This is a genomic window from Pseudomonas sp. Irchel 3F3 (genome assembly GCF_900187545.1).
GTDB classification, from domain to species: domain Bacteria; phylum Pseudomonadota; class Gammaproteobacteria; order Pseudomonadales; family Pseudomonadaceae; genus Aquipseudomonas; species Aquipseudomonas fortuita.
Genome location: NZ_FYDS01000007.1, coordinates 1 through 57,671 on the forward strand (window position 1 = coordinate 1; position 57,671 = coordinate 57,671).

45 protein-coding genes and 2 pseudogenes (1 of these 47 running past the window's edge) are annotated in these 57,671 nt (G+C 62.4%); 25 read left to right on the forward strand and 22 right to left on the reverse strand.

From position 1 onward, the window contains the following. Positions 1–197: 197 nt before the first annotated feature. Positions 198–659, reverse strand: coding sequence for a tRNA (uridine(34)/cytosine(34)/5-carboxymethylaminomethyluridine(34)-2'-O)-methyltransferase TrmL (gene trmL, locus CKW35_RS16150; protein ID WP_013974580.1), 462 nt, complete (start codon positions 657–659; stop codon positions 198–200). On the opposite strand from trmL, the gene CKW35_RS16155 reads away from it, so the two are divergent. Then, complete coding sequence (locus CKW35_RS16155; RefSeq protein ID WP_016489595.1) at positions 658–1,095, forward strand: hypothetical protein; 438 nt, start codon at positions 658–660, stop codon at positions 1,093–1,095. The two genes, trmL and CKW35_RS16155, sit on opposite strands and share 2 nt — an antisense overlap. A gap of 442 nt (positions 1,096–1,537) precedes the next feature. Here CKW35_RS16155 and ntrC read toward each other — a convergent pair whose 3' ends face one another. The 3 genes from ntrC to glnA form a co-directional block, all read right to left on the reverse strand. Continuing rightward, on the reverse strand, positions 1,538–2,974 hold the full coding sequence (gene ntrC, locus CKW35_RS16160; RefSeq protein ID WP_016489594.1) for a nitrogen regulation protein NR(I): 1,437 nt from the start codon (positions 2,972–2,974) through the stop codon (positions 1,538–1,540). Continuing rightward, entirely contained in the window at positions 2,971–4,056 is a 1,086-nt protein-coding gene (gene glnL, locus CKW35_RS16165; protein ID WP_016489593.1) for a nitrogen regulation protein NR(II), read from the reverse strand. Before glnL ends, ntrC begins: the two co-directional genes overlap by 4 nt. A 356-nt stretch (positions 4,057–4,412) precedes the next feature. Then, on the reverse strand, positions 4,413–5,819 hold the full coding sequence (gene glnA, locus CKW35_RS16170) for a type I glutamate--ammonia ligase (protein WP_016489592.1): 1,407 nt from the start codon (positions 5,817–5,819) through the stop codon (positions 4,413–4,415). Positions 5,820–6,288: 469 nt separating this feature from the next. On the opposite strand from glnA, the gene thiI reads away from it, so the two are divergent. Both thiI and typA read left to right on the forward strand, forming a co-directional pair. Then, entirely contained in the window at positions 6,289–7,743 is a 1,455-nt protein-coding gene (gene thiI, locus CKW35_RS16175; RefSeq protein ID WP_016489591.1) for a tRNA uracil 4-sulfurtransferase ThiI, read from the forward strand. A gap of 128 nt (positions 7,744–7,871) precedes the next feature. Beyond that, the gene (gene typA / locus CKW35_RS16180; protein WP_016489590.1) at positions 7,872–9,695 is read left to right on the forward strand and encodes a translational GTPase TypA; all 1,824 of its coding nucleotides are present in this window, start codon (positions 7,872–7,874) and stop codon (positions 9,693–9,695) included. A gap of 122 nt (positions 9,696–9,817) precedes the next feature. Here the strand turns inward: typA and CKW35_RS16185 are convergent, their stop codons facing one another. After that, on the reverse strand, positions 9,818–10,222 hold the full coding sequence (locus CKW35_RS16185; protein ID WP_049870388.1) for a YkgJ family cysteine cluster protein: 405 nt from the start codon (positions 10,220–10,222) through the stop codon (positions 9,818–9,820). A 184-nt stretch (positions 10,223–10,406) separates the two neighbouring features. Here CKW35_RS16185 and CKW35_RS16190 point away from each other — a divergent pair, with 184 nt between their 5' ends. From CKW35_RS16190 to CKW35_RS16210, 5 genes are all read left to right on the forward strand, one after another. Further along, positions 10,407–12,857 (forward strand): glycogen/starch/alpha-glucan phosphorylase, encoded by a 2,451-nt coding sequence (locus CKW35_RS16190; RefSeq protein ID WP_016489588.1) that lies wholly within the window; start codon positions 10,407–10,409, stop codon positions 12,855–12,857. A 269-nt stretch (positions 12,858–13,126) separates the two neighbouring features. Beyond that, the gene (locus tag CKW35_RS16195; protein ID WP_012274595.1) at positions 13,127–14,137 is read left to right on the forward strand and encodes a class 1 fructose-bisphosphatase; all 1,011 of its coding nucleotides are present in this window, start codon (positions 13,127–13,129) and stop codon (positions 14,135–14,137) included. 3 nt (positions 14,138–14,140) lie between these two features. Then, positions 14,141–14,737 (forward strand): DUF924 family protein, encoded by a 597-nt coding sequence (locus CKW35_RS16200; protein ID WP_016489587.1) that lies wholly within the window; start codon positions 14,141–14,143, stop codon positions 14,735–14,737. A gap of 227 nt (positions 14,738–14,964) precedes the next feature. Continuing rightward, positions 14,965–15,219 carry an outer membrane protein assembly factor BamE gene (gene bamE / locus CKW35_RS16205; RefSeq protein WP_003249234.1) on the forward strand — a complete coding sequence of 85 codons (255 nt, stop codon included), beginning with the start codon at positions 14,965–14,967 and terminating at the stop codon, positions 15,217–15,219. Next, positions 15,216–15,788 carry a lipocalin family protein gene (locus CKW35_RS16210; protein ID WP_016489586.1) on the forward strand — a complete coding sequence of 191 codons (573 nt, stop codon included), beginning with the start codon at positions 15,216–15,218 and terminating at the stop codon, positions 15,786–15,788. The genes bamE and CKW35_RS16210 overlap by 4 nt, the downstream gene beginning before the upstream one ends. Before the next feature lie 116 nt (positions 15,789–15,904). On the opposite strand, the gene CKW35_RS16220 is transcribed toward CKW35_RS16210, so the two are convergent. After that, complete coding sequence (locus CKW35_RS16220) at positions 15,905–17,269, reverse strand: formimidoylglutamate deiminase (RefSeq protein WP_095116394.1); 1,365 nt, start codon at positions 17,267–17,269, stop codon at positions 15,905–15,907. A 144-nt stretch (positions 17,270–17,413) separates the two neighbouring features. Between CKW35_RS16220 and hutC the strand changes: the two genes are divergently transcribed. The 7 genes from hutC to hutG all read left to right on the forward strand — a co-directional run bounded on the left by hutC (position 17,414) and on the right by hutG (position 26,008). Continuing rightward, positions 17,414–18,124, forward strand: coding sequence for a histidine utilization repressor (gene hutC, locus CKW35_RS16225; protein ID WP_172455918.1), 711 nt, complete (start codon positions 17,414–17,416; stop codon positions 18,122–18,124). Next, positions 18,121–18,693 carry a HutD family protein gene (locus tag CKW35_RS16230; protein ID WP_016489583.1) on the forward strand — a complete coding sequence of 191 codons (573 nt, stop codon included), beginning with the start codon at positions 18,121–18,123 and terminating at the stop codon, positions 18,691–18,693. The genes hutC and CKW35_RS16230 overlap by 4 nt, the downstream gene beginning before the upstream one ends. Positions 18,694–19,116: 423 nt before the next feature. Beyond that, positions 19,117–20,790 (forward strand): urocanate hydratase, encoded by a 1,674-nt coding sequence (gene hutU / locus CKW35_RS16235; protein WP_023048244.1) that lies wholly within the window; start codon positions 19,117–19,119, stop codon positions 20,788–20,790. A 108-nt stretch (positions 20,791–20,898) separates the two neighbouring features. Next, positions 20,899–22,431, forward strand: a complete 1,533-nt coding sequence (gene hutH / locus CKW35_RS16240) for a histidine ammonia-lyase (protein ID WP_016489581.1) — start codon at positions 20,899–20,901, stop codon at positions 22,429–22,431. A gap of 147 nt (positions 22,432–22,578) precedes the next feature. Then, positions 22,579–23,982, forward strand: a complete 1,404-nt coding sequence (locus CKW35_RS16245) for an amino acid permease (RefSeq protein WP_016489580.1) — start codon at positions 22,579–22,581, stop codon at positions 23,980–23,982. 15 nt (positions 23,983–23,997) lie between these two features. Continuing rightward, positions 23,998–25,203: an imidazolonepropionase gene (gene hutI / locus CKW35_RS16250; RefSeq protein WP_023048800.1), complete on the forward strand. Its 1,206-nt coding sequence runs from the start codon at positions 23,998–24,000 to the stop codon at positions 25,201–25,203. A 10-nt stretch (positions 25,204–25,213) separates the two neighbouring features. Continuing rightward, positions 25,214–26,008, forward strand: a complete 795-nt coding sequence (gene hutG, locus CKW35_RS16255; protein WP_095116396.1) for an N-formylglutamate deformylase — start codon at positions 25,214–25,216, stop codon at positions 26,006–26,008. A 14-nt stretch (positions 26,009–26,022) separates the two neighbouring features. On the opposite strand, the gene CKW35_RS16260 is transcribed toward hutG, so the two are convergent. Further along, a complete protein-coding gene (locus CKW35_RS16260; protein WP_159971679.1) occupies positions 26,023–31,530 on the reverse strand; it encodes a dermonecrotic toxin domain-containing protein in 5,508 nt (1,835 codons plus the stop codon). A 183-nt stretch (positions 31,531–31,713) separates the two neighbouring features. Here CKW35_RS16260 and pip point away from each other — a divergent pair, with 183 nt between their 5' ends. From pip to CKW35_RS16295, 7 genes are all read left to right on the forward strand, one after another. Beyond that, positions 31,714–32,685: a prolyl aminopeptidase gene (gene pip / locus CKW35_RS16265; protein ID WP_016489576.1), complete on the forward strand. Its 972-nt coding sequence runs from the start codon at positions 31,714–31,716 to the stop codon at positions 32,683–32,685. After that, positions 32,682–33,119 (forward strand): D-aminoacyl-tRNA deacylase, encoded by a 438-nt coding sequence (gene dtd, locus CKW35_RS16270; protein ID WP_016489575.1) that lies wholly within the window; start codon positions 32,682–32,684, stop codon positions 33,117–33,119. The genes pip and dtd overlap by 4 nt, the downstream gene beginning before the upstream one ends. Before the next feature lie 262 nt (positions 33,120–33,381). After that, positions 33,382–35,121, forward strand: a complete 1,740-nt coding sequence (locus CKW35_RS16275) for a glucan biosynthesis protein G (protein ID WP_033734161.1) — start codon at positions 33,382–33,384, stop codon at positions 35,119–35,121. Then, the gene (gene mdoH, locus CKW35_RS16280; RefSeq protein ID WP_060516893.1) at positions 35,114–37,687 is read left to right on the forward strand and encodes a glucans biosynthesis glucosyltransferase MdoH; all 2,574 of its coding nucleotides are present in this window, start codon (positions 35,114–35,116) and stop codon (positions 37,685–37,687) included. Before CKW35_RS16275 ends, mdoH begins: the two co-directional genes overlap by 8 nt. A 258-nt stretch (positions 37,688–37,945) precedes the next feature. Beyond that, positions 37,946–38,743 carry a transporter substrate-binding domain-containing protein gene (locus tag CKW35_RS16285; RefSeq protein ID WP_024717349.1) on the forward strand — a complete coding sequence of 266 codons (798 nt, stop codon included), beginning with the start codon at positions 37,946–37,948 and terminating at the stop codon, positions 38,741–38,743. 77 nt (positions 38,744–38,820) lie between these two features. Beyond that, entirely contained in the window at positions 38,821–39,783 is a 963-nt protein-coding gene (locus tag CKW35_RS16290) for an amino acid ABC transporter permease (protein WP_095116400.1), read from the forward strand. Continuing rightward, a complete protein-coding gene (locus tag CKW35_RS16295; protein WP_024717350.1) occupies positions 39,776–40,510 on the forward strand; it encodes an amino acid ABC transporter ATP-binding protein in 735 nt (244 codons plus the stop codon). Before CKW35_RS16290 ends, CKW35_RS16295 begins: the two co-directional genes overlap by 8 nt. A 120-nt stretch (positions 40,511–40,630) precedes the next feature. On the opposite strand, the gene CKW35_RS28880 is transcribed toward CKW35_RS16295, so the two are convergent. From CKW35_RS28880 to ubiE, 13 genes and pseudogenes are all read right to left on the reverse strand, one after another. Beyond that, complete coding sequence (locus CKW35_RS28880; protein ID WP_371855227.1) at positions 40,631–41,503, reverse strand: methyl-accepting chemotaxis protein; 873 nt, start codon at positions 41,501–41,503, stop codon at positions 40,631–40,633. Continuing rightward, positions 41,486–42,574, reverse strand: a pseudogene (locus CKW35_RS28885) (methyl-accepting chemotaxis protein); the annotation flags it as partial. The gene CKW35_RS28880 and the pseudogene CKW35_RS28885, both read right to left, overlap by 18 nt. A gap of 231 nt (positions 42,575–42,805) precedes the next feature. Continuing rightward, entirely contained in the window at positions 42,806–43,678 is an 873-nt protein-coding gene (locus CKW35_RS28890; RefSeq protein WP_371855228.1) for a methyl-accepting chemotaxis protein, read from the reverse strand. After that, positions 43,661–44,722: pseudogene (locus CKW35_RS28895) on the reverse strand (methyl-accepting chemotaxis protein); the annotation flags it as partial. The pseudogene CKW35_RS28895 and the gene CKW35_RS28890, both read right to left, overlap by 18 nt. Before the next feature lie 101 nt (positions 44,723–44,823). Continuing rightward, the gene (locus CKW35_RS16310; RefSeq protein ID WP_095116403.1) at positions 44,824–45,531 is read right to left on the reverse strand and encodes a 16S rRNA (uracil(1498)-N(3))-methyltransferase; all 708 of its coding nucleotides are present in this window, start codon (positions 45,529–45,531) and stop codon (positions 44,824–44,826) included. Continuing rightward, the gene (gene tatC / locus CKW35_RS16315; protein WP_023047997.1) at positions 45,528–46,316 is read right to left on the reverse strand and encodes a twin-arginine translocase subunit TatC; all 789 of its coding nucleotides are present in this window, start codon (positions 46,314–46,316) and stop codon (positions 45,528–45,530) included. The genes CKW35_RS16310 and tatC overlap by 4 nt, the downstream gene beginning before the upstream one ends. Continuing rightward, complete coding sequence (gene tatB / locus CKW35_RS16320) at positions 46,313–46,690, reverse strand: Sec-independent protein translocase protein TatB (RefSeq protein WP_016489565.1); 378 nt, start codon at positions 46,688–46,690, stop codon at positions 46,313–46,315. Before tatB ends, tatC begins: the two co-directional genes overlap by 4 nt. Positions 46,691–46,693: 3 nt before the next feature. Beyond that, positions 46,694–46,966, reverse strand: a complete 273-nt coding sequence (locus CKW35_RS16325; RefSeq protein WP_016489564.1) for a twin-arginine translocase TatA/TatE family subunit — start codon at positions 46,964–46,966, stop codon at positions 46,694–46,696. A 25-nt stretch (positions 46,967–46,991) separates the two neighbouring features. Continuing rightward, positions 46,992–47,327 (reverse strand): phosphoribosyl-ATP diphosphatase, encoded by a 336-nt coding sequence (locus CKW35_RS16330; RefSeq protein WP_016489563.1) that lies wholly within the window; start codon positions 47,325–47,327, stop codon positions 46,992–46,994. 1 nt (position 47,328) lies between these two features. Continuing rightward, positions 47,329–47,721: a phosphoribosyl-AMP cyclohydrolase gene (hisI, locus tag CKW35_RS16335; protein ID WP_023049299.1), complete on the reverse strand. Its 393-nt coding sequence runs from the start codon at positions 47,719–47,721 to the stop codon at positions 47,329–47,331. Positions 47,722–47,793: 72 nt separating this feature from the next. Continuing rightward, on the reverse strand, positions 47,794–49,416 hold the full coding sequence (gene ubiB / locus CKW35_RS16340) for a ubiquinone biosynthesis regulatory protein kinase UbiB (RefSeq protein WP_016489561.1): 1,623 nt from the start codon (positions 49,414–49,416) through the stop codon (positions 47,794–47,796). Further along, positions 49,413–50,036 carry an SCP2 domain-containing protein gene (locus tag CKW35_RS16345; protein ID WP_016489560.1) on the reverse strand — a complete coding sequence of 208 codons (624 nt, stop codon included), beginning with the start codon at positions 50,034–50,036 and terminating at the stop codon, positions 49,413–49,415. The genes ubiB and CKW35_RS16345 overlap by 4 nt, the downstream gene beginning before the upstream one ends. Continuing rightward, on the reverse strand, positions 50,036–50,806 hold the full coding sequence (gene ubiE / locus CKW35_RS16350; RefSeq protein ID WP_016489559.1) for a bifunctional demethylmenaquinone methyltransferase/2-methoxy-6-polyprenyl-1,4-benzoquinol methylase UbiE: 771 nt from the start codon (positions 50,804–50,806) through the stop codon (positions 50,036–50,038). The genes CKW35_RS16345 and ubiE overlap by 1 nt, the downstream gene beginning before the upstream one ends. A gap of 124 nt (positions 50,807–50,930) precedes the next feature. Here ubiE and CKW35_RS16355 point away from each other — a divergent pair, with 124 nt between their 5' ends. Continuing rightward, a complete protein-coding gene (locus tag CKW35_RS16355; protein WP_016489558.1) occupies positions 50,931–51,206 on the forward strand; it encodes a polyhydroxyalkanoic acid system family protein in 276 nt (91 codons plus the stop codon). A gap of 36 nt (positions 51,207–51,242) precedes the next feature. On the opposite strand, the gene CKW35_RS16360 is transcribed toward CKW35_RS16355, so the two are convergent. Next, positions 51,243–55,976 carry a DUF6543 domain-containing protein gene (locus tag CKW35_RS16360; protein WP_095116405.1) on the reverse strand — a complete coding sequence of 1,578 codons (4,734 nt, stop codon included), beginning with the start codon at positions 55,974–55,976 and terminating at the stop codon, positions 51,243–51,245. A 182-nt stretch (positions 55,977–56,158) separates the two neighbouring features. On the opposite strand from CKW35_RS16360, the gene CKW35_RS16365 reads away from it, so the two are divergent. Together CKW35_RS16365 and CKW35_RS16370 are read left to right on the forward strand one after the other, a co-directional pair. Next, positions 56,159–56,578: a phasin family protein gene (locus CKW35_RS16365; RefSeq protein WP_016489556.1), complete on the forward strand. Its 420-nt coding sequence runs from the start codon at positions 56,159–56,161 to the stop codon at positions 56,576–56,578. A gap of 10 nt (positions 56,579–56,588) precedes the next feature. Next, entirely contained in the window at positions 56,589–57,365 is a 777-nt protein-coding gene (locus CKW35_RS16370; RefSeq protein ID WP_016489555.1) for a phasin family protein, read from the forward strand. A 121-nt stretch (positions 57,366–57,486) separates the two neighbouring features. Here the strand turns inward: CKW35_RS16370 and CKW35_RS16375 are convergent, their stop codons facing one another. Then, on the reverse strand, positions 57,487–57,671 hold the final stretch of the coding sequence (locus tag CKW35_RS16375) for a TetR/AcrR family transcriptional regulator (RefSeq protein WP_016489554.1). The gene runs 430 nt beyond the window's last position; 185 of the gene's 615 nt are visible here — the last part of the coding sequence; the start codon falls outside the window, past its right edge — the gene reads right to left on this strand; the stop codon is at positions 57,487–57,489.

Sequence of the window (57,671 nt, forward strand, 5' to 3'; positions counted from 1 at the left end):
TGGAAGGAGCAAATAGCTCATTCGTAGGAGCGAGCCTTGCTGGCGATGCCCGGCAGAGCCGGGCTTGGGGCGCTACTCGCCCCATCGCCGGCAAGGCCAGCTTCCACAAGAAGACAGTTGCTCCCACGTTGAACTGTGTACGCCCAACTTTTGTGGGAGCGGGCTTGCCCCGCGAAGAGGCCGCCCCTGCCAATGCATCAGCTACCGGCAAACCCGTTCTGCCGCCAGGCCTCATACACCGTCACCGCCACGGTATTGGACAGGTTCAGGCTACGGCACCCCGGCCGCATTGGCAGGCGCAGGCGTTGTTCGGCCGGCAGGCTGTCCAGCACCTCGGCCGGCAACCCGCGGCTCTCTGGCCCGAACAGGAAGGCATCGCCCGGCTGATAGGCCACTTCATGGAACGGGTGCGAGCCTTTGGTGGTAAAGGCGAACAGCCTGGGATTACCCAGGCTTTCCAGGCATCCGGCCAGGCTCTCGTGGCGCTTGAGCGTGGCATACTCATGGTAATCCAGCCCCGCGCGACGCAGGCGCTTGTCATCCAGTTCGAAGCTGATGGGTTCGATCAGGTGCAGGTCGCAGCCGCTGTTGGCGCACAGGCGAATGATGTTGCCGGTATTCGGCGGAATTTCTGGTTGAAAAAGGATGACGTGAAACATGCACGGCTCCAAGCGTGAAGATGACGGGCATTCTACCCCTGAACCGGACGTGCGTTCGAAGGCCTTCCCACGGGTAATGCTGTCACTGGCGATTGTCGGCTTGATGGTAGGGCTGATGATCGGCCGCCTGACCGCGCCCGACGAGCGTGAGCTGCAGCAGGTGGAGGTGGTGCAGGATGGCCTGACGCTGTGGTTCAACGAAGAACCCAAGCTGCATGGCGAGAATGTGGAAGGCACGGTTGCGCTGCTGTTCCAGGCTCAGGGCAAGGCTCAGCAGGGGCAATTGAGCCTGCAGGGCAAACCGGTCAGTTGGCGGGTACAGAAGAGTCAGGAAGGGTTGTTGCTGACGGTGATTGCCGCGCGTCCCCTGCACGGCGAGTGGGCCGGTGCAGAGGACGATGGGCGTTGGCGGGTACAGGTGAAACTGCACGAATAAAAGAGGGGATATCCCGGCCTGCCTGTACCAGGGTCCCCAAAAGGGGTTACTGCGTATAAAGGGGGGATGACCCGGCCTGCCTGTACCGAGGTCCCCAAAACGGGCGGTGCTGCGAATAAAAGAGGGGTTCACCCGGCCTGCCTGTACCAGGGCCCCCGAAACTGGGTATGTATTAGCTATTGCAGGGGGCGTGCCAATTTTGCAAAGCCCGTGAATGTTGGGCTTTGAGGGGGATTTGGCCGAGTTTTGAGGGGGTTTGTGCCTTCCAGCGGTGCATCGGGCACAGGATCGGTGCATCGGGGCTGAAATAGCCGGGGCCGCTTTGCGGCCCTTTCGCGGCACAAGGCCGCTCCTACAGGAGAACGCGAACCCCTGTGGGAGCGGCCTTGTGCCGCGAAAGGGCTGCAAAGCAGCCCCGGGAGATTACGGGTTTACCGATAAGTCAGTGCTCGTCACCTTCCTCGTCATCCCCACCCGCCACGTTCATCCCCAGCTCCTTGATCTTGCGCGTCAGGGTATTACGCCCCCAACCCAGCAACAGCGCCGCATCCCGGCGCCGTCCGGCGGTGTGCTTGAGCGCCGTCTCGATCATGATCCGTTCAAAACTCGGCACCGCGCTGTCCAGCAGGTTCGACTGCCCGCGTGCCAGCGCCTGGTCGGCCCACTGCCGCAGGGCCTGCTCCCAGTTGGTGACCGGTGCAGCATCCTGTGGCAGGTTCAGCAGCTCGGGGGGCAGGTCGCCAATCAGCACCTCGCGGCTGGAGGCCATCACGGTGATCCAGCGGCAGGTGTTTTCCATCTGCCGCACATTGCCCGGCCATGGCAGGTTGCGGATGAACTCTTCGGTTTCCGGTTTCAGAATCTTCGGCTCGACGGCCAGCTCCTGAGCGGCCCGGGCAAGGAAGTGGCGGGCGAGGGCAGGGATATCCTCGCGACGGTCGGCCAGCCGCGGAATGTGGATGCGGATCACGTTCAGGCGGTGGAACAAGTCCTCACGGAACTTGCCCGCCTGCACCAGCGACTCCAGGTTCTGGTGAGTCGCAGCAATGATGCGCACGTCGACCTTGACCGGCACATGCCCGCCAACGCGATAGAACTCGCCATCGGCCAGTACCCGCAGCAGGCGGGTCTGGGTGTCGGCAGGCATGTCACCGATTTCGTCGAGGAACAAGGTGCCGCCATCGGCCTGTTCAAAGCGGCCCCGGCGCAGGTTGGCAGCACCGGTGAAAGCCCCTTTTTCATGGCCGAACAGCTCGGACTCCATCAAGTCCTTGGGGATGGCCGCCATGTTCAGGGCAATGAACGGCGACGCCGCACGCGGGCTGTGACGGTGCAGGGCATGGGCGACCAGCTCTTTGCCGGTGCCGGACTCGCCGTTGATCAGTACGGTGATGTTGGAATGGCTAAGGCGGCCGATGGCGCGGAACACCTCTTGCATTGCCGGGGCTTCACCGATGATCTCCGGGGTGCGTGCCAGATTTTGTGGCACATCCAGGCCTTGCTGCTCTTGGGCATGCTGGTTGGCGCGCTTGACGAGCGAGACGGCCTCGTCCACATCGAACGGCTTGGGCAGGTACTCGAAAGCACCGCCCTGATACGACGCCACGGCGCTGTCGAGGTCGGAATGGGCGGTCATGATGATGACCGGCAGGCGCGGGTGGTGTTCGCGGATCTGTGCCAGCAGGTCAAGACCGCTGGCGCCCGGCATGCGGATGTCGGAAATGATCACGTCCGGCTGCTGGCGTGCCAGGCGGCCCATCACGCCATCTGCGCTGTCGAAGCTCTGGGTGGTCATGCCTTCTTGTTGCAGGGCTTTTTCCAGGACCCAGCGGATGGAGCGATCATCGTCGACGATCCATACGGTTTCACTTCGGCTCATGAGGCGGTGGCTCCTTGTTCCAGGGGCAGGTAGATCGAGAAGGCGGTGTGGCCTGCGTGGCTTTCGCACTCGATCAGGCCCTGGTGCTGGCTGATGATGTTCTGGGTAATGGCCAGGCCCAGCCCGGTACCGTCCGGGCGGCCACTGACCATGGGATAGAAGAGGGTGTCTTGCAGTTCCGGTGGAATGCCCGGGCCGTTATCGATGATCTCCACCCGCGCGACCAGGCGATGGCGAACATGGCCGATGGTGAACTGGCGCAAGGCGCGGCTGCGCAGGGTGATGCGGCCCAGGCGCAGTTCGTTCTGCGAACTGATCGCCTGCATGGCGTTACGCACGATGTTGAGCACGGCCTGGATCATCTGCTCGCGGTCGATCAGCACGTCCGGCAGGCTTGGGTCGTAATCGCGCACCAAAGTGATGCAGCCCTGGCTTTCGGCGTCGACCAGGCTGCAGACCCGCTCCAGCACTTCGTGGATGTTGGTCATGGCCAGCGATGGCAGTTTGTTCGAGCCGAGCATGCGGTCGACCAGGTTGCGCAGGCGGTCGGCCTCTTCGATGATTACGTTGGTGTAGTCGCGCAGGCCTTCTTCGGGTAGCTCGCGGGCCAGCAACTGGGCCGCGCCGCGAATGCCGCCAAGGGGGTTCTTGATTTCGTGGGCCAGGCCGCGCACCAGCATCTTGGTGGTTTCCTGCTTGCTCAGTTGGGCCTCTTCCTTGGTGATGCGCAACAGCCGGTCGCGGGGGTGCACCTCCAGCAACAGCAGGGTCTGGCCCTGGTTGAGGATTGGCGTTACCGCATAGTCCACGGTGATGGTCTGCCCGGTCAGCGAGGTGAGCTGCGCTTCGCGCTTGGTGAACGGGTGCGCCTGCTCGACGGCCTGGCGCAACGAGCTGAGCGCCTCGGTCGATTCGGTAAACAGCTCGCTGATGAACTGCCCATGGCTACGTTGACCACTGACGGCCAGCAGCATTTCCGCGGCCGGGTTCATGTATTCCAGGCGCAGCTCGGCGTTGAGCAGCAACGTGGCGGTGGTCAGGTTGTCCAGAAGCAGACGGTGCTGCGCATCGCTGATGGTCATAAGGCGTCGTTGACCTCTTTTGGCGCTTGCCTGGCATTTCTTTGGCCAGGGCCGGGCTCGGGGTGCATCGGCTGATGCGTGTCTCTCCGCAGAAAAAATGCAAGAAACAAACCAAAGCTCCGAAAAGAAGCGGGATTTGCCGATAAAGGCCTGGATCTGCGCAAATTCGGATCAGAAAGTCTTGATGAAACGTTTAATGTGAACCAGATTGGGGAGCAAATCGGGGCACTGTACTCAATCTTGCACCAAGATAGAGCATAGCGTGGCGGGCGAGGGTTCTGCGTGTGGCGCAAACGAAAACGGCCTCCCGAAGGAGGCCGTCTTGATCATGTCATCGGCGCGAAGCGGCGATCAGATCAGCAGCTGTAGTACAGCTCGTATTCCAGCGGGTGCACGAAGGTACGGACCTTGATCTCTTCTTCCGACTTCAGTTCGATGAAGGCATCGATGAAGTCGTCGGAGAACACGCCGCCCTTGGTCAGGAACGCACGGCCTTTGTCCAGCTCTTCCAGGGCTTCTTTCAGGCTGCCGCAGACTTGCGGAATGTCCTTGGCCTCTTCTGGTGGCAGGTCGTACAGGTTCTTGTCGGCAGCATCGCCTGGGTGAATCTTGTTCTGGATGCCGTCCAGGCCGGCCATCAGCAGGGCCGCGAAGGCCAGGTACGGGTTGGCCGATGGGTCCGGGAAGCGTGCTTCGATACGGCGGGCTTTCGGGCTGCCGACGTAAGGAATACGGATCGAGGCGGAACGGTTGCGAGCCGAGTAGGCCAGCATTACCGGAGCTTCGAAGCCTGGGACCAGACGCTTGTAGGAGTTGGTCGAAGGGTTGGTGAAGCCGTTCAGGGCCTTACCGTGCTTGATGATACCGCCGATGAAGTACAGGGCGGTGTCGGACAGGCCGGCATAGCCTTCACCCGAGAAGGTGTTCTTGCCGTCTTTCCAGATCGACATGTGCACGTGCATGCCCGAACCGTTGTCGCCGTACAGTGGCTTCGGCATGAAGGTAGCGGTACGGCCGTAAGCGTCGGCAACGTTGTGCACGACGTATTTCAGGGCCTGTACTTCGTCAGCTTTCTTCACCAGGGTGTTGAACTTGACGCCGATTTCGTTCTGGCCGGCAGTCGCCACTTCGTGGTGGTGAACTTCAACGGTCTGACCCATTTCTTCCAGTGCGTTGCACATGGCAGTACGGATTTCGTGGTCGTGGTCGAACGGCGGAACAGGGAAGTAGCCGCCTTTCACGCCTGGACGGTGGCCTTTGTTGCCGCCTTCCACGTCAGCGCCGGTCATCCACGAGCCTTGCTCGGAGAAGATCTTGAACATCGAGCCGGAGATGTCCGAGTGGAACTTCACTTCGTCGAAGATGAAGAACTCTGGCTCCGGGCCTGCGAATACGGTGTCACCGATGCCGGTGCTCTTCAGGTACTCTTCGGCGCGCTTGGCGATCGCACGTGGGTCGCGATCGTAGCCCTGCATGCTCGACGGGTCGACGATGTCGCAGGTGATGATCAGGGTTGGTTCTTCGGTGAACGGGTCCAGCACGGCGGTGTCGTCGACCGGCATCAGGATCATGTCGGACGCTTCGATGCCTTTCCAGCCAGCGATGGAGGAGCCGTCGAACATCTTGCCGACTTCGAAGAAGTCTTCGTCCAGCGCATCACGCGACGGCATGGTCACGTGGTGCTGAATGCCTTTGGTGTCCGTGAAACGCAGATCAATCCACTTGACGTCATGATCTTTGATGAGTTGAACCGACTTCGACATGTTGTCCTCCGGATGGTCTAGAGCGCGGTGGGCCGCTGCCCTGGAAAAAGGGTGTTGCCGGGCGCGGATAGTCGGCCAAGCTTACCTGCCTCACAAGGGAGCAAATTGCATGCCAGTGCCCGAAAATGGCGAGGGTGGGATAAAAGCAGGCGTTTGCGGGCATTTGGCGGTGGGTTGGCGGGGAAAAGTGCACCCTTACGATGCGGTTTTTGGCATCAACGCACCAATAGGGTGCATTGGTTGGCTGTGTGCTTCCTTTAAGGGCCTCATCGCCGGCAAGCCAGCTCCCACTGAGAGGGCGCAGGTCTTGAGGCCCGCCGAAGTCCTGTGGGAGCTGGCTTGCCGGCGAGGAGGCCAGTACAGGCAATATAAATCCAACCTTCTGTACAAAAGTTGGTCAAATCCTGAGCAGTTTCCGCTATAATTCGCGCCCCACATTTTCGGCAGGCCCTGCGCGCGCTGTTAACCAATGAAACTTATCGTCAAAGTCTTCCCAGAAATCACCATCAAGAGCCGGCCGGTGCGCAAGCGCTTCATCCGTCAGCTCGCCAAGAACATCCGCAACGTGCTCAAGGACCTCGATCCTGAGCTCGCGGTCGATGGTGTCTGGGACAATCTCGAAGTGGTCACCCGCATCGAAGACGAAAAAGTCCAGCGCGAGATGATCGAACGCCTCACCTGCACCCCGGGTATCACCCATTTCCTGCAGGTAGAGGAATACCCGCTGGGTGACTTCGATGACATCGTTGCCAAGTGCAAGCAGCACTTCGGCCACCTGCTGGCCGGCAAGCACTTTGCCGTGCGCTGCAAGCGCGGGGGCCACCATGACTTCACCTCGATGGACGTCGACCGTTACGTCGGCAGCCAGCTGCGCCAACAGTGTGGCGCGGCCGGCATCGAGCTGAAGAAGCCTGAAGTGCTGGTGCGCATCGAAATCCGCAACCAGCGCCTGTACGTGATCCACAACCAGCACCAGGGGATCGGCGGCTACCCGCTGGGCGCCCTGGAGCAGACCTTGGTACTGATGTCCGGTGGCTTCGACTCCACCGTGGCAGCCTACCAGATGATGCGCCGTGGCCTGATGACCCACTTCTGCTTCTTCAACCTTGGCGGCCGTGCCCACGAGCTGGGCGTTATGGAAGTGGCCCACTACCTGTGGAAGAAGTACGGCAGCAGCCAGCGCGTGCTGTTCATCAGCGTGCCGTTCGAAGAAGTGGTCGGCGAGATCCTCAACAAGGTCGACAACAGCTACATGGGCGTGACCCTCAAGCGCATGATGCTGCGCGGTGCCGCGCACATGGCTGACCGCCTGGAAATCGATGCCCTGGTCACGGGCGAGGCCATTTCCCAGGTGTCCAGCCAGACCCTGCCGAACCTGTCGATCATCGACTCGGCCACCGACAAGCTGGTGCTGCGCCCGCTGCTGGCCAGCCACAAGCAGGACATCATCGACCAGGCCACCGAAATCGGCACCGCCGACTTCGCCAAGCACATGCCAGAATACTGCGGCGTGATTTCGGTAAACCCGACCACTCACGCCAAGCGCCACCGCATGGAGCATGAAGAGAAGCAGTTCGACATGGCCGTGCTGGAGCGCGCCCTGGAGCGCGCCAAGCTGATCTCCATCGACCATGTGATCGACGAGCTGGGCAAGGATGTCGAAATCGAGGAAGTGGCCGAGGCGCTGTCGGGCCAGATCGTCATCGACATTCGTCACCCCGATGCCCAGGAAGACGAACCCCTGGTGCTGGACGGTATCGAAGTCCAGGCCATGCCGTTTTATGCCATCAACAGCAAGTTCAAGCACCTGGACCCCACGCGCCAGTACTTGCTGTATTGCGACAAGGGTGTGATGAGCCGTTTGCACGCACACCATCTGCTCAGTGAGGGACATGCCAATGTGCGTGTTTATCGTCCGACATAAGACGCCGGGGCTGTATGGCGGCAGTATCCGCCATCGCCCTCCCGACCACCGGGCCCGCTGAGCCTTAAACAGTACATATTGGCCGCCTACACTGGGCGGCAACCGAATCCTCTGATCGAGATACACTTGTGATCGAAAATCTGCGTAACATCGCCATCATCGCCCACGTTGACCATGGTAAAACCACCCTGGTCGACAAACTCCTGCGTCAGTCCGGCACTCTGGAGCGTAACGAGCTCAACGACGAGCGCGTCATGGACTCCAACGACCAGGAAAAAGAGCGCGGTATTACCATTCTGGCGAAAAACACCGCCATCAACTGGAACGGCTACCACATCAACATCGTCGACACCCCCGGCCACGCCGACTTCGGTGGCGAGGTTGAGCGTGTAATGTCGATGGTCGATTCCGTGCTGCTGCTGGTCGACGCTCAAGACGGCCCTATGCCGCAAACCCGCTTCGTAACCAAGAAGGCTTTCGAAGCTGGCCTGAAGCCAATCGTCGTGATCAACAAGGTTGACCGCCCGGGCGCGCGTCCTGATTGGGTTCTGGACCAGATCTTCGACCTGTTCGACAACCTCGGCGCTACCGACGAGCAGCTGGACTTCAAAGTGGTCTACGCTTCGGCCCTGAACGGCATTGCCGGTCTGGACCACACCGAAATGGGCGAAGACATGACTGCCCTGTACCAGGCTGTCATCGACCACGTTCCAGCGCCAGCTGTTGACCGTGACGGCCCGTTCCAGATGCAGATCTCTGCACTGGACTACAACAGCTTCCTGGGTGTTATCGGCGTTGGCCGTATTGCCCGTGGCCGCATCAAGCCGAACACCCCGGTTGTCGCCATCGACGCTGACGGCAAAAAGCGTAACGGCCGTATCCTCAAGCTGATGGGTCACCACGGCCTGCACCGCGTCGACGTTGAAGAAGCCCAGGCTGGCGACATCGTTTGCATCAGCGGTTTCGACGAGCTGTTCATCTCCGACACCCTGTGCGACCCGACCGCCGTTGAGGCGATGAAGCCGCTGACCGTTGACGAGCCAACCGTTTCGATGACCTTCCAGGTCAACGACTCGCCGTTCTGCGGCAAGGAAGGCAAGTTCGTCACCAGCCGTAACATCAAGGACCGTCTGGACAAAGAGCTGCTGTACAACGTAGCCCTGCGCGTTGAAGAAACCGATTCCCCAGACAAGTTCAAGGTCTCGGGCCGTGGCGAGCTGCACCTGTCGGTACTGATCGAAACCATGCGTCGCGAAGGCTTCGAGCTGGCCCTGGGCCGCCCAGAAGTAATCATTCGTGAAGTAGACGGCGTCAAGCAAGAGCCGTTCGAAAACGTCACCATCGACATCCCTGAAGAATCCCAGGGCAAGGTCATGGAAGAAATGGGTCTGCGTAAAGGCGACCTGACCAACATGGTCCCGGATGGCAAGGGCCGTGTTCGCCTGGAATACAACATCCCGGCGCGTGGTCTGATCGGTTTCCGTAACCAGTTCCTGACCCTGACCAACGGTGCAGGCATCCTGACCTCGATCTTCGACCGCTATGACGCTGTGAAGTCCGGCCACATGTCCGGCCGTCAGAACGGCGTACTGGTTTCGGTCGAAACCGGCAAGGCGCTGACCTACTCGCTGGAAACCCTGCAGGCGCGTGGCAAGCTGTTTGTCGAGCACGGTCAGGAGATCTACAACGGTCAGATCATCGGCCAGAACAGCCGCGACAACGACCTGGGCGTCAACCCTACCAAGGGCAAGAAGCTCGACAACATGCGTGCTTCGGGTAAAGACGAAGTCATCGCCCTGGTTCCGCCTGTTCGCTTCACCCTGGAACAGGCTCTGGAATACATCCAGGAAGACGAGCTGTGCGAAGTAACGCCGAAGTCCATCCGTCTTCGCAAGAAGATCCTGGACGAAAGCGAGCGTACCCGCGCTGCCAAGAAAGCCAAGAACAGCTAAGTTAGCTTTGGCTGAATGAAAACGCCCCCGGTCGAAAGGCCGGGGGCGTTTTTTTATGCCTTCAGGATTTGTGTTGGCCCCTTCGCGGGCTTGCCCGCGAAGGGGCCCTTGAAGCCTGACGATCAGCGCCCGACCACCTTGGGCTTATAGGCGCAATACCCTGGCCGCGGCCCGACCTTGGGGTGGTTGCGGCAGGTATCCGGGCGCTTGTCATAAATGGTGCACAGCCGGCTTTTACGATCCAGATACATGCAGTCATCGTTGCTCATCCGGGTCAGGGTGAAGATCCCTGACTTCTGGTTGAAGCGCTCGATGATGCCTTCCTTCTGCAAGCGTTTAGCCACGTTTTTGGGGGGTTCGTCTTTCTCGAACTCGTCCACCACGCCGATACGGATCAGATCCTTGATCTTCACCTCTACCGGCAGGGTGCAGCAGGTCGAATGGCAGCCGTGGCACATGTGGCTGGCGTAGCGCTGCCAAGTCTCCAGGCGGTCGACTTCGGCGGCGGCGATCAGGGTCGTTTTCATCTTTATAGGGTGGATCACGGTCTTGGGGCGCGCGATGATACCGGAATTGCTCAATTTATGAACAACCTTTTGCCGGATTCGCAGAGTCGGCATGAAAACTGCGAACAGTCACTGTCACTCCCTGTCGAAGGGTCTAGTCTGATCAATCTCCCTCCGCTTTCGTCAACTTGCCAGAGGATGCCGCATGTCTCAGGAACCCAAAGCACGTGACGCCGAGGTGGCCGAATTTCGCGCCGCTGTACTGAACAAGCTGACCTACGCGGTCGGCAAGGACCCGGAACATGCGTTCGACCACGACTGGTTCGAGGCCATCGCTCTGGCCGCGCGCGACCACATGGTCGACCACTGGATGGACCACACCCGCCTGGCCTATCGTCGTAGCCAGAAGCGGGTCTATTACCTCTCCCTCGAGTTCCTAATCGGGCGCTTGCTGTACGACAGCCTGAGCAACCTGGGGCTGCTGGACGTCGCCCGTGATGCGCTGGAAGGGCTGGACGTGGACCTGGAGCGCATCCGCCTGCTCGAGCCCGACGCCGCCCTGGGTAACGGGGGTCTCGGCCGCCTGGCTGCGTGCTTCATGGAAAGCATGTCCACCCTGGGCATCGCCGCCCATGGTTACGGCATTCGCTACGAACATGGGTTGTTCCGTCAGGCTGTAGTCGATGGCTGGCAGCAGGAACAGACCGAAAACTGGCTGGACTTCGGTAACCCCTGGGAGTTCGAGCGTGCTGAGGTGATCTACCCGATCAGCTTCGGCGGCAGTGTCGAAACCGTCAACGATGCCAGTGGCAACCAGCGGCAAGTATGGTCGCCGGGCGAAACGGTGCGGGCGGTGGCCTACGACACGCCCGTGGTCGGCTGGCGTGGATCCAGCGTCAACACACTGCGCCTGTGGCGTGCGCGGGCGCTGGAAGAGCTGCACCTGGAGCGCTTCAATGCCGGTGACCACCTGGGGGCCGTGGCCGAAGTGGCGCGGGCCGAGAGCATTTCGCGCGTGCTGTACCCGGCCGACAGCACCGAGGCGGGGCAGGAACTGCGCCTGCGTCAGGAGTACTTCTTTGTGTCGGCTTCGCTGCAGGACTTGCTGCGCCGTCACCTGAACATGCACAAGGACCTGCTCAACCTGCCCGACGCGGCGGCCATCCAGCTCAACGACACACACCCTTCGATTGCCGTTGCCGAGTTGATGCGGCTGCTGGTGGACCAGCATGAAGTGCCCTGGGACAAGGCCTGGGAACTGACTGTTGGCACGCTCGCCTACACCAACCACACCCTGCTGCCCGAAGCCCTGGAAACCTGGCCGGTAGCCCTGATGGAGCGCATGCTGCCGCGGCACATGCAGATCATCTACCTGATCAACGCCTACCATATCGATGCATTGCGGGCCAAAGGCCTGCACGATTTCGACGTGCTGCGCGCGGTGTCGCTGATCGAGGAAGACAATGGGCGCCGGGTGCGCATGGGTAACCTGGCGTTTCTGGGCTCGCACAGCGTCAACGGTGTGTCCGCGCTGCACAGCAAGCTGATGAAGAGCACGGTGTTTTCCGAGCTGCACAAGCTCTACCCGCAACGGATCAACAACAAGACCAACGGCATTACCTTTCGCCGCTGGCTGTACCAGTCAAACCCTCAGCTGACCGAGATGCTGGTCGAAGCGCTCGGGCCGGAACTCAAGGACGACCCTGAAGGGCTTCTGGTTGGCCTGGTGCCATTTGCCGACAAGGCCAGTTTCCGCAAGCAGTTCGCTGCTCAACGGCTGCACAGCAAGCGTGCCCTGGCCAGCATCATCCAGGACCGCATTGGTGTCACGGTGAACCCTGAAGCGCTGTTCGATGTGCAGGTCAAGCGTATCCACGAGTACAAGCGCCAGCTGCTCAACCTGCTGCACACCGTGGCGCTGTATCAGGCCATTCGCAACGATCCCGGCACCAGCTGGGTGCCGCGGGTGAAGATCTTCGCCGGCAAGGCTGCGGCCAGTTACCACCAGGCTAAGCTGATCATCAAGCTGGCCAATGACATTGCCCGGGTGGTGAACAATGACCCGACCGTGCGCGGTCTGCTCAAGGTGGTGTTCCTGCCTAACTACAACGTCAGCCTGGCCGAAAGCATCATCCCGGCGGCCGACCTGTCCGAGCAGATTTCCACCGCAGGTTATGAAGCCTCCGGTACCAGCAACATGAAGTTCGGCCTGAACGGCGCGCTGACCATCGGCACCCTGGACGGTGCCAACGTGGAAATGTGCGAACAGGTGGGTGCCGACAACATGTTCATCTTTGGCCTGACTGCGCAGCAGGTCGAGGCGCGCAAGCGTGCCGGTGATTTTGGTGCAAACGCCGCCATAGCCGCTTCCAACCGCTTGAGCGACGTGTTGCAGGCGATTCGCAGTGGTGTGTTCTCGCCAGACGACCCATCACGCTACACCGGGTTGATCGACGGGCTGGTGGCCTATGACCGCTTCCTGGTGTGTGCCGACTTCGATGCCTACTGGGATGCCCAGCGGCGGGTCGAAGAACTGTGGCACACACCGCAGGAGTGGTGGCGTATGGCTGTGCTGAACACGGCGCGGATGGGCTGGTTCTCGTCGGACCGGACCATTCGCGAATACGCGACCGAGATCTGGAAGGCACTGGATTGAGCATGTGGGGCCGGGTTGCGGCCCATTCGCGGGGCAAGCCCGCTCCCACAGGATCTGCGTTGTCTTGAAGGCAGCGCAAACCTGTGGGAGCGGGCTTGCACCGCGATTGGACTGTAAAGCAGCTTCACTCGACAGCCGGCCTGGCGCAGGCTGAACTAGCGACCTATTGTGCCGTCTGAGAGCCGTGGCGAGTCTCATTGCTCGCTAGCCTGCCACTCTCCCTGTAAACTGCGGGGGTTTTTACTCCCACAATCCTTTCGGAGCCATACATGTCCCGCGTTACCCTGAGTCGCTATCTGATTGAGCAGACCCGCAGCAACAATACCCCTGCCGATCTGCGCTTCCTGATCGAAGTGGTGGCGCGTGCGTGCAAGGAAATCAGCCATCACGTGTCCAAAGGCGCCCTCGGTGGCGTGCTGGGCAGCATGGGCACTGAAAACGTGCAGGGCGAAGTCCAGAAGAAACTGGACGTGATTTCCAACGATATCCTGCTGGAAGCCAACGAGTGGGGCGGCCACCTGGCCGGCATGGCCTCCGAAGAAATGGACAACGCCTACCAGATTCCGGGCAAGTACCCGAAAGGTGCGTACCTGCTGGTCTTCGACCCATTGGACGGTTCGTCGAACATCGACGTCAACGTCTCGGTCGGTACCATCTTCTCGGTGCTGCGTTGCCCTAACCAGTACCTGAGCCAGAACGAAAGCCTCAACGAAGAAGCCTTCCTGCAGCCAGGCACCGAGCAGGTCGCCGCCGGTTACGCCATCTACGGCCCGCAGACCATGCTGATCCTGACCTTGGGCAACGGCGTCAAGGGCTTCACCCTGGACCGTGAACTGGGCAGCTTCGTCCTGACCCACGAAAACATCCAGGTGCCGGCAACCACCGCCGAATTCGCCATCAACATGTCCAACCAGCGTCACTGGGAAGCCCCGGTACAACGCTACGTGGGCGAACTGCTGGCCGGCGAAACCGGCCCGCTGAAAAAGAACTACAACATGCGCTGGATCGCCTCGATGGTGGCCGATGTGCACCGCATCCTGACCCGTGGCGGTCTGTTCATGTACCCACGTGACGCCCGCGAGCCAAGCAAGCCGGGCAAGCTGCGCCTGATGTACGAAGCCAACCCGATGTCGTTCATTATCGAACAGGCAGGCGGCGCCTCTACCAACGGTTACGATCGCATCCTCGACATCAAGCCAGAGAGCCTGCACCAGCGCGTGTCGGTGATCCTTGGCTCGAAGGAAGAAGTAGAGCGCGTCACCGCCTACCACAAGGAGTAAGTCATGCTCGCACCTTGGCAGCCGTTGCTGGAATGGTGGTTCGGTTGGGGCACCAGTGCCCAGGCCGTGGCTGACGAGAAGAGCACGCTGTGGTTCGGCAAGCACCACGATGCCGATGCCCATGCGCTGTTTGGCGACCTGGTCGAGCACGCCTTGGCGGGCGGGCTCGATGAATGGCAGCAAAGCCCGCAGGGCTGGCTGGGCCTGTTGATCTTGCTGGACCAGTTGCCGCGCATGATCTACCGCGACACGCCGCGCGCCTTCGAGGGCGACCGGCGCGCCCAGGTGGTGGCGATGCAGGGCCTGCAGAAGGGCTGGGACTACCAGTTGCTGCCGATACAGCGTGTGTTCGTGCTGCTGGTGCTGGAGCATGCCGAGGTGCTGGACTGGCAGAACCTGTGTGTCGAGCGCTATCAGTTGTTGCTGGACGAGCAGCCCGAAGCCAGCCGGCGGCTGTTCGAAGGCTTCCTGGACTATGCCGAGCAGCACCAGCGGGTGATTGCCCGGTTTGGTCGCTTCCCGCACCGCAACCTGGTGCTTGAGCGGCCAAGCACCAGCGAAGAGATGGACTTTTTGCTGGAGCCTGGGTCCAGGTTCTGATGCCCACGGGGTCTGCTGCGCAGGCCATCGCGATGCGAGGCCGCACCTGCAAGGGTGCGGCCTTTTTATTGGGAAGTGATTAATGCTTTGTGATTAATCGCACAGTAGTGGCCATCCGACCAATGGTGTAGGGGTAAAGTGGGTAGGGCAGGGAACCTGGGAGGGATTTTCCCGTCGAAGGTCACTGCAGGCCACTCGCCTGTTTCCCCTCTTCAGGAGTGTCCTTCATGTCGTTGCGTTCCCTCGCCCTGTTGTCGCTGTGCGTCGTCCTGACTGCCTGCAGCAAGATCAACCAGGAAAACTATTCCAAGATCAAGGCCGGTATGAACAAGGCCGAGGTCGAGCAGTTGCTCGGTACGCCGACCGAGTGCTCTGGCGCGCTGGGCATGAGCAGCTGCACCTGGGGGGACGAGAAGAGCTTCATCAGCGTGCAGTACGCGGCTGACAAGGTGCTGATGTATTCAGGGCAGGGCCTCAAATGAGGCGTCTGTACCTGCTGATGGGGGTATGCCTGGCATTGCTGCTGGGCGGTTGTGCAGGCTCCGTGCATGACCCGCTGGCGCCGAAGACCGCTGGCAACGTCGACCTCAAGCGCTACCAGGGCAAATGGTTCGAGCTGGCGCGCCTGCCCATGCGCTACCAGACCGGCTGCGAGCAGTCCGAGGCGCATTACAACCTCAAGCCTGATGGCACGTTTGGTGTGCTCAACCGCTGCCGCACCATGGGTGATGAGTGGCTGCGTGCCGAGGGGCACGCAAGCATCCAGGAGCCGGGGCACACCGACAAGCTGTGGGTAGAGTTCGATAACTGGTTCACCAAGCTGGTGCCTGGCGTGGCGCGGGGCGAATACTGGATTCTGTACGTGGACGATCGCTACCGCACGGCAGTGGTCGGCAGCCCGGACCGCAAGTACCTGTGGATACTGTCACGCACGCCGACGTTGCCGGCCTGGGAGCGCGAGCACCTGCTGGCCAAGGCACGCCAGCAGGGGTATGACACCAGCCGGCTTATCTGGCGGGCGTCCGATCAGCAAATCGTAAAAATGCACTGATTTTTGGGGCCGCTTTGCGGCCCTTTCGCGGCACAAGGCCGCTCCTACAGGGATACGCGTTCCCCTGTAGGAGCGGCCTTGTGCCGCGAAAGGGCTGCAAAGCAGCCCCAATACGCTCACCCCAAGAGCTGCCGCAGCACCCCGGCAAACGCCCGCGCGCTTTCCTCTTCCTGGGCATGCCGCCCCTGGCGCACCACCCATTGCCCATTCACCATCACATCGCGCACCTGGCGATCCCCGCCAGCAAACAGCCAGCGGTTGAGAATGGCATCGCCATCCGCCATGGCGATGTAAGGGTCTTGTCCATCCAGTACCAGCCAGTCGGCGCGCTTGCCCACGGCCAGTTCACCGACCGCTTGGCCCAGTGCCTGTGCACCGCCCGCCAGCGCGGCGTCGTACAGCGTGCGCCCGACCATCGGCTGGTCGCCACGGTACAAGCGGTTGCGTCGTTGGTCCCGCAGCCGCTGGCCATATTCCAGCCAGCGCAGTTCTTCCACCACGCTTAGTGACACATGGCTGTCCGAGCCGATGCCCATGTGCCCGCCCTGGGCCAGGAAGTCCACCGCCGGGAAAATCCCGTCGCCCAGGTTGGCCTCGGTGGTCAGGCACAACCCGGCCACCGCGCCACTGCGGGCCATGGCGGTGACTTCATCCGGCTCGGCATGGGTGGCATGAACCAGGCACCAGCGACGGTCCACATCCACATGCTCGTACAACCATTGCAGCGGGCGCAGGCCGCTCCAGGCCAGGCAGTCGTCCACCTCCTTCTGCTGCTCGGCGATATGGATATGCACCGGGCATTGTTTGTCGCTGGCCGCCAGCACTTCGGCGATCTGCCCCGGCGTCACCGCACGCAGCGAGTGGAAGCACAGGCCCAGTTGCTGCGCAGGTTGCGCGGCCAGCAGCGGGGCCAGTTGCGTTTGCAGTTGCAGGTACTGTTCGGTGGTGTTGATGAAGCGCCGCTGCCCGTCGTTCGGTGCCTGGCCGCCGAACCCGGCGTAGCTGTACAGCACCGGCAACAGGGTCAGGCCAATGCCACTGTCGGCCGCGGCCGTGCTGATGCGGCGGGACAGCTCGGCCGGGTCGGCGTAGGCCGTGCCTGCCTGGTCGTGGTGCACGTAATGGAATTCGGCCACCGAGGTGTAGCCGGCCTTGAGCATTTCGATATACAGCTGGCGGGCGATGACCTGCAACTGGTCTGGGGTGATCTGCCCGACCAGGCGGTACATCAGGTCGCGCCAGGTCCAGAAGCTGTCGTTGGGGTTGCCGGCGACTTCCGCCAAGCCCGCCATGGCACGCTGGAAGGCATGTGAGTGCAAGTTGGGCATACCGGGCAGCAACGGGCCTGCCAGGCGCTCGGCGCCTTCGGCCGAAGCGCCCGGCTCGATGCGGGTCACATGGCCATCGCTGGCGACCTCGATACGGACATGGCGGGCCCAGCCCGTAGGTAGCAGGGCGCGTTCGGCGAAATAGGCGGACATCGGTGAAATCCTGTTATTGTTAACTTGTATATACATATACAGGCGTTTGCCTGCCGGGTAAACTGCGGCAAGCTACCGCTCATTCCATACGCACAAGGATCCAACGCCGTGCCGACACCTCCTGTCTCCGCGCTGGTTGCCCAGATGGGCGAGGGCCCGGCGCCGCTGTACGCCCGGGTCAAACAGATGATCATCCAGCAGATCGACAACGGCAGCTGGCCACCCCATCACCGGGTGCCCTCGGAGAGTGAACTGGTCAACGAACTGGGTTTCAGCCGCATGACCATCAACCGTGCCCTGCGCGAACTCACGGCCGAAGGCCTGCTGGTGCGCATGCAAGGGGTTGGCACTTTCGTAGCCGAGCCCAAGGGCCGTTCGGCGTTGTTCGAAGTCAACAACATTGCCGATGAAATTGCCGCACGCGGCCATCAGCATAGCTGCCAGGTGATCACGCTCACCGAGGAAGCAGCCGGTTCCGAACGGGCCCTGGCCCTGGACATGCGCGAAGGCCAGCGAGTGTTCCACTCGCTGATCGTGCATTTCGAGAACGGTGTGCCGGTGCAGATCGAGGACCGCTACGTCAACGCCGCGATCGCACCCGACTACCTCAAGCAGGATTTCACCCGGCAGACGCCATATGCCTACCTGTCCCAGGTAGCGCCGCTGACCGAGGGTGAGCACGTGGTCGAAGCCATCCTGGCAGAGCCGGAAGAATGTCGCCTGCTGCAGATCGAGCGGGGCGAACCATGCCTGCTGATTCGCCGCCGTACCTGGTCCGGTCGCCAGCCGGTGACCGCTGCACGGCTGATCCACCCCGGTTCCCGTCATCGCCTGGAAGGACGTTTCAGCAAATGAGCCAGTTGCAGTTGTTGCGCGCGCAGGATTACCCGCGCATGCCGTGGAAGAACGGTGGCGGTTTCACCGAAGAGATCACCCGCGACAGTGGTGAGGGCCTGGACGGTTTTGGCTGGCGCCTGTCGATTGCCGATATCGAAGAGTCTGGCGGCTTTTCCACCTTCGCCGGTTACCAGCGGATCATCACAGTGCTGCAGGGCGATGGCATGCGGCTGTTGGTCGATGACCAACCCAGCCGGCCGTTGCTGCCGTTCGATGCCTTTGCCTTCGGCGGTGAGAGCCAGGTCAGCTGCAAGCTGCTGGGTGGGGCGATCCGCGATTTCAACCTGATCTATGCACCGCAGCGGTACCGGGCGCGGTTGCAGTGGTTCGATGGCACAAGCCGCTTGTACAGCTCGGCGTCGACGGTGCTGTTGTTTGCTGCCAGCAGCCACGTGGAAGTGACCATGGCGGGGCGCGAGGTGCAGCGGTTGGGGTTGTATGACTGCCTGCGCCTGGAGGGCAACGATGAGTTGCTTGGGTTGGAGGTTCAGGGGCGGTTTTGCTTGATTGAGCTCATTTCTCGCTGATGGGCTTGGCGATACATTTTCATCGCCTGTGAGATCGAGCGCCGCCCGTGCGGCGCTTCGCGGGGCAAGCCCGCTCCCACATTTGTTTCGGGCCGGTTTCTCCTGGGAAGTCACTGCTGCCCGCCCTGTATGTTTTGTTTGATATCCAGGGTTGCACAAGGGCAGCTCCCCGATTTGCAGCCATGCACCAAGGCTGCAACCCACCTGACTCAGGAATGATTGGCCCGAAACAGATGTGGGAGCGGGCTTGCCCCGCGAAGCGCCGCGCGGGCGGCGCTCGATCTATGCGCCGCCACACAACTCAAGCCAGGAACGGCAAGGTCCAATTATTTTGGTTGTCCATGCTTGTACATACAAGTAAAGGTGTGTTTGTATATTGACCACGACATACCCGCCCGCGGACGACCGCAGAGGACCTTTCCCGTGACCGACAACAACAAATACCGTGACGTTGAAATCCGTGCCCCACGTGGCAACAAGCTGACCGCCAAAAGCTGGCTGACCGAAGCGCCACTGCGCATGCTGATGAACAACCTCGACCCACAGGTTGCGGAAAACCCGAAAGAACTGGTGGTGTACGGCGGTATCGGCCGCGCCGCGCGTAACTGGGAATGCTACGACAAGATCGTCGAAACCCTGACCCGCCTGGAAGACGACGAAACCCTGCTGGTGCAGTCGGGCAAGCCGGTCGGCGTGTTCAAGACCCACAGCAATGCCCCGCGCGTGCTGATTGCCAACTCCAACCTGGTGCCGCACTGGGCCAACTGGGAGCACTTCAACGAACTGGACGCCAAAGGCCTGGCCATGTACGGCCAGATGACCGCCGGCAGCTGGATCTACATCGGCAGCCAGGGCATCGTCCAGGGCACTTATGAAACCTTCGTCGAAGCCGGTCGCCAGCACTACGGTGGCAGCCTGAAAGGCAAGTGGGTACTCACCGCAGGCCTCGGCGGCATGGGCGGCGCCCAGCCATTGGCGGCTACCCTGGCCGGCGCCTGCTCGCTGAACATCGAATGCCAGCAGAGCCGCATCGACTTCCGCCTGGAAACCCGCTACGTCGACGAGCAGGCCACTGATCTCGACGACGCTCTGGCGCGTATCGCCAAATACACCGGCGAAGGCAAGGCCATTTCCATCGCCCTGCATGGCAACGCCGCCGAAATCCTGCCAGAGCTGGTCAAGCGTGGCGTACGCCCCGACATGGTCACCGACCAGACCAGCGCCCACGACCCTCTGAACGGCTACCTGCCTGCGGGCTGGACCTGGGAACAGTACCGCGACCGCGCGCAGACCGAACCTGCTGCTGTGGTCAAGGCGGCCAAGCAGTCGATGGCTGTGCACGTGCAGGCTATGCTGGACTTCCAGAAGCAGGGTGTCCCGACCTTCGACTATGGCAACAACATCCGCCAGATGGCCAAGGAAGAGGGCGTGGCCAATGCCTTCGACTTCCCGGGCTTCGTGCCTGCCTATATCCGTCCCCTGTTCTGCCGCGGCGTAGGCCCGTTCCGCTGGGCGGCGCTGTCTGGCGAGGCCGAGGACATCTACAAGACCGACGCCAAGGTCAAGGAACTGATCCCCGACGACGCCCACCTGCACCGCTGGCTGGACATGGCCCGCGAGCGCATCAGCTTCCAGGGCCTGCCAGCACGTATCTGCTGGGTTGGCCTGGGCCTGCGCGCCAAGTTGGGCCTGGCTTTCAACGAAATGGTCCGCAGCGGCGAGCTGTCGGCGCCGGTCGTGATCGGCCGTGACCACCTGGACTCGGGTTCGGTCTCCAGCCCCAACCGCGAAACCGAAGCCATGCGTGATGGCTCGGACGCTGTGTCCGACTGGCCGCTGCTCAACGCCCTGCTGAACACCGCAGGCGGCGCTACCTGGGTGTCGCTGCACCATGGTGGTGGCGTGGGCATGGGCTTCTCGCAGCACTCGGGCATGGTCATCGTCTGCGACGGCACCGATGAAGCCGCCGAGCGCATCGCCCGTGTACTGACCAACGACCCAGGGACTGGCGTCATGCGCCACGCCGATGCCGGTTATGACATCGCCATCGACTGCGCCAAGGAGCAGGGCCTGGACCTGCCGATGATCACTGGCTGATTGCCACGCTTTGGATCGCTCCCCGCCAGGGGTGATACTGAACAACAAGAAGGAGCGCGCAGGCACCCACGAACGGGCCTGCGGCTCCACGCGATTTGGAGTAGTAACGTGACTGAACTCACCCTCAAGCCCGGCACCCTGACCCTGGCCCAGCTGCGCGCGATCCATGCCGCGCCTGTGCGCCTGCAACTGGATGCCAGCGCCGCGCCGGCCATTGACGCCAGCGTCGCTTGTGTCGAGCAGATCATTGCCGAAGACCGCACCGCCTACGGGATCAACACCGGTTTCGGCCTGCTGGCCTCGACCCGCATCGCCAGCCACGATCTGGAAAACCTGCAGCGCTCGCTGGTGCTGTCCCACGCCGCCGGTATCGGCGCGCCGCTGGATGACGACCTGGTGCGGTTGATCATGGTGCTGAAAATCAACAGCCTCAGCCGTGGCTTCTCCGGCATTCGTCGCAAAGTCATCGACGCGTTGATCACCCTGGTCAACGCCGAAGTCTACCCGCACATCCCGCTGAAAGGCTCGGTGGGTGCTTCCGGTGACCTGGCGCCCCTGGCACATATGTCACTGGTGCTGCTGGGCGAAGGCAAAGCCCGTTACAAGGGCCAGTGGCTGTCGGCCACCGAAGCCCTGGCAGTTGCCGGGCTCGAACCGCTGACCCTGGCTGCAAAAGAAGGCCTGGCCCTGCTCAATGGCACCCAGGCGTCCACCGCCTATGCCCTGCGCGGCCTGTTCCATGCCGAAGACTTGTACGCGGCGGCCATCGCCTGCGGCGGCCTCAGCGTCGAGGCCGTATTGGGCTCGCGTTCGCCGTTCGATGCGCGTATTCACGAAGCGCGTGGCCAGCGCGGCCAGATCGACACCGCCGCCTGCTTCCGCGACCTGCTGGGCGAAGCCAGCGAAGTGTCGTTGTCGCACAAGAACTGCGACAAGGTTCAGGACCCGTACTCGCTGCGCTGCCAGCCGCAGGTCATGGGCGCGTGCCTGACCCAGCTGCGCCAGGCCGCCGAGGTGCTGGGCATTGAAGCCAACGCCGTGTCCGACAACCCGCTGGTGTTCGCTGCCGAAGGTGACGTGATTTCCGGCGGCAACTTCCACGCCGAACCGGTGGCCATGGCCGCCGACAACCTGGCCTTGGCCATCGCCGAAATCGGTTCGCTCAGTGAACGCCGCATCTCGCTGATGATGGACAAGCACATGTCCCAGCTGCCGCCGTTCCTGGTGGAAAACGGTGGGGTCAACTCTGGCTTCATGATCGCGCAGGTTACCGCTGCCGCTCTCGCCAGCGAGAACAAGGCCCTGTCGCACCCGCACAGCGTGGACAGCCTGCCGACCTCGGCCAACCAGGAAGACCACGTGTCGATGGCCCCGGCTGCCGGCAAGCGCCTGTGGGAAATGGCCGAAAACACCCGTGGCGTGCTGGCCATCGAATGGCTGGGCGCCTGCCAGGGCCTGGACCTGCGCAAAGGCCTGAAAACTTCCGCCAAGCTGGAGCAAGCGCGCCAGGCGCTGCGTAGCGAAGTGCCGCACTATGACCGTGACCGTTTCTTTGCACCAGACATCGAAAAGGCTGTGGAACTGTTGGCCAAGGGTAGTCTGACCGGTTTGCTGCCGGCGGGTGTACTGCCAAGCCTGTAATGCCCCTAGGGCCGCGTTGCGGCCCATCGCGAGCAAGCTCGCTCCTCCAAAGGCAACGCGTTCCCTTGTAGGAGCGAGCGTGCTCGCGATGGGGTTGCATGGCGCCCCCCTGATCTCACGACCACAAAAACAATTTAAGGACGTGACATGCAACAAGCTCAAGGTCTCAAGCGCGGGCTAAGTGCCCGCCACATCCGTTTCATGGCCCTCGGTTCCGCCATCGGTACCGGGCTGTTCTACGGATCGGCCTCGGCCATCCAGATGGCCGGCCCGGCCGTGCTGCTGGCCTACCTGATCGGCGGCGCCGCCGTGTTCATGGTCATGCGCGCCCTTGGCGAAATGGCTGTGCACAACCCGGTGGCCGGCTCCTTTGGCCACTACGCCAGCACCTACCTCGGCCCCATGGCCGGCTTTATCCTCGGCTGGACCTACGCTTTCGAGATGGTCATCGTCGCCATCGCCGACGTTACCGCCTTCGGTATCTACATGGGCTTCTGGTTCCCGGAGGTAGCCCGCTGGGTCTGGGTGCTGGGCATCGTCTTCGTCATCGGCGGCCTCAACCTGTGCAACGTCAAGGTCTTTGGCGAGATGGAATTCTGGCTGTCGCTGCTCAAGGTCGGCGCCATCGTCGCGATGATCCTGGCCGGCCTCGGCATCATGGCCTTCGGCTTCAGCCAGGTCGGTACCGGGCATGCCGTGGGGGTAAGCAACCTGTTCGACCACGGTGGCTTCATGCCCAATGGCGTGGGCGGGCTGATTGCCTCCTTTGCCGTGGTGATGTTCGCCTTTGGCGGTATCGAGATCATTGGTGTCACTGCCGGTGAGGCCAAGGACCCGCAGCGTGTTATCCCCAAGGCAATCAACGCCGTGCCGCTGCGCATCCTGCTGTTCTATGTGCTCACCCTGTTTGTGCTGATGTGCCTGTACCCGTGGCCGCAGATCGGCAGCGAAGGTAGCCCGTTCGTGCAGATCTTCAGCCACCTGGGGATTGGCTCTGCCGCCGCAGTGCTGAACGTGGTGGTGATTTCTGCCGCGATCTCTGCCATCAACAGTGACATCTTTGGCGCAGGCCGCATGATGTATGGCCTGGCCCAGCAAGGCCATGCGCCACGCAGCTTCGGCAAGCTGTCGAAACACGGCGTGCCGTGGATGACCGTGGTGGTGATGGGCGCTGCGCTGCTGATCGGCGTGTTGCTCAACTACCTGATCCCCGAGAACGTGTTCCTGCTGATCGCTTCGATCGCCACCTTCGCCACCGTCTGGGTGTGGCTGATGATCCTGCTCACCCAGGTGGCCATGCGCCGCAGCATGAGCCGTGAAGAAGTGGCCCAGCTCAAGTTCCCGGTACCCTTCTGGCCTTATGGCCCAGCCATGGCCATTGCGTTCATGGTGTTCATCTTTGGCGTGCTCGGCTACTTCCCGGATACCCAGGCGGCATTGATCGTCGGCGTGATATGGGTGGTGTTCCTGGTGGCCTCCTACCTGCTGTGGTGCAAGCCACGCGCAGGGCAGGGCCAGCCAGTAGCAGAGCCGGTCGAGCTGCACCGCTAGCAAAGGAGATTGTGCATGAGAACCCTTTGGCAGCATTGCCATGTGGCAACCATGGCCGAGGGCCGTTATTCGGCCATCGAAGACGCGGCCATCGTCACCAGCGCCGGCCTGATCGAATGGATCGGCCCACGCGCCGAGCTGGCACCGGTTGACGCTGACCGCACGGTGGACCTGGGCGGCGCCTGGGTTACACCGGGGCTGATCGACTGCCACACCCACGCGGTGTTCGGTGGCAACCGCAGCGGCGAGTTCGAGCAGCGCCTGCAAGGCGTCAGCTACGCTGAAATCGCCGCGCAGGGCGGCGGTATCGCCAGCACCGTGCGGGCCACCCGTGCGGCCAGTGAGGACGAGTTGTTCGCCAGTGCCCGCCAGCGGGTGCAGGCGCTGATGCGCGATGGCGTAACCACCCTCGAGGTCAAGTCCGGCTACGGCCTGGACCTGGCCAACGAGCGCAAGATGCTGCGCGTGGCCCGGCGCCTGGCAGACGAGCTGCCATTGGCGGTGCGCGCCACCTGCCTGGCTGCGCATGCCCTGCCGCCGGAGTATGCCGGCCGGGCCGACGACTACATCGCGCACATCTGTGACGAGATGCTGCCGGCCCTGGCCGCCGAAGGCCTGGTGGACGCGGTGGATGCCTTCTGCGAACACCTGGCGTTCTCCCCGGCCCAGGTCGAGCGGCTGTTCATCAAGGCCCGCGAACTGGGCCTGCCGGTCAAGCTGCACGCCGAACAGCTGTCGTCGCTGCATGGCTCCAGCCTGGCGGCCCGCTACCAGGCGCTGTCGGCCGACCACCTGGAGTTCATGACCGAGGAGGACGCCATTGCCATGGCTGCAGCCGGCACGGTCGCCGTGCTGCTGCCGGGCGCCTTCTATTTCCTGCGCGAAACCCAGTTGCCACCCATGGATGCACTGCGCCGCCACGGGGTGAAGATTGCCCTGGCCAGCGACCTCAACCCCGGTACTTCGCCAGGGCTGTCGCTGCGGCTGATGTTGAACATGGGCTGCACCTGTTTCCGCATGACCCCGGAAGAAGCTTTGGCCGGCGTCACTGTGCATGCCGCCACGGCGTTGGGCCTGGGGGACAGCCACGGCTCGCTGGAAGTGGGCAAGGTAGCCGACTTCGTCGCCTGGCAAATCGAACGCCCCGCCGACCTGGCCTACTGGCTGGGTGGCGACCTGCCCAAGCGCGTGGTGCGCAAGGGCCACGAAATCTCCAACTGAGCGAGGCACGATGGACAAGGTTCTGAGTTTTCACCAAGGCCGCTTGCCGCTGTTGATCAGCATGCCGCACGCCGGCCTGAAACTGACTCCCGCCGTGGGCGAGGGGCTGGTCGATGCGGCGCGCAGCTTGCCTGACACCGACTGGCACATCCCGCGTCTGTACGATTTTGCCTGGGAACTGGGTGCGAGCGTGGTGGCGGCGGAGTATTCGCGCTTTGTAATCGACCTGAACCGGCCTGAAGATGACCAACCGCTGTATGTCGGCGCGACCACCGGGCTGTACCCGGCCACGCTGTTCGACGGCGAGCCGTTGTTCAAGGAGGGCAAGGCACCCTCGGCAGCCGAGCGCGCGAGCTATCTGGAACGTATCTGGCGGCCGTACCACGACACCCTTCATGAAGAGCTGCTGCGCCTGCGTGATCAGTTCGGTTATGCACTGCTATGGGACGCCCACTCGATCCGCTCCCAGATCCCGCACCTGTTCGAGGGCAAGTTGCCGGACTTCAACCTCGGTACGTTCAATGGCGCCAGTTGCGATGCGCGACTGGCAGAGCAACTGCAAGGCGTTTGCGCCGAGGCGGTGGATTACAGCCATGTGCTGAACGGGCGCTTCAAGGGCGGCTACATCACCCGTCATTACGGCCAGCCATGCGACGGCATCCACGCCGTGCAGCTGGAGCTGGCGCAAAGCACCTATATGCAAGAGCGCGAGCCGTTCGCCTATTGCGAACAGCTTGCGCACCAAACCCAGGGTGTGCTGCGCAAACTGCTCGAAACCATGCTGGCATGGAAGCCGGCCGCTTAGGGCCTTGAACCAGGTCACTCGCTCGAGGAACGAGGCCTGCGATCAGGGTCGGCCCAGGCGGTGAGTTCGCGGATCAAGTGTAATTCGCGAGCCTGCCGTCTTCTTTCCAGTGCGTTGAACTCATCCGCCAGGGTGTCCAGTGACCGTTCTGGATAACGATCCTGCAATTCGATCACCTGGCCTCGGTAGCTGTCTTCGATTTGCGCGAAACGCTCCGGGTAGGCCTCGCGCAAATGCTGGACCCACACTTCATTGGCGGAGGCAAAGCGCAGGAAGTCCTCCCCGAGCTCGCCGCGCTGAACCTGCACCTCGGCATCGATCAATTCGTCGATACTGGGGTTGATCGCATAGCGCAGCCTGTCGACAGGCAGGCCTAGCTGCAGGGGCGCATTCAGTTCACGCAGGTAAGTCAGGCGCACTTCGGCTATATCCCGGTCCCCGGCTTCGCGGGTCGCCAGTTCATCCACCGCATGCACGCGGTACAGCCGGCGCACTTCACGGTAGAGGTTGGCCTGGTTGTCCGCGCCTTCGAACTGCAGGTACTCACTGGCGATGTAGAACTCGATGTTCTTGAATGTCAGCAGTGCACCGTCGTGACAGGTTCGGCTGCCATTTTCCTGCGTCAGGGCTTCACTGGCCTGGATGTTGAACAGTGCCCGCTCGTCCGGGTTGAGCAACGCCCTGACCAGCACCTGTCGCACCCGCTTGCAGAACGCCACGCGGGTTTCGTTATTCTGGTAGGTGGAGGTGTTTTTCAACCGGCCTATCAGGGCAAGCAGGTCCTGGGCGTCGCCCGACGCCTGAAGTTGCTCCCAAATGTCGCGCAGGGCTTCGTTTTCAGGCTCCGAGGCCTGGAGCCAGTCCGTGAGCACGGGGGCGTCGTCGATGACCTGTCCGCCAAAGTTGCGGAAAAATTCGTCAAGCAAGTCTTGGTCCCATTCGTCTGGGGCATCGTACCTCAGGGTGAAGCTGCCTTCGCTCTCCGATATCCCTCGTGCGCGGTGAACCGCTTGCTCCGACAATGGATTGCCGCCCAGGTCGATCGTGCTGACGAGCACGTTGTTGTGAAGGTTTTCCTGAATGTGCTGTGGCAGCTCCCTGATATGGTTATGGCGTAGGTCCAGCACCTCCAGGGGCAACAGACGATCCACCCAGGCGGGCCACTGCTCGAGGTCCGCCCGGGAAAGATCAAGGCGTCGCAGCGACCCCAGCGCAGGTGGCGCACTGACGATCGTGCCCAAGCGGTTGTTGCTGAGGTCCAGCACTTCGAGTCTTTGCAGGGGTGCCAAGGCATCCATGAAACGCTGATCGATCTCCAGCCCGACATTGTTCAAGGACAGAGAATGAAGTTCAGAGGACCGCTGCAGTGCCATCGGCAGGTCTTGTTGAGCCCGGACGAAATTATCTGCAGTCAAGCGGACCAAGTGCGGGAATCGACCAAGCAGGTCTTGCAACTGTGCTGTGGTGCCGCTGACATTGTTCAGGTAGAGGGTATGTACGCGTTCGTTGAGGAATGTGGGCAGACGAGTCGGGAACAGCTCCAGTGCAATGCCTGACAGGTACAGCGCGGGGCTGTACTGACGCGTCTCCTGAGCAATCCAGAACTGATTCAAGGCATTCTCGATGCGCATTCTGCCCGCCAATACAGCCTGGCTGACCACTGTGGTGGAGGAGGAAGCGTTGACATAGTTGTCCAGAAGGTCGTGCAACTGTTGACGCATCTGCAGGTGCTGGTCAAGGAGCTCACGAAAATCGGCTGGCTGGTCCCACTCGAAACGTGTCTGAAATTCGTCTCGGCGGAGCATCACGGTCAGCATGTCGTCATAGCTGATCGGGTTGCCTTGCAGAAAGAGCTGGGGATGTCGGGTAATACCGACAATGTGTTGCAGCAGGAAATGGGGCAGTAAGGTGATCCGGTTGTTGCGCAGGGAGATTTCGCGGATTTCGTGGGCAACGTGCCAGCCAAGCCCGTTGGGCCAATGCTCCAGCTGCATGTTATCGAGGCCGAGATGAGTCAGCTCCAGGCGGTTGAAATCGGGCGGCGAGTCGTCGGAAAAGCGATTTCCGCTGAGGTCCAGGCGGCGCAGCTCGCCCAAGGCCGTAAGGCTGTCGATATCGGAGGTGGCAATTACCATATTCTGGTTGATCAGGCTCAGCGATTGCAGTGAGGGCAGATGCTCTGCGATCAGGGGCAAGCTGGACTGGAACGGCGAAGGAGGCGCCTCAGGCCGGTAGGCGCGGCTGATCTCCAGCGTTGTGAGATTGGCGAATTGCCGCAGCAGGCTGTTCAGGCGTGAGGTGTGTTCGCCTAAGCCTTCAAAGCGCTCGGGCTGGGTCTCGAGCAATTGCAGCTCACGTACGCCTGCGGTGAAGAACGTCGGTAACTCAAGGGGGAAATCCAACAGGGACAGGCGCTGCAGCCGTAACGGATTGCCCGGATCGGGGCTTGCTGCGAAGGCTCGATCATACCAGTGCTGCAAAATGCTACCTGCCAACTGCTCGAATTCGTTCGCACTCTGGTGGGTCAGCGCTTCGCCCCTCTGCCGCCAGTTGTCAAGGCTCGACTGCAACTGGTGGCGTTGCTCCAGGAGCGTGTCGAGCAGGTCGTTGATCGCACTGCGGTCCAGGTTACGGCTTTCCAGCGTTGCCAGCGTCTGTTCGGCGGGGTGGGGCAGGGGGAGGTACAGGCCGATCTGCCTGATTCTGTTGAGCAGTGTATGCCGTGAAAAACTGGTGGCGCGCGGGCGGGCTCCGCCCAGCGGGTAGCCGAGACGGCCATCGGCCAGGCGCATGGGCGAACGGAATTCAGGCTTTATCGGCTGCATGCCCAATACCTGCCTCAGTGCTGGGCGTGGCAGCCACTGGGCGTGTACCACCAATGCCTTGAGTGCCGCCTCATCGTCGATCCCCAGCGCCGTGCGCTGTGCTTCGCTGAGGGCTTCGAACAGGGCGCCATACAAGGTGGCATGGGCATTCAAGGGGGCATCGGGTGTTTCGCTGTGCATCAGCAAGTAGCCAGCCCGGGCACTGATGATCGTCGGATTCTGCGCCGCATCAACGGGACCGATCCGGGCGCTCTGGTTGGGCGAGTGCATGCGCTGTTCCAGGGTGATGCCGGTATCCGCCGGCCAGTCGGGCAATCGCGCAAGGGTATGCAGGACCAGGCAATCGGTGTCCCAGTTGCGCAACTGCTCAAGGTACAACCCTTCGTAAGCACGGTTGAGCCTGAGCTGTTGCTGGAGCAGGCGAACTTCGTCGGCCAGGCGCCTGGGGACCTTGCCATCGCCCAGGTCGGCCAGTTCGCTGGCGGTAGCATTGTGTAGCAGCTCTTCGATGACCGGGGAAGGGAGCTGCCGATAGCGGGTGCGCAGCAGCTCTGCCCCCGGCGCCTGGCTGGCAGGAAGGCGCTGGTACTGCTGGTAAAAGTCGCGTTGAATCTGACCGGGTAATGCCTGGGCGTTCGCCTGCTCAATGGCCCGGTACAATTTGAAGCGGGTGAAGGTATCTTCCAGCTGTCCAGGCAGGCGCTGGCTGTCGCACAGCACCTTGCGCAGCACATCCTCGCTGATGCCGCTGACCCGCAAGATGCGCTGCGCGGTGTCGTCGTCAAACCCTTCGTTGGCTGTTCCGGAGCGACGCAACAATTGCTGTTCCTGCCATTGTTCGGGACGTTCCAATGGGTGCAGCCAGATGTCGGCGCCGTTGTGACGCAGTGGTGGCTGGTAGGCATTCGCCCGGGTTGGGTGTTCGATGCGGTATCCATCGCCCTGGGGTGAGCGCCTGACCGCGTAGGTCTGGCCGTCCAGCTTCAGCCAGGTTCTACCTTGGTGATGATGCAGGCCCAGCTCGTCTGGTCCGAGTGTGTCGGGTATGTCGATGGGCTGGGCATAGGGCGCCAAGTCGGGTTTCCAGAGCTTGATCTGGCCCTCGGGGAGTTCTACATCGTCGAGCTCTTCGATGAAAGAAGGGGTCTCAACGGGCATTGGCTCTGGTAACACCGTTGGCTCGCCCGGCCCGCCAGCAGCGGCCCTCACGCCGCCCTCGGCCGCTTTGATGGCCAGGCTGAATGCGGCCATCTGCGCAACGTTTTGCACCACGTCCAGCAGGTACTGGTAAGCCTGCTGCTTATCGTCGTGGGCCCAGCTTTCGATGCCTTCATAAACCTCGTACGCCAGTTGCAGTGCGCAGATCCCCAGCATGACCTCGCCGATCGCAGGCACGAAGAACCCGGCAATGTTGAGCGTGGTCAGTGCTTTTTGCAGCAGGTGCTCGCGGTGACTTACCGCACTGATGGTATCCATGAGCGTTGTGGGCAGGGCATGGAAGGCGACGTCTTCTTCATGGCGAAACACCTTTTCCGTCACCAGCCCCTGTAACAGGGAGCCACTGAGCTGGCGTGCCTGCAACAACACCTTGGCATGTGGGTCTGCGGTGCGCTCATGGGCGCCCGTTACCGTCAGCGTCAACGGCATCAGTCGGTCGAGCAGCCGGACCCTCAGGTGGGCCTTGTCTCGTTCTTTCATGCAGTGGTCGAGGTAATGAATGTCGCCAAGCAGGCGATCGCGCAGCCATTGCTCGCATTCTGTCTGCGACGCAAATTCCTTGAGCGGTGTTTCAGGATCGTCCGGAATGTAAAGCGCCACTGATGGGTGCCCGTCCGTTGCCTGGTAATCGAACAGGCGCAGTCGGGTCAGCTGCACATCCCACAGCGAAAGTGCACTGAACGTCAGGCTGGAGGACTGCACTGGAACATCCAGGGGCAGCGCCAGAGCGGTTTCATAGAGAGCCTGGCTGATGTCATTCTGCAGCCGGGCGAGGTGCAGGCTTTGCGTGAAAGTGCAGCGTTCGAGCTCGGCGAGCTTGTCGAAGGTTGCCGGGTTGCTCGCGCCGGTCTTGATGTCGCTGTAGTAGATTGCCTGCAACTTTGCCTGGTACTGGCCACCGATATCCAGCTCGCGGCACAGACGGGCGAAGCGTTCGGGTGCGATGTCGAGGGAATTGGGGATGGGCACTGTGCCCATGAAACCTTTGTGGTCAAGGATCACCGATTTCTTCAGAAGGGCATTATCGTTGTCCATGCCACCGGGCTCTGCTGCGCTGGCCTCGAAGTTGTGCAGCGCACTTTCCAGCAATGTATGGGTGGCATGTTTGTAAGCTTCCAGCGCTTGTCCGGGTTGCTTGTCGAGGTGACGGACGTCCAGCAGATAGTTGTTGCAGACGTCTACCTCAAACCCGAAGGTTTGCTTGATGGCTGTGCTCAATTGTTCGCTGGCGAATGCTTCCAGGTTCGGCAAGGCACGATACAGCGCCTGCACCTCGGCCATGGCCGCCTGCAGCCGCGCATGCTCGCTTGTCAGCGCGCTGGCGATGGCCGGTTGGGTCTGACATGCCTGCTCCAGTGCAGTTGCACGGGTGCTCATGACCTGCTTCATGAGGGTGTGGGTCGATGGCGCCGCGGTTTTCAACCAGTTGGGGGTTTTACCTGCGATCAGCGCATACGGGAGGCGGGTGTCTTGTTCCATGGTCATATGAACCTGTGTGCAGTGAAAGGCTCAGCGACTATGGCTACATGGCCAGGGAGAATGTGGTAGATATTCGTACGGTGGTCCTCGAACTTTCATGTTCGAGGGTACGAGAACATGCTCAAAGCGCAATTCAGGTTTATGATGCCCAACGGCAGTCAATATCCTCACACGGAGTGCGCAATGCAGACCCTCTACCCGCAGATCAAACCCTACGCCCGGCACGATCTGGCCGTGGAAGCGCCGCATGTGCTGTATGTCGACGAAAGTGGCTCGCCCGAAGGTCTGCCCGTGGTGTTCATCCATGGAGGCCCGGGTGCTGGCTGCGACGCCCAGAGCCGCTGCTACTTTGACCCCAACCTGTACCGCATCATCACCTTCGACCAGCGTGGCTGTGGTCGCTCCACGCCCCATGCGAGCCTGGAAAACAACACCACCTGGCACCTGGTCGAGGACTTGGAGCGCATTCGCGAGCACCTTGGCATCGACAAATGGGTGCTGTTTGGCGGCTCGTGGGGCTCGACCCTGGCCCTGGCCTACGCCCAGACCCATCCCGAGCGTGTCCATGGGCTGATCCTGCGTGGCATCTTCCTGTGCCGGCCGCAGGAGATCGAGTGGTTCTACCAGGAGGGTGCGAGCCGCTTGTTCCCCGACTACTGGCAAGACTACATCGCACCGATTCCGCCGGAAGAGCGTGGGGACCTGGTCAAGGCCTTCCACAAGCGCCTGACCGGCAATGACCAGATTGCCCAGATGCACGCTGCCAAGGCCTGGTCAACCTGGGAGGGCCGTACCGCCACCCTGCGCCCGAACCCGCTGGTGGTCGACCGCTTCTCCGAGCCGCAGCGGGCGCTGTCGATTGCGCGTATCGAGTGCCACTACTTCATGAACAACGCCTTCCTCGAACCGGACCAGCTGATCCGCGACCTGCCGAAGATCGCCCATCTGCCAGCGGTGATCGTGCACGGTCGCTATGACGTGATCTGCCCGCTGGATAACGCCTGGGCCCTGCACCAGGCCTGGCCGAACAGCGAACTCAAGGTCATTCGTGACGCTGGCCACGCTGCGTCCGAGCCGGGCATCACCGATGCGCTGGTGCGTGCCGCCGACCAGATGGCCCGCCGCCTGCTTGACCTGCCCCTGGAAGAAGCATGAGGGGCTTGCTGCAGCGCGTGCGCGGTGCGCGGGTTGAAGTGGCGGGGGAGGTGGTCGGCGCCATCGACCAGGGTTTGCTGGTGCTGGTGGCAGTCGAGCCTGAAGATTCCCGCGAGCAGGCCGACAAACTGTTGCACAAGCTGCTGAACTACCGTGTGTTCAGCGATGAGCAGGGCAAGATGAACCTGTCGTTGAAGGACGTCGGGGGTGATTTGCTGCTGGTGTCGCAGTTCACCTTGGCCGCAGACACCCGCAACGGCATGCGCCCGAGCTTCTCGACGGCAGCGCCGCCGGCCCTCGGAGCTGAATTGTTCGACTATCTTTTGCAGCGAGCGAAGAGCCAGCATGCCAACGTGGCGAGCGGGCAGTTCGGTGCGGACATGCAGGTGCATCTGGTCAATGATGGCCCCGTAACATTTATGTTACAAATATGAGGTCAAAAACCCTTTGTTTATAAGAAAACAAGGGGTTTTGTACGATAAATAGTTGGTTCAGCCTGATGCGTTGTCACGCGACCTGCTGGATAATCGCGCGCTGCATGGACCTGCGTTCGCAGGTTCGTTTCACTCTGACTCGAGCATTGTCTGGATCCGTTTGGGGAATCATTACGCCCTCACGGGGTCCGAACAGTGCTCGCCAACCCGGCATTTGTCGCTGGCCGTTGGTTTCATGATCTGTTTTCGGCGAGGGTTGCTCGTGATTGTTAGTCCCCAAAAAGCATCAAGAATCCCCGGCATCCGGCTACGCAAGGCCCTGATGGCCAGTGTGGCACTGGTCGGCCTGATGAGCGCGGGCCAGCTGTGGGCATTCAATCTTGACGATGTTGCAGCCAAGGCAAAGGATCTGGCCGGCCAGAAGTACGACGTACCCAAAAGCAACCTGCCGGCGGTGTTCCGCGACATGAAGTTCGCGGACTACCAGAAAATCCATTTCCTGCAGGAAAAGGCCGAGTGGGCCAAGGACAAGACCCCGTTCAAACTGTCGTTCTACCACCAGGGCATGCACTTCGACACCCCGGTGAAAATCAACGAAGTCACCGCTACCAAGGTCGAGGAAATCAAGTACGACCCGAGCCGCTTCGAGTTCGGTGACGTGCCCCACGACCCGGAAACCACCAAGAACCTGGGTTACGCTGGTTTCCGCGTGCTGTACCCGATCAACAAGGCCGACAAGCAGGACGAGATCATGACCCTGCTTGGCGCCAGCTATTTCCGCGTGGTCGGCAAGGGCCATGTCTATGGCCTGTCGGCCCGTGGCCTGGCCATCGACACCGCGCTGCCGTCGGGCGAGGAATTCCCGCGCTTCACCGAGTTCTGGGTCGAGAAGCCCAAGCCGGCCGACAAGCATCTGGTGATCTACGCCCTGCTGGATTCGCCGCGCTCTACCGGCGCCTACAAGCTGACCCTGCGCCCGGGCAACGACACCGTGGTCGACGTGCAGTCCCGCGTGTTCCTGCGTGACCAGGTCAGCCGCCTGGGCATTGCCCCGCTGACCAGCATGTTCCTGTTCGGCCCCAACCAGCCGTCCAAGGTCCTCAACTACCGTCCGGCCCTGCACGACTCCGAAGGCCTGTCGATTCACGCCGGCAATGGCGAGTGGCTGTGGCGCCCGCTGAACAACCCTAAACACCTGGCCGTGAGCAACTTCAGCGTCGAGAACCCGCGTGGTTTCGGCCTGATGCAGCGCCAGCGCGCGTTCAGCGACTACGAAGACCTCGACGACAACTACCAGAAGCGCCCAAGCGCCTGGATCGAGCCGAAGGGCGACTGGGGCAAGGGCACCGTCGACCTGGTCGAAATTCCGACCGCCGACGAGACCAACGACAACATCGTAGCCTTCTGGAGCCCGGAGAAACTGCCGGAGCCAGGCAAGCCGTTCGAGTACGCTTACCGCCTGCACTGGACCATCGACGAGGCGAAGTTCCAGGCCCCTGAGCTGGGCTCGGTCAAGCAGACCCTGCGTTCCACCGGTGACGTGAAACAGTCCAACCTGATCCGCCAGCCAGACGGCAGCGTGGCCTTCCTGGTCGACTTCGCCGGGCCGGCCCTGGCCGCATTGCCGGAAGACACCGCGGTGCGCAGCCAGATCAGCGTTGGCGACAATGCCGAGGTGGTCGAGAACAATCTGCGCTATAACCCTGAGACCAAGGGCTGGCGCCTGACCCTGCGCCTGAAGATCAAGGAAGCTAACAAGTCGACCGAAATGCGTGCCGCGCTGGTGCGTGATGTGCCGGCCGAAACCGCCAAGCCTGCCCAGGACGCCAAGCAGGACAAGGCCGCAGCCAAGCATGCCAAGGCCGAGAAAGCCGTCAAGGCTGAGCAACCTGCCAAGGCCGAACAACCTGCCGCCGATGCGGCGCCCACCAACGGGACCCCGGCCACCACCGAGAAGGTGCTGACCGAGACCTGGAGCTATCAGTTGCCTGCCGATGAGTAACTCAAACGCAAGGCCAGTATCGCTTGGCGAGTACCTGGCTCACCTACCACTGAGTGACGAGCAACGGGCGGAACTCGCCAGCTGCACGTCGTTCAGTGAGCTGCACCAACGCTTGGCGGCCAACCCGGCCGCCAACGCTGCCGAGGCCGTGCAGGCCTCGGTGGGCCCGCGCCTGACCGTGGGCAGCGCCGCCGAGCTGGAAGAGGCCGAAATGCTCGGCGTCGACGGCAGCGGCCGCCTTTGCCTGAAGATCGCCCCGCCGATCAAACGCACCAAAGTTGTGCCCGAGCCTTGGCGCACCAACGTGCTGATCCGCATGTGGCGGCGCATGACCGGCCGCACCAACGCGCCGCAGCCGCCCAAGCGCGAGCTGCCGCCGGCACGCTGGCGCACGGTGGGCTCTATCCGCCGTTACATCCTGCTGACCCTGATGATCGGCCAGACCATCATCGCCGGTTGGTACATGAAGGGCATCCTGCCGTACCAGGGCTGGTCGTTCGTCGACCTTGACGAAGTCCTCAGCCAGCCGCTGTGGGATACCGTGGTGCAGGTGTGGCCGTATGCCTTGCAAACTTCCATCCTGATCCTCTTCGGTATCCTGTTCTGCTGGGTGTCGGCGGGCTTCTGGACCGCGCTGATGGGCTTCCTTGAGCTGCTTACCGGGCGCGACAAATACAAGATTTCGGGCAGCAGCGCCGGCAACGAGCCGATTGCACCCGAGGCGCGTACCGCACTGGTGATGCCGATCTGCAACGAAGACGTGCCTCGCGTGTTCGCCGGTCTGCGCGCAACGTTCGAGTCGGTGGCCGCCAGCGGCAACCTCGACCGCTTCGACTTCTTCGTGCTCAGCGACACCAACGACACCGACATTGCCGTGGCCGAACAACAAGCCTGGCTGGACGTGTGCCGCGAAACCAAAGGCTTCGGCCGCATCTTCTACCGCCGCCGTCGGCGCCGTGTGAAGCGCAAGAGCGGTAACCTGGACGACTTCTGCCGTCGCTGGGGGGGCGAGTACAAGTACATGGTCGTGCTGGACGCAGACAGCGTCATGAGCGGCGAGTGCCTGAGCAGCCTGGTGCGCCTGATGGAGGCCAACCCGGACGCCGGCATCATCCAGACCGGCCCTAGAGCCTCGGGCATGGACACCCTGTATGCACGCATGCAGCAGTTTGCCACCCGCGTGTACGGCCCGCTGTTCACCGCTGGCCTGCACTTCTGGCAGCTGGGCGAGTCGCACTACTGGGGCCACAACGCGATCATCCGCATGAAGCCGTTCATCGAGCACTGCGCCCTGGCGCCGTTGCCGGGCAAGGGGGCGTTTGCCGGTGCGATTCTCTCCCACGACTTTGTCGAAGCTGCGCTGATGCGCCGGGCCGGCTGGGGCGTATGGATCGCCTACGACCTGCCGGGCAGTTACGAAGAGCTGCCGCCCAACCTGCTCGACGAGCTCAAGCGCGACCGGCGCTGGTGCCACGGCAACCTGATGAACTTCCGCCTGTTCCTGGTCAAGGGCATGCACCCAGTGCACCGTGCGGTGTTCCTCACCGGGGTGATGTCGTACCTGTCGGCGCCGCTGTGGTTCCTGTTCCTGGTGCTGTCGACGGCGTTGCTGGCGACCAACACCCTGATGGAGCCGCAGTACTTCATCGAGCCGTACCAGCTCTACCCGCTATGGCCACAGTGGCACCCGGAGAAGGCCGTGGCGCTGTTCTCCACCACCATCGTGCTGCTGTTCCTGCCCAAGCTGCTCAGCATCATCCTGATCTGGGCCAAGGGCGCCGTCGAGTTTGGCGGGCGGATCAAGGTCACCCTGTCGATGCTGATGGAGATGCTGTTCTCCATGCTGCTGGCACCGGTGCGCATGATCTTCCACACCCGCTTCGTGCTGGCCGCGTTCCTCGGCTGGGCGGCGACCTGGAACTCGCCACAGCGTGACGACGACTCCACGCCGTGGAGCGAGGCTGTGCGTCGCCATGGTCCGCAAACCCTGCTGGGTATTGCCTGGGCCGCGTTGGTGGCGTGGTTGAACCCGAGCTTCCTGTGGTGGCTGGCGCCAATCGTTGGCTCGCTGGTGCTGTCGATCCCGGTTTCGGTGATTTCCAGCCGCACTCGCCTGGGCCTGGCGGCCAAGGACGAGAAGCTGTTCCTCATCCCGGAGGAATACGCCACCCCACAAGAGTTGCTGGCCACCGACCAGTACACCCACGAAAACCGCTGGCATGCCCTGCATGACGGCTTTGTGCGGGCTGTGGTCGACCCCCGGCAGAACGCCCTGGCCTGTGCCATGGCCACTGCCCGTCATGGCCAGGCGGCGCCGATCGAAGCGCTGCGTGCCGAGCGCGTGGCCAAGGCCATGGAAGTCGGGCCGAAAGGGCTGGACCTCAATACTCGCCTGGCCCTGCTCAGCGACCCGGTTGCGCTGGCCCGCCTGCACGAGCAGGTATGGGCAGAGCACAACGCGGCGTGGATCGATGTGTGGCGCGCGTCGATCAAAAATGACCCGCACTCGCCGTTGTTGCCGCTGCATCCGGAGAATGAAGGCCAACCGGCACTCGTCGGCGCCTGATCCGTCCATTCGCGGGGCAAGCCCGCCCCCACAGGGACCTCACAGTTGTTGAATGCTGTGCGGTCCCTGTGGGGGCGGGCTTGCCCCGCGAAGCTTTTAACAGCCCATGCATTCGATTTTGGCCAACAAAGTCCCCCCCGGCGCTAGGTCCCCGAGCCGCCATGCGTTAGCATCCCATTCCGATACGACGCCTCGGCCAGTACGGCCGTGCCAACACAATAAGATTCGCTACTTTTCTTGCTAGGGGACTTGGTGATGATCAAGCAATACCTTTCGCGACTGCTGGTCGGTGTAACCGCCCTGGTCGCTGTAACTGCGGCCCAGGCAGGCGCCATTGATGACGCGGTCAAGCGCGGTACCCTGAAGGTGGGCATGGACCCGACCTACATGCCGTTCCAGATGACCAACAAGCGTGGCGAGATCATCGGCTTCGAAGTCGACATTCTCAAGGCCATGGCCAAGTCCATGGGCGTCAAGTTCGAGGCAGTGTCCACCGCCTATGACGGCATCATCCCGGCCCTGTTGACCGACAAGTTCGACATGATCGGCAGCGGCATGACCCTGACCCAGGAACGCAACCTGCGCCTGAACTTCAGCGAACCCTTCATCGTGGTTGGCCAGACCCTGCTGATCCGCAAGGAGCTGGCGGGCGAGATCAAGTCGTACAAGGACCTGAACAACGAGAAGTACCGCCTGACGTCCAAGCTGGGCACCACCGGCGAAATGGTCTCCAAGAAGCTGATCGGCAAAGCCAAGTACCACGGCTACGACAACGAACAGGAAGCGGTCATGGACGTGGTCAACGGCAAGGCTGACGCCTTCGTCTATGACGCGCCGTACAACGTGGTCGCCGTGGAGAAGGCCGGTGCCGGCAAGCTGCTGTTCCTCGAAGAGCCCTTCACCTACGAGCCGCTGGCCTTCGGCCTGAAGAAAGGCGACTACGACAGCATCAACTTCATCAACAACTTCCTGCACCAGATCAAGCATGACGGGACCTACGATCGTATTCACGACAAGTGGTTCAAGAACAAGGACTGGCTGAAGGACATGGAATAAGGCCCAGGCCACAAGCCCGGCTTTGACCCCGACGCGCAGGCAAACCCTGCGCGTTCGCATTTACGGAAGTACCCCACGTGATCAAACACAAGAAAGCCCAGTGGCCCTGGCACGGGCTGACCGCCCTGGTGCTGGTCGGCCTGGCGATCAGCCTGTACATGGCCACCTCGATGATGTCCTACGAGTGGCGCTGGAACCGTGTACCCCAGTACTTCGCCTACAAGGCCGAGGACGTACAGCGCGCCGCCGGTAACGGCACCGTGCAGGACATCGTCATTGCCGGCGATAACGCTCGCGTCACACTGAAGGACGAGCAAGGTGACGAGCAGGTGCTCGACGTGGCCAAGGACAGCCTGCAACTGAGCCGCGGCGACGATGTTGCCGAAGGCGACCAGATCGGTGTCACCCGCCACTGGGCAGCCGGCCCGCTGGCCTGGGGCCTGTGGACCACATTGTGGCTGTCGGTGGTGTCTGGCGCCCTGGGCCTGGTCATCGGCCTGTTCGCTGGGCTGTGCCGGTTGTCCAGCAACCCGACCCTGCGCGACCTTTCAACCGTCTATGTCGAATTGGTGCGTGGCACGCCGCTGCTGGTGCAGATCTTCATTTTCTACTTCTTCATCGGCACCGTCCTCAACCTGTCCCGCGAGTTTGCCGGGGTGGCCGCGCTGGCACTGTTCACGGGCGCCTACGTGGCGGAAATCGTCCGTGCTGGCGTGCAGTCCATCACCAAGGGCCAGAACGAAGCCGCCCGCTCGCTGGGCCTGAACGCTGGCCAGTCAATGCGGCACGTGATCTTGCCGCAAGCCTTCAAACGCGTGCTGCCGCCGTTGGCTGGCCAGTTCATCAGCCTGGTCAAGGACACCTCGCTGGTCTCGGTGATTGCGATTACCGAACTGACCAAAAGCGGCCGCGAGGCCATCACCACCTCGTTCTCGACCTTCGAGATCTGGTTCTGCGTGGCAGGTCTGTACCTGCTGATCAACCTGCCGCTGTCGCACCTGGCCAGCCGGCTCGAGCGGAGGCTTGCGCAAAGTGATTGAAGTCCGTGACCTGCTGAAAGTGTTCGACACCCGTGGCCAAGTGGTCCGGGCTGTGGACAATGTCACCACCCAGGTCGCCAAGGGCGAAGTGGTGGTAGTGCTCGGCCCATCGGGCTCGGGCAAGTCGACCTTCCTGCGCTGCCTCAACGGCCTGGAGCATTTCGACGAAGGCCATGTGGCCATCGACGGCCTGCAGCTGGCCGACCCAAAGACCGACATCAACGCCTACCGCCGCGAAGTCGGCATGGTGTTCCAGCACTTCAACCTGTTCCCGCACATGACCGTGCTCGAAAACCTGTGCCTGGCGCAGAAGGTGGTGCGCAAGCGCAACAAGGCCGAGCGTGAAGCCAAGGCCCGGGCGTTGCTGGAGAAGGTGGGTATTTCGCAGAAGGCCAACGAGTACCCATCGCGCCTGTCCGGCGGCCAGCAACAGCGGGTGGCAATTGCCCGCGCCCTGGCGATGGACCCGAAAGTGATGCTGTTTGACGAGCCGACCTCGGCGCTGGACCCGGAAATGGTCGGCGAGGTGCTGGACGTGATGAAGACCCTGGCCCAGGAAGGCATGACCATGGTCTGCGTCACCCACGAAATGGGGTTTGCCCGCGAAGTGGCGGACCGGGTGCTGTTCTTCGACCATGGCAAGCTGCTTGAAGATGCCGCGCCTGGGGCGTTCTTCGATGCGCCGAAGGATCCGCGCGCGCAGGCGTTCCTGCGCCAGGTGCTGTAACCGCACCGGCCTCTTCGCGGGACAAGCCCGCTTCCACAGGTGCCCGGCTGCTGTCAGGGTGCGTGATGCTTGTGGGAGCGGGCTTGTCCCGCGAATGGGCCGCAATGCGGCCCCGGCATTTCACAGGTTGAACCGCCCCACCATCCCCCGCAACTGCTGCCCCAGCTGCTCAAGCTCCCCGCTCGAAGCCGCCGTCTGTTCACTGGCCGCACTGGTCTGATCCGACACATCCCGCACATTGATCACGCTTCGGTTGATTTGCTCGGCCACCACGCTCTGTTCTTCGCTGGCCGTGGCAATCTGCTGGTTCATGCCCTGGATGCTCGACACTGTGTCGGTGATCTGGCTCAGCGCCTGCCCGGCCCTGCGGCTCAGCGCCACGCTCTGCTCGGTCAGGCGCTTGCTGCTGTCCAGCAAACGGGTCACGTCGTCCGTACCGTTGTGCAGGCTGTCGATCAGCTGGCCAATCTCCTCGGTCGCCGTCGAGGTACGCTGGGCCAAACCGCGTACTTCATCGGCCACCACGGCAAAGCCACGGCCGGCTTCGCCTGCACGGGCCGCCTCGATGGCGGCGTTCAGCGCCAGCAGGTTGGTCTGTTCGGACACCGACTTGATCACGTCAAGGATGCTGCCAATGCGCTGGCTTTCGCCCGCCAGGTGCTGCATGGCTGCCAGGCAATGATCCATCTGCCCGGCCAGTTGCTCGATACGGCCGATGGCTTCGGACACGACCTGGTCGCCCATCTGCGCCTGCTGGTCAGCGTTGGTCGCGGCCTGCGAGGCTTGTTCGGCATTCTGTGCCACTTCCTGCACGGTTGCGCTCATCTGGTTCATGGCGGTAGCCACCTGGTCGGTTTCCTCGCGCTGCTGGTTGATGCGCAGCTTGGTGTCCTCGCTGCTGGCCGCCAGCTGTGTAGCAGCCTGTGACAGCTGCCCGACCCCCTGGTCGATGCCGCCGATCAACTCGCGCAGGCTCAAGGTCATTTCGCGCATGCGGGTTTGCAGCTGGCCCATTTCATCACGGCGTTGCACTGCGTCAACCTGGCTCAGGTCACCCTTGGCGATACGTGCGGCTACGGCCAGCGTCTGGCGCAGCGGTTGGGTGATCTGCAAGGTGATCAGCCACGCAGCCAATACGCCCACCGCCAGTGCCAGCAGCGCCACACTGGTCAGCAGCGAGCGTGCGGCCAAGGCTTCGCTGTCACGTTGTTCGACCTTGCGTTTACCCAATTCGAGGCTGACCGCGCGCAGCTCATTGCCCATATTTTCCATATTGTTCTGCAGCTGCTCGACACGTATGGCGGCGTGGCGGTACTCGTCCAGGGCGGCGCGGTACTTGGCCAGCTCGACACCGGGCTGCTCGCTGACTGCGCGTGGCAAACCCAGCGGCGCAAGGCCGGCAAGCAGTTGCCCAAGGCTATTTTTGGCAGCATCCAGGGCGTTGTCGCCGACTTTTGCGAAATCCTCGACCGGAGTGAAGGTATAGGCTGGCACCAGGCTTTGCTGATTGGCCCCTTCGACCTGCCGGGTGAGGGTGTCCATCAGGCCCAGTACACCACTTTGCTGGCTGTCGGCTGGCATCCTCAGCAGGGCTTGGGTCTGCAGCTCGTCGATCGCATCATTAAGTGCCTGTTCCCGAGCCTGCATGGCTTCGCGCAGCGTGCTGCGGTTACCGGTGCTACGTTGCAATTCGCTGAAATCGCCGCGCAGGCGCTGTAACAGCGCCTGCTTTTCGGTCAGCAACTGTCTTGATTCATCGACGTTGCTGCGTTTTTGCAGGGTGGTCAGCATGTTGTTGAGTTGTTCGAGGATGCTGCTGATGCGCGCTTTGCTGGTGTCGTCGTTGAGCACGCGGTAGGTGATGCGTTCTGCCCGCAGGTCTTTGGTCAGGTCGTTGATCAGGCCTATTTCGCTGAGTTGCTGTGAGCGCACGATGGCGTCATCCAGGGCGCGCCACCCGCTGATGGTGGTGGCCAGTGTGAGCAGCAGCACTACGGCGAAGCCGAGGGCCAGCTTGGCAGCGACACTGATATTGCCAAGCTTGCGGTTGAGGTAGGCGAACATAGAGCGTCTCCGAGCGAATGAGAGGGAGGATGCAGGCGCATTGCTGGCATCACATCTCTGCCAATCGGCAGGGGAGCTGTAGGACTTGACCTGATAATCAGGTAGGAATAAGCACTGGCGACTGTAGGAAGAATCGCCCTGCGGCGCAGCCTCTACGGAGGCTGCCAGGCGTCGCAAAAAGGGCCGCAAAGCGGCCCCGGCAATAGGTGCGGCGAAGCTGAAATGGCGGGGTCAGAGTTTGAACCGCCCCACCAACCCCTGCAGGTGGGTCCCCAGCCGCGCCAGCTCCACACTGGAACTGGCCGTCTCTTCACTTGCCGCCGAGGTCTGGTCGGATATATCCCGCACATTCATCACGCTGCGGTTGATCTCCTCGGCAACGGCGGTCTGTTCCTCTGCAGCAGTTGCAATCTGCTGGTTCATCGCCTGGATCGACGACACCGTGCGGGTGATGGTTTCCAGAGAGGTACCGGCACGGCGGGTCAGCTCGACGCTGCTGTCGGTCAGCTGGCGGCTGTTGTCCATCACGCTGGCCACCCGTTGTGTGCCGCTTTGCAGGCCGGCGATAAGCTCTTCGATCTCTTCAGTCGACTGCTGGGTGCGCTGGGCCAGGCTGCGCACCTCGTCGGCGACCACGGCAAAACCACGCCCGGCCTCCCCAGCGCGGGCGGCTTCGATCGCGGCGTTCAGGGCCAGCAGGTTGGTTTGCTGGGCCACCGACTTGATCACGTCGAGCACACTGCCGATCTTGTCGCTTTCAGTCTTGAGCTGGTTCATCGCTTCGCTGGAGTTGATCACTTCACCCGCCAGCCGCTCTATCTGCGCCACGGCCTCGCCCACCACGCGGTCGCCTTCGCGGGCCTGCTGGTCGGCCATCAAGGCAGCTTCCGAGGCCTGTTCGGCATTGCGTGCCACTTCGTGCACGGTGGCCGTCATCTGGTTCATGGCGGTCGCAACCTGGTCGGTTTCGACCTTCTGGTTGTTGACCCCGGCGCTGGTCTGCTCAGTCACCGCCGACAGCTCCTCTGCGGCACTGGCGATCTGAGTGACACCGTCACCGATGCCGCCGATCAGTTCGCGCAGGCCTTGGGTCATGCGCTGCATGCTCGCTTGCAACTGGCCCAGTTCGTCGCGGCGGTTTACCTGCAGGTTCTGGGTCAAGTCGCCACTGGCGACCCGCTCCGCGGCGCGCAGGGTCTGGCGCAGGGGAATGATGATCTGCCGGGTAATAGCCCATGCCGCCAGCAGGCCGAGGGCCAAGGCCAACCCGGTGGCCACGGCGAGCAAGGTCTTGGCCTGGGTGGCCCCGGCGTCCCGCACGGCGGTCTGCGAGGTGGTCATCGCCTGGCTGGTCTGCAGCAGCAACGTACCTTGCTCGGCCATGTGCTGCAGGGCCTGCTCGCTGGCAGCCTGGGCATTGCCGAACTGGGTGACCGCATCACGGTAGCCGCCCATGGCGGTGGCGGCATCGTCGAGACCGGCGGCATGTTCGGCCGGCACTTTGGCTGGCAATGCACGCAGCTCGGCCAGGGCCTGGTCGATGGCCTTCAGCGCCGTTTGCTGGAAGTCGGTATTGCCGCTGTAGGTGTAGCCACGCACCTGGAAGCGCGCTTGTTGCAGCAGGGCGCTGACGTCTACCGCGTGCTGGTACTGGCTGATATCGCCAGCTTGCAGGAGGCCGCGCTGGACGCGCCCGATCAGCTCTGCCGCCTTGTCGGCGCTGTCGCCGAGCACGCTACGGCTGGCCTCGCGGCGCTGGCCCGCCTGCTTCAGCTCGTTGAACGCCTGCTGGTAGATGCGCACCGCCTCGCGCTGCTGCTCCAGGCGCTGGCGGTCGGCGGGGTGTTCGATCTGACCGAGCATCAGCTGCACCTGGCGGTCGAGGTTGGCCAGTGCTTTCTCCAGCTCGGCCACCGATGCGTCATCACTGCGGCGCTCGTAATGCTGGCGGGCGATGCGCAGTTCCTGGGTGTACTGCTGGATGACCGAGATGTTACCCAGCTTGTCGCCGCGGTCGATGATGCTGTCCATGCCGTGCCAGCCGGCCAGGGTAATAGCCAGGGTCAACAGCAGCACCAGGCCGAAACCCAGCCCCAGTTTGCGATTCACGCTCACATTGCCCAGCGATTGGGCTAACCATTGATACATGTACGACTCCCCGGCGGCTTGGCAGCACAAATAGTTGTTGTGTTGCCAAGGCCATCGGCCCGGGGGAGGGAAACTTGATGGCCAAAAAAGTGGCGTTTGCGTCAGAAAATACGCGAAAGCAGCGCAGTCACGGCGGTCTCTACCCGCAGGATGCGATCACCCAGTTGCACCGGTGCCAGGCCAGCCTTGCCCAGCAGCTCGATTTCGTAGGGTATCCAGCCGCCCTCGGGGCCGATGGCCAGGGTTACGGGTTGTTCCACGGCACGCGGGCAGGCAGGGTAGGGGCCGGGGTGACCGACCAGGCCCAGGGTGCCCGCGGCGATGGCGGGCAGCCGATCTTCGACGAAAGGCTTGAACCGTTTCTCGATGATCACCTCGGGCAGCACCGTGTCACGCGCCTGTTCCAGGCCGAGGATCAGGTTTTCGCGAATGCTCTCGGGCTGCAGGAAAGGTGTTTGCCAGAAGCTTTTCTCGACCTTGTAGCTGTTCACCAGAATCAGCCGTGATACGCCGAGGGTCGCCACGGTCTGGAACAGCCGTCGCAGCATTTTTGGCCGCGGCACTGCCAGTACCAAGGTCAACGGCAGCTTGGCCGGTGGCTGCTGGTCGAAGGTCACTTCAAGTTCGGCTTCGTGCTTTTCCAGGCGCAGTACCGTGGCTTGGCCCATCAGGCCGTTGAGCCGGCCCACCCGCAGGTGGTCGCCCACCGCCACGCGGTGGATCTGCTGCATGTGGGTGAAGCGCCGGTCGGCGAGAACGACGCGGTCGGCCGAGACGAAGTCGGCCTCTTCGAGGAGCAACAGGTTCACGGTTGGGTCGCTGGTGGCTGGTCGTTGTGGTCGTTGGCTGCTTCGTCGTGGGCGCTACGCTTGCGGATCAGGCTGCCACATAGCACGCCGACCTCGAACAATAGCCACATAGGTACGGCCAGCAGGGTCTGGGAGAAAATGTCCGGCGGGGTGAGGATCATGCCGACCACGAAGCAGCCGATGATCACGTAAGGGCGGATCTTCTTCAGGTACTTCACGTCGACCACGCCTATCCACACCAGCAACACCACCGCCACCGGGATTTCGAAGGCAACGCCAAAGGCGAAGAACAGCGTCATCACGAAGTCGAGGTAGTTGGCGATGTCGGTCATCATTGCCACGCCTGCCGGGGTGGCGGCGGCAAAGAACTTGAACATCAGCGGGAACACGAGGAAATAGGCAAAGGCCATACCGGCGTAGAACAACAGAATGCTCGACACCAGCAGCGGAATGGCAATGCGTTTTTCATGGCGGTACAGGCCTGGCGCGATAAAGCCCCAGATCTGCTGGAGGATGAACGGAATGGCCAGGAACAGCGACACGATCATGGTCAGCTTGAACGGCGTAAGGAACGGCGAGGCCACGTCGGTGGCGATCATCGTCGCGTTGGCCGGCAAATGGTCGCGCAGCGGCGCCGAGACCAAGGTGTAAATTTGCTGGGCGAAGGAAAACAGCCCGGCAAAGATCAGGAAAATGACGGCAACGCAGCGCAGCAGGCGGGTGCGCAGTTCGGTCAGGTGCGAGACCAGCGGCATCGGCTGGTCGTGTTCCGGATTCTCGCTCATGGGGCTCGCGGCGGTTGAGGCGGTTCAGAGGGTACGGCCGGGGCAGCAGGTGCTTCGACCGGCCTGGCTTCGAGCCCGGCAGGTGGCTGCACGCTGGCCGTGGTTACCGGCGGCTGCGCGGGTGGCGTCATCGGGTTGAGGATGCGCTTGGCTTCCTCTTCCATCTGCAGGATGTGCTCGTTGTGCAGCTGGCGGCGGATGTCGTCGGCGCCAATTTCGCGCTCCACTTCCATCTTGATGCTGTTGAAGCTGCGTTTGAGCCGGCCAATCCACAGGCCTGCCGTGCGCGCGGCTCCGGGCAGGCGCTCGGGGCCGAGCACCAGCAGCGCGACCAGACCTACGAGTAGCAGCTCGCTGAAACTGATGCCGAACATGGGTCAGTCTTTCCGCTGCGGCTCTTGGACCGGTTGGGCCTGGCCTTCGATGGTGTGGCCTTGTTGCGGCTGGGCAGTGTTTTGCACCGGCGGCACCGGTTGGGCTGGCGGCGGCGTTTGCTCGGCCGGCTTGGTCTCTTCTTCGTTCATGGCCTTGCGGAAGCCCTTGATCGACTCGCCCAGGTCACTGCCGAAGTTTTTCAGCTTCTTGGTGCCGAACACCAGGACCACGACAACCAGCAGGACGATCCAGTGTTTCCAGTCAAAAATACCCATGGTGCTCTCCTAGAATGCGTTGTGCTCAAGCCGAAGGCTGTCGAGCGGCCTTTTCATCGTGCCCGGACAGCCCGAAACGGCGGTCCAGCTCATCCAGCACGGCTTGTGGATGCTGGCCCAGCGCGCTGAGCATCACCAGGCTATGAAACCACAGGTCGGCGGTTTCGTAGATGACATCGCTGTAATCCTTGCTGACGGCAGCATCCTTGGCGGCAATGATCGTTTCGACCGACTCTTCGCCGAGCTTTTCGAGGATCTTGTTCAGGCCTTTGTGGTACAGGCTGGCCACATAGGAGCTGTCAGGCGCCGCTTGCTTGCGTTCTTCAAGCACTTCGGCCAGGCGGTTGAGGGTGTCGCTCATGTCAGTGTCCTGCGCTGTAAATGGCATCCGGGTCCTTGAGGACCGGGTCGACGATTTTCCACTGGCCGTCTTCATGGACGCGGTAGAAGCAGCTTTCCCGACCGGTATGGCAAGCGATATGGCCCAGTTGCTCGACCATCAGGATGATCACGTCGGCGTCGCAGTCCAGGCGCATTTCATGCAGCTTCTGCACGTGCCCGGACTCTTCGCCCTTGCGCCACAGCTTGCCTCGCGAACGCGACCAGTAGATGGCGCGCTGTTCGCTGGCGGTCAGCGCCAGCGATTCGCGGTTCATCCAGGCCATCATCAGCACGCGTCCGGTCTTGTGGTCCTGGGCGATTGCCGGTACCAGGCCGTCGCTGTTCCACTTGATCTCGTCCAGCCAGTCTTTCATCGTCGACTCCAAAGCGGGCCCGCTCCTGTATCGGGCCCTTTGCGCTAGTGTGCCAGCCGCAGGCGCGGCTGGCTATTGGCGCACGATCAGGTAAAGGCCTGCGGCCAGCATCAGCCAGGCCGGCCAGGCTGCAGGGGCGGCCAGGCTGGCGGCCTCGGCGGCGCCAGCGGCCAGCACCGCGCCGCCACCGAGCAGGCCGGCGCCCAGCAGGCGCAGTGCCCAGCGATCACCCTGGCGGCGGCGTTCCGGCATTTGCGGATCGTGCAGGTGCGGTTGCGACAGGCGTTCGAGCAGGTCTCGGGCCATGTTGGTCAGGTGCGGCAACTGCTCCACCTGCCCATGAATGTTGCCGAGCACGGCCTTGGGGCTGTAGCGGTCGCGCATCCAGCGTTCGAGGTAGGGTTTGGCGGTGCTCCACAGGTCCAGGTCGGGGTACAGCTGGCGGCCCAGGCCCTCGATGTTGAGCAGGGTCTTTTGCAGCAGCACCAGTTGCGGCTGCACTTCCATGTTGAAGCGCCGCGCCGTCTGGAACAGGCGCATCAGCACCTGGCCGAAGGAAATATCCTTTAACGGTTTTTCGAAGATTGGTTCGCACACGGTGCGGATCGCCGCTTCGAATTCGTTGACCTTGGTATGCGCCGGCACCCAGCCGGAGTCGATGTGCAACTCGGCAACGCGGCGGTAGTCACGCTTGAAGAAGGCAAACAGGTTGCGCGCCAGGTAATCCTGGTCCTCGGCGGTCAGGCTGCCGACGATGCCGCAGTCGATGGCGATGTACTGCGGGCTCCACGGCTTGACCGTACTGACAAAGATGTTGCCCGGGTGCATGTCGGCGTGGAAGAAGCTGTCGCGGAAAACCTGGGTGAAGAATACCTCCACCCCGCGCTCGGCCAGCAGCTTCATGTCAGTGCGCTGGTCGGCCAGGGTGGCCATGTCGGTCACCGGTACGCCGTAGATGCGCTCCATCACCAGCACTTTAGGGCGGCACAGGTCCCAGTAGACCTGGGGCACGTACATCAGCTCGGAGCCTTCGAAGTTGCGCCGCAGCTGGCTGGCGTTGGCAGCCTCGCGCAGCAGGTCGAGCTCGTCGTAAATGGTTTTTTCGTAGTCGCCTACGATTTCCACCGGGTGCAGGCGGCGGGCATCCGCCGAGGCGCGCTCGGCGGCCTTGGCAATCAGGAACAGCCAGGCCAGGTCCTGGGCGATCACCGGCTTCAGGCCCGGGCGCACGACCTTGACCACCACCTCTTCGCCCGTCTTGAGGCGTGCGGCGTGCACCTGGGCCACCGAGGCCGAGGCCAGCGGTTCGACGTCGAAGCGGCTGAACACCTCACCAACCTTCGCGCCCAGCTGCGCTTCAATCAGTGCCACGGCCTGTTTCGGGTCGAACGGCGGCACGCGGTCCTGCAGCAACATCAGCTCGTCGGCGATATCGGTGGGCAGCAGGTCGCGGCGGGTGGACAGCAGTTGGCCAAATTTGATGAAGATCGGGCCCAGGTCCTGCAACGCCAGGCGCAGGCGCGCGCCACGGCTGAGCTCAGTGGGCTTGCGTGGCAGCCAGCGCCACGGCATCAGCAGGCGCAGGCTGGCCAGCCACCAGGGCAGCAATGGCTGATCGAACAGCAGGTCATCGAGACGGTAGCGAATCACCACACGCTGGATGCGAAAAAGACGGCGGACGGCGAGCAGCTTCATGCGTTTTCGCTGGTATCAAGGGATCGGGAGAGGCGCTTGATGCGCGCCTCGAGGCGTTCTGTATCGAGCTTCAGGGCATCGAGTTCGCTGAAGGCGGCTTCGGCTTCGCGTTTGCCTACCAGGGCGCGGGACTCTTCGGCCAGGTACTCGGAAAGGTTCTGGCTGAAGCGCGCCAGGCCCTGCCGGGTCCAGCGTGCACGCAGGCGGATGTGGCCTGCCAGCAGCGCCGTGGCGACCGGGCCGAGCCAGCGTTGCAGTTCGTGCTCCCAGTCCAGTTCCAGGTCCTGCAGCACGCCGAACAGGTCAAGCAGCACGGCGCTGTCGCCATGCAGTTCGACCTGCGGGCTGTGCAGCACGGCGGTCTTGTCCCCGGCCAAGGCCAGTTGCGCCAGGCTGCCGGCCGGTGCGCGCAGGCTGCAGTCGACCTCGCCCTCCCAGTGGGCGGCGAGCATCAGGCCGTCTTCATCGGGCAGGATGAAGACCTGCAGGGCCGGTTGGCGGCAGTCTATCTCGATGACCTTGCCTTCCAGCGCGGCCAGCCGCGGCAGGGCCGTGCTGTCCATGCGCAGGACGCGGTTCAGGCCATGTTCGACGCTGGCGAGCAGCCCGGCCAGCAGCATCAGGGTTTGATCCCCCGGTGCACGGCAACGATGCCGCTGGTCATGTTGTGGTAGGTGACGCGGTCGAAACCGGCCTCGACCATCATGCTCTTCAGGGTTTCCTGGTCCGGGTGCATGCGGATCGATTCGGCGAGGTAACGGTAGCTTTCGGCGTCGTTGGTGATCAGCTTGCCCGCCAGCGGCATGAAGGCGAACGAATAGGCGTCGTAGGCCTTGGACATCAGCTTGCTGGTCGGTTTGGAGAATTCCAGGATCAGCAGGCGGCCACCGGGCTTGAGCACGCGCAGCATCGAACGGATGGCTTCGTCCTTGTGGGTGACGTTGCGCAGGCCGAACGCGATGGTCACGCAGTCGAAATGGTTGTCCGGGAACGGCAGTTTTTCGGCGTCGGCCTGGACGAACTCGATGTTGCCGGCTACACCACGGTCCAGCAGGCGGTCACGGCCAACCTTGAGCATCGACTCGTTGATGTCGGCCAGCACCACCTGACCCGTCGGGCCGACCAGGCGCGAGAACTTGGCAGCCAGGTCACCGGTACCGCCGGCGATGTCCAGCACCCGGTTGCCGCTGCGCACGCCCGACAGCTCGATGGTAAAGCGCTTCCACAGGCGGTGCATGCCGCCGGAAAGCACATCGTTCATCAGGTCGTACTTGGCTGCCACCGAGTGGAACACTTCGGCGACTTTTTTCGCCTTCTGGCTTTCAGGTACGTCCTGGTAACCAAAGTGGGTGGTGGGTTCGGCGTGGTCGCCTTTGCGCTGGTCGTTCATATCGCTTCACCGGAAAAAATTACCGCCATTCTAGGGCGAACGGGCGGATTTGTCTTGGCGGGGTGTGCCAGTGGGCAGGGGCGGGCATAATGCCAATTATGTCTACATCTTCAGGAATGCCCGTATGACCCAGATCAGCGTTGAACGCAAACACTCCCTCGGCCGCGATGCTGCCCGCGCCAAGGCGCAAGCGCTGGTCGACAAGCTCAGCCGCGAATACGACCTCAAGGCCACCTGGAACGGTGACCGGGTCGATGTGGCGCGCAGCGGTGCCAACGGCAGCGTGCACATTGGCGAAGATATCATCCGTGTGGAGCTGAAACTGGGCATGATGCTGTCGATGATGAGCGGCACCATCAAGGGTGAAATCGAGCGGGCGCTGGACAAGGCGCTGGTCTGAGCCTGACGGGCCGACCGAGGTCGGCCCGTCCCACGATCAATCGGCAGGGAACGGTATGATGTCTGCCACATCTTCGCGCTTCAGATCGCCCCGGTAGATCTTGATCCGCTCGGCGGTTGTGGCCTGCTTGAGTTGTTCCTCTCGCTCCAGGCTCCGGGGCTCCCAGAACTTCAAGTGACCCTTGGCGAAGTCGAGGGCGCTGGCCTGCTTGCTGCGGTAATGAAAATGCGCCTCCCAAAGCACCGCTGCGGGGGCATGCGTGTCTCTGATCTCATACACGTCCAGAAAATCATCCGCGCGACGCGTCGGTTTTCTTGCCACGGTTGGCGTGATCTGCAGGCGCTGTTGTTCATGCAGGTAGCGCAATGCGGTGGCATCGGGGTGATGTGTGGTGAGGTAGGACTGGGTAAGCAGCCGTTGTTTCTCCGCCCGCACGTAGGCTACCGCTTCACGCAGTTCGCCAGTTAACGCGGCCAACCGGGGATCGTCCTTGATGCCCTTGATTTTGACGGCGATCTCGAGCATGTCTTCGATATGCCAGTCCATGAGGTTGGACAGGGCATTCGGCTCGTGGATATGGCGTGCGGCCTTGGCGATTCGCTCGTCACGGCTGGCGAGCAGGCTGGTGGCGCGCTGGCGCAGTTCGGAGGTGTCGAGGGCCACCGGTGGTTCCGCCGGTGCCAGCTCGAACCACTCGCCGTCGCGCTGCTCGAAGGTGCTGGCAGGTTGCTGAGTGACGGGGTCATGTTGAACCGCCCGGTTGCTGCCTTGCGCGCGGTCAACCAGCAACCTGCGACCTTGCGCCGTCCTGATCACCGTGCTCTTGCGAGGATGTACACGGTACATCACTGGGGCGGGGGCGGGGCTTGCGCCGCTGTCGACGTTGACCAGGGCGCTGGCAAGTTGTGATTCTGTGATGTGCACCAGTACCGACAATTCCTCGATGTACGCTTGCAGTATGGTCTGGTCGATGGCCGGATGCTCGAAGGATTGTAGGTACTGGGCCTTGCCGAGCGTGGTCTCATACTCGCGCAATGCGTCGCCGAGCAACGCTGCCTGCTCTTCCTGGGGCAGGTTTGCAGTCGCGATGCCATCATGTGTCCAGACGGTTTGTGAGAACTGCCTGCTGTCCAGTGATTGCTGCACAGGTAGAAGATCGATGGCCACCTGTTCGGTCAGGCGCGTCTTGTCCAGCAACAAGTACGCCATGTCGCTCAGCTGCTGCGCACGAATGACCAGTGTTGAATAGGGCCGCAGCGCGATGGCCGCTTCGACCTTGGCTTTCTTGTCCTTGTTCGGGAACGTGATCAGCGGGTCCTCCAGCATTCGGGGCAAGAGGGTGTCAAGCCGCTCACTGACCGTGCGCAGGCGGCTGACGATGTCCAGCGTGTCACGCACTGCCTGGCGAAACGAAACATGGCGCTGTTTTTGCTCATCGGTCACAGGCACTTTTTTCAGGCCGACGGATTTTTGCTCAAGGCCCTGGTGGTCCGATTGTTCCAGCAGACGGCGAAGCAAGAGGATGTCGTTCTCGACCTGCGTTTCGGAAAGGACACCCAGGCTGCGTCGGGCGGTGCCTAGCGGGTCGAGCCTGGCGAACCTGGGCTCCATCAGCTGGCGCAGGAGGGAGGCATTGGTCTGCAGCAGTGACGCTTGTTTTTCCAGGCACAGCGATATCGTGCGAATCTGCGGCATAAGCTCGAGACGCCGGGCAGCCAAGTCCCGGTTCTGTTGCTGCAAGTGTTCGTCCATGGCTGCCTGGCCACCTGCCCTGGCCAGGGCCTTCCCGAAGGCGTTCGCCTCGGCATCGTAGTCGGTCATCAATTGCTGGTTGGCATCCAGCAGCGGCTTGATCTTTTTCAGGGCATTGTGATTGGCAGACACCGCTTGGTTCAAACTGTCGAACTGCTGTTGGTTTTGCGCAATGATCTGCTGCCGGCTTTTCGGCATGCCACCTGCCAGGGCGAGGTCCAGTACCCAGGTATCGTTCCGGCGTGTCAGCCAGGGGCCGTAACTGCGTTGGCGGCCAACGATATGGTAGCCGTCCGGGTTGCCACCCCAGCGGGCTTGCCAATCATCCACGTTTTGCGGCGGGCCGATGATCCGCAGGCCTGTCTCGCTTTCCAGCACCTCGTAGGCGACCTCGTGCAACTTCACGTAGTAGCGGTCTTCGATGGCATACAGCCCTCGAAGCCTGCCTTGGCGCTGCACCGTGCGCCCCTGCAGGGAAATGTTGGCCTGCAGTTGACCCAGCGCTTGTCGGGTTGGCGCTGGAAGGTTGCCCAAGCGTTGGTTGTCGCCCCAGCTCAACAGCGTGACGTGGGTTTGGGTCGGAACCGGCGATTGCCAGGCGCCTTCGTCCGGTGCCTCCCGCCAGGCCGCAGCAGCTGACGGTCGGGCTTCCAGGCTTTCAAGCCGTGGCAGAGGGCCTTGCAGCCGGGCCGAAGGGGGCTCAGGTGTGACGCTGCCAACGTCATGAATCAACAACATGGCGACATTGGCCAGCAGGTCAGTGACTGCCAAGGCCTGCGCTTCGGGTGTGCCTTGAGTGAGGGCAGACAAATCGTCCTTCAATGCTGCCACTGCAGCCACCACCCAGGCCACGGCCGCCGCCGGGCCTCGCAGCAGTGGCGTGGTGGCGTTGAACAGCATCCAGCCAAGCTGCCAGGCCAGCGCCCAGCGCTGCAGTGAGTTCGAGACCGTCTGGCGCGAGGCAAGAAGCAATAGCGCCTGCACTCTCGCCTCGTGCAGCTTGATGTCCAGATCGCCCTGCCAAGGCTCATGCACCACGGTAACCGGGGTCCGCAGCGACTCCAGCGCAGCATCTGTCCACGCTGTGCCACCGCCCAGCCAGTGCGCCAGTTTCGACATGCGCGGATGCAGGTGGGGCCGAAGGAAGCCGCCATTCTGATAGACGGCCCGGTTTTCGTCATCTACCCAGTCGAGCACGTTCTGTTGCAGTTGTGGATTGGTCTGGATCTGAGTCATCAGTGCATCCAGGCTGGCATGTTCTGCCAAGGGTTGTTCGGCAAACAACGGGCGGTAAAGCAAATAGCTGGCGCTGGCCTGGACGTGCAGCACAAACATGCCCTGCACAGTGTCGCCTTCAGGGGCACCCTTGAACGGTTGCAGCACCAGTGGCGAGAAGGTCAACGGTTCTGCTGGCAGCGCTTTGCCCAGGCAGAATTCGACAACAGCCAGGCAGGCGGTCTCGCCAATCTGGCCGTCAATTTTCGCCTTTAGGGCCGTGAACGCCAGATTGCCACGCCATTCTCGGGCGAAGCGCTGGACTTGTTCGGGGTCATGCTCGAATGCCTGCAACTGGGCCGCCACGTGCACCGGGTACTGGCCGCCGATGTCCACCTCGGTGACCAGTGCCTGGAGGTAATCAAGGGTCATCCAGGCTTGCTCCGGCTGGCGCCCCTGATAGGTCAGGCCAGATGCCACTTCGTTCAGGTCGGTGTGCAGGCGCACTACGGCCATCTCGGTCAGGGTTATGCGTTTGAGGTGCCGCAGCACGGCCGGCCCTGTCGAAGACACAGGAACCACGACGGAAATCTCTATCAGCAGCAGGTCAGGGTCGAGCGGCGCCTGGTCGGGGTGGTCGAGCTGCATGCGCTCGCGAAGGCGCCTTCTGGCATAGGTGTCCAGGGGTTCGATGTCGTCCAGCGAACCTTTGCTGCCCGCCTGCGCCTGGCGAGCGCATAGCCGCAGCACTGCGTCGCTGTACAGCAGGCGGTCACTGGCGGCCGCCGAAGCCAGCCAGGCCGGCAGGGCGATGTCTGGTTGGGCTTCGTTCACCAGCCACTGGCCGGAAATATCGGAGGCGGGATCTGTAACGGCGTCGAGCGTCTGTTCCAGCTCCTCGACAGTGCTGAACGAGGCCTGGCTCAGGCGGCCGAGGCGCTCAAGAATGCTGTTGAGCATGGCGGTGGCCTGGTGTTCGAAGGGGTCGCCCAGCAAGGGGCGATGTGCCCAGCTGAACGCCTCGAAGCGATAGGCTTGCGCCAATTGGTCGCGCAGGGCGCTGGCAAAGGTGGTTGCATCCACGTAGCGGCGTACTTTGCCCGCAGGGCTGCACCACAGCACCTGATCGGGGCCGAACAATACAAGGTCCGCCAGGGTGAACGACTGGGTGTTGCCCGACATGCCCAGCGATATCTGCAGGCCGCTGACGGCGGGGGTGTCGGCCCCATTCTCCAGCAAGCGATAGAGCGTGCCTTTGGCGGTGTCATCCAGCCCTTGGCGTTCAACCCCGTTCAGCAGCGAAGCTTTCAGCAGGTGTGCCAGCCAGCGCACGTTGGAGCGCTCGGAAATGCCGTCAGTGCCGGCCCAGAAGCTGATTTGAGCCTGCTTGAACGCATCGCCCAGAGCGGCCAGCAGTGTGTCGAAATCCTGGTTGAGCATTGCCATATCAAGCGTGATTCGCGGCTGAGTGGCAGGGTTTGCACCTTGCTCCTGGGGGTAGAAGGGTTGCGGTGGTGCGATGCTGAGCTGATCCGCCGCCCCCAGGTCCATGGGGCGGCCGTTCAGGTAGTGCTCGAGCAGCAGGGGTACCAGTGGCTGTACTGGCGGCTCGGAAGGTGCTGCCCTGAGCACGGTGAAACGCTCGAGGCCTTCAAGGTCCGGATAGTTGCGAACGATCCACGGGTAGCGATCGGCAAGCACGCTGAAGCCTTCGCTAGCCAGCAGCTGACGTAGCGTGGGGCGTTTGGTGAAGCGGCTGGCCACCAGCTGCCGATAGGTGGTTGTCGAGGAGGAAACAGCCATGCGATTCGAGCTCCGGTTAGTCAATGAGCGCGAACGGTAGAAGCTGCATGGGTACCGGGTGAGGTAGATAGGTCGTGATGCGTGTTCTTAGGGTGTGGTTTCTAATTTTGTTCCCTACCTTAGGCGTCAGCCCAGCATTCATGGGCGCATCCTCCTCCACTGATGAACATGAGGCACTGAGCATGGCCAAAGTGACTGTGAAGAAAAAGGAAGACGCCCAGGGCACGCTGGGTGAGGTGCGCGGCTACGCGCGCAAGATCTGGCTAGCAGGTATCGGCGCTTATGCCCGCGTCGGCCAGGAAGGTTCCGAGTATTTCAGCGAGCTGGTCAAGGCCGGCGAAGGTGTTGAAAAACGTGGCAAGAAACGCATCGACAAAGAGCTCGATGCTGCCAACCACCAGATCGACGACGCCGCTGAAGAAGTCAGCCGCGTACGCGGCAAGGTCGAAATTCAACTCGACAAGATCGAAAAAGCTTTCGACGCGCGGGTAGGACGCGCCTTGAATCGCCTCGGCATTCCGTCTAAACATGACGTTGAGGCGTTGTCGGTGAAGCTTGAACAGCTGCACGAGCTGCTTGAGCGCGTCGCGCACAAACCATAAGGAGAGCAGGATGGCTGGCAAGAAGAATTCCGATAAAGAAAGCAGCTCCTGGGTCGGCGGGATCGAGAAGTACTCCCGCAAGATCTGGCTGGCGGGGCTGGGTATCTATTCGAAGATCGACCAGGACGGCCCCAAGCTGTTCGACTCGCTGGTGAAGGATGGCGAGAAGGCCGAGAAACAGGCGAAGAAGACCGCTGAAGATGTGGCCGACACCGCCAAGGCTTCGACCACCTCGCGTGTGTCTGGTGTGAAAGACCGTGCGCTGGGCAAATGGAGCGAGCTCGAAGAAGCCTTCGACAAGCGCCTGAACAGCGCCATATCGCGTTTGGGTGTGCCAAGCCGCAACGAGATCAAGGCCCTGCACCAGCAGGTGGACAGCCTGACCAAGCAGATCGAGAAACTGACCGGTGCTTCGGTTACGCCGGTTTCGTCGCGCGCTGCGGCGGCCAAACCGGCTGCGAGCAAGGCAGCGGCCAAGCCACTGGCCAAGGCAGCAGCGGCCAAGCCTGCGGCGAAAACCGCGGCAGCCAAACCTGCAGCTAAAACGGCAGCGGCCAAACCTGCTGCCAAGCCGGCGGCCAAACCTGCCGCCGCCAAGGCTGCGGCGGCCAAGCCAGCGGTAGCGAAGAAACCTGCGGTGAAGAAAGCACCGGCCAAGCCGGCAGCCGCGAAACCGGCAGCCCCAGCGGCCAGCGCGGCCCCGGCCGCTACCACAGCACCGACACCTGCCACCGCCCCGGCCAGCAGCGCCCCGTCGGCACCAAACGGCACCGGTACCTTGATCTGATACCGCATCGCCTTCTTCGCGGGCTTGCCCGCTCGCACAGGGACAGCGCCGATCAACGGGTCAGCGCAGGCCCTGTGGGAGCGGGCATGCCCGCGAAGGCCCCAGCGCCGAAACAGCAGGCCTACCCCTCCAGGTAGCGCACAGCCAACTGCTCCGCCGCCGCCCGCGCCTGTGCCTGCAGATGCGGCGCCACCAGCATCATCACCTGGTACACCACGATCCCCACATCCCCCTCGCGCCCCAGCACACGCTGGTAATCCAGCGAGAACAGCAGCGTCATCGTGATCTGCTCCACCAGCTGCCCCA

What these genes read in the sequence shown, in the direction of transcription:
- CKW35_RS16155 (WP_016489595.1), top strand. Translation starts at nt 658, where the DNA reads ATGCACGGCTCCAAGCGTGAAGATGACGGGCATTCTACCCCTGAACCG.
- trmL (WP_013974580.1), bottom strand. Translation starts at nt 659, where the DNA reads ATGTTTCACGTCATCCTTTTTCAACCAGAAATTCCGCCGAATACCGGC.
- ntrC (WP_016489594.1), bottom strand. Translation starts at nt 2,974, where the DNA reads ATGAGCCGAAGTGAAACCGTATGGATCGTCGACGATGATCGCTCCATC.
- glnL (WP_016489593.1), bottom strand. Translation starts at nt 4,056, where the DNA reads ATGACCATCAGCGATGCGCAGCACCGTCTGCTTCTGGACAACCTGACC.
- glnA (WP_016489592.1), bottom strand. Translation starts at nt 5,819, where the DNA reads ATGTCGAAGTCGGTTCAACTCATCAAAGATCATGACGTCAAGTGGATT.
- thiI (WP_016489591.1), top strand. Translation starts at nt 6,289, where the DNA reads ATGAAACTTATCGTCAAAGTCTTCCCAGAAATCACCATCAAGAGCCGG.
- CKW35_RS16185 (WP_049870388.1), bottom strand. Translation starts at nt 10,222, where the DNA reads ATGAAAACGACCCTGATCGCCGCCGCCGAAGTCGACCGCCTGGAGACT.
- CKW35_RS16190 (WP_016489588.1), top strand. Translation starts at nt 10,407, where the DNA reads ATGTCTCAGGAACCCAAAGCACGTGACGCCGAGGTGGCCGAATTTCGC.
- CKW35_RS16195 (WP_012274595.1), top strand. Translation starts at nt 13,127, where the DNA reads ATGTCCCGCGTTACCCTGAGTCGCTATCTGATTGAGCAGACCCGCAGC.
- CKW35_RS16200 (WP_016489587.1), top strand. Translation starts at nt 14,141, where the DNA reads ATGCTCGCACCTTGGCAGCCGTTGCTGGAATGGTGGTTCGGTTGGGGC.
- bamE (WP_003249234.1), top strand. Translation starts at nt 14,965, where the DNA reads ATGTCGTTGCGTTCCCTCGCCCTGTTGTCGCTGTGCGTCGTCCTGACT.
- CKW35_RS16210 (WP_016489586.1), top strand. Translation starts at nt 15,216, where the DNA reads ATGAGGCGTCTGTACCTGCTGATGGGGGTATGCCTGGCATTGCTGCTG.
- CKW35_RS16220 (WP_095116394.1), bottom strand. Translation starts at nt 17,269, where the DNA reads ATGTCCGCCTATTTCGCCGAACGCGCCCTGCTACCTACGGGCTGGGCC.
- hutC (WP_172455918.1), top strand. Translation starts at nt 17,414, where the DNA reads ATGGGCGAGGGCCCGGCGCCGCTGTACGCCCGGGTCAAACAGATGATC.
- CKW35_RS16230 (WP_016489583.1), top strand. Translation starts at nt 18,121, where the DNA reads ATGAGCCAGTTGCAGTTGTTGCGCGCGCAGGATTACCCGCGCATGCCG.
- CKW35_RS16245 (WP_016489580.1), top strand. Translation starts at nt 22,579, where the DNA reads ATGCAACAAGCTCAAGGTCTCAAGCGCGGGCTAAGTGCCCGCCACATC.
- hutI (WP_023048800.1), top strand. Translation starts at nt 23,998, where the DNA reads ATGAGAACCCTTTGGCAGCATTGCCATGTGGCAACCATGGCCGAGGGC.
- hutG (WP_095116396.1), top strand. Translation starts at nt 25,214, where the DNA reads ATGGACAAGGTTCTGAGTTTTCACCAAGGCCGCTTGCCGCTGTTGATC.
- CKW35_RS16260 (WP_159971679.1), bottom strand. Translation starts at nt 31,530, where the DNA reads ATGGAACAAGACACCCGCCTCCCGTATGCGCTGATCGCAGGTAAAACC.
- pip (WP_016489576.1), top strand. Translation starts at nt 31,714, where the DNA reads ATGCAGACCCTCTACCCGCAGATCAAACCCTACGCCCGGCACGATCTG.
- dtd (WP_016489575.1), top strand. Translation starts at nt 32,682, where the DNA reads ATGAGGGGCTTGCTGCAGCGCGTGCGCGGTGCGCGGGTTGAAGTGGCG.
- mdoH (WP_060516893.1), top strand. Translation starts at nt 35,114, where the DNA reads ATGAGTAACTCAAACGCAAGGCCAGTATCGCTTGGCGAGTACCTGGCT.
- CKW35_RS28880 (WP_371855227.1), bottom strand. Translation starts at nt 41,503, where the DNA reads ATGCGCGAAATGACCTTGAGCCTGCGCGAGTTGATCGGCGGCATCGAC.
- CKW35_RS28890 (WP_371855228.1), bottom strand. Translation starts at nt 43,678, where the DNA reads ATGCAGCGCATGACCCAAGGCCTGCGCGAACTGATCGGCGGCATCGGT.
- tatC (WP_023047997.1), bottom strand. Translation starts at nt 46,316, where the DNA reads ATGAGCGAGAATCCGGAACACGACCAGCCGATGCCGCTGGTCTCGCAC.
- tatB (WP_016489565.1), bottom strand. Translation starts at nt 46,690, where the DNA reads ATGTTCGGCATCAGTTTCAGCGAGCTGCTACTCGTAGGTCTGGTCGCG.
- CKW35_RS16325 (WP_016489564.1), bottom strand. Translation starts at nt 46,966, where the DNA reads ATGGGTATTTTTGACTGGAAACACTGGATCGTCCTGCTGGTTGTCGTG.
- CKW35_RS16330 (WP_016489563.1), bottom strand. Translation starts at nt 47,327, where the DNA reads ATGAGCGACACCCTCAACCGCCTGGCCGAAGTGCTTGAAGAACGCAAG.
- hisI (WP_023049299.1), bottom strand. Translation starts at nt 47,721, where the DNA reads ATGAAAGACTGGCTGGACGAGATCAAGTGGAACAGCGACGGCCTGGTA.
- ubiB (WP_016489561.1), bottom strand. Translation starts at nt 49,416, where the DNA reads ATGAAGCTGCTCGCCGTCCGCCGTCTTTTTCGCATCCAGCGTGTGGTG.
- CKW35_RS16345 (WP_016489560.1), bottom strand. Translation starts at nt 50,036, where the DNA reads ATGCTGCTGGCCGGGCTGCTCGCCAGCGTCGAACATGGCCTGAACCGC.
- ubiE (WP_016489559.1), bottom strand. Translation starts at nt 50,806, where the DNA reads ATGAACGACCAGCGCAAAGGCGACCACGCCGAACCCACCACCCACTTT.
- CKW35_RS16355 (WP_016489558.1), top strand. Translation starts at nt 50,931, where the DNA reads ATGACCCAGATCAGCGTTGAACGCAAACACTCCCTCGGCCGCGATGCT.
- CKW35_RS16360 (WP_095116405.1), bottom strand. Translation starts at nt 55,976, where the DNA reads ATGGCTGTTTCCTCCTCGACAACCACCTATCGGCAGCTGGTGGCCAGC.
- CKW35_RS16365 (WP_016489556.1), top strand. Translation starts at nt 56,159, where the DNA reads ATGGCCAAAGTGACTGTGAAGAAAAAGGAAGACGCCCAGGGCACGCTG.
- CKW35_RS16370 (WP_016489555.1), top strand. Translation starts at nt 56,589, where the DNA reads ATGGCTGGCAAGAAGAATTCCGATAAAGAAAGCAGCTCCTGGGTCGGC.